The sequence below is a fragment of the Streptomyces sp. NPDC051578 genome, assembly GCF_044454045.1.
In the GTDB taxonomy this organism is placed as follows: domain Bacteria; phylum Actinomycetota; class Actinomycetes; order Streptomycetales; family Streptomycetaceae; genus Streptomyces.
On sequence record NZ_JBITDH010000014.1, the window covers coordinates 38,247 to 95,917 of the forward strand.

Sequence of the window (57,671 nt, forward strand, 5' to 3'; positions counted from 1 at the left end):
AGCAGCGGCCCCCCTATCTATTTTTTAACACCACACAACTTTACCCACGTTCTTTATGGGCGTCCTCAAACTGCCCCCGCCCCGCCCCCCGCCGGGGGGGGGGGGCCCGCCCCCCCCCCCACCACACAGGCTACGCACTATGACTGACTTCGCATCAGCGGACTTACCGTCAGCGGGCATCCGATCCCAGGCGGACGGGTTTCACGCCGCGCTGTTGTTGCCCGTGGCCAGGTCGCTGGCCTCCGCCACGCCGACGACCGCGCCGGTGCTCTTCTTCGACTTCCGCAGCCGGCCCTCCAGCCAGGAGGCGGACGAGGCGAGCGCGTAGTTCACCGCGACGAACAGCGCCGCGATCACGATCAGGCTCGGGATGGTGTTGCTGTAGTTCGCCGAGATCTGCCGACTCATCGACAGCAGCTCGCCGTAACCCAGGACCGCGCCACCGAGCGCGGTGTCCTTGAGGATCACCACGAGCTGGCTCACCAGCGCGGGCAGCATGGCGGTGACGGCCTGCGGGAGCAGGACGTAGGTCATGGTCTGACCCTTGCGCATGCCGATCGCCTTGGCCGCGTCGGTCTGTCCGCGCGGCAGCGACTGGATGCCGGCCCGGACGATCTCCGCGATGACCGAGGCGTTGTACAGGACCAGGCCGGTGACCACCGCGTACAGCGGCCGGACCTCGGACTCGACGCTGGAGAACTGCACGTACAGGGCGAAACCGAACAGCATCAGCATCAGGACCGGGATGGCGCGGAAGAACTCCACGACCGCGCCGACCGGGACCCGCACCCAGGCGTGGTCGGAGAGCCGCCCGATGCCGAGCAGCGCGCCGAGCGGCAGCGCGATCACCATGGCGATCACGCCGGCCTTCAGCGTCTCCAGCAGGCCGGGGAGCAGGAACGTCGTCCAGACCTGCCCGTCGGTGACGAACGGGCTCCACTTGTCGCCGTCGAGCTGGTGCTTGTCCGCCATCAGGCCCAGCGCCCACCACAGGGCCAGGCCGAGCAGGACGAGGAAGACGGCGGAGTAGATCCAGTTGCGGACCTTGGCCTTCGGGCCGGGGGTGTCGTACAGCACGGTGCTCATCGCTTCACCGCCATTCGCTTGGCCGCCCAGCCGAGCAGCAGGCCGGTGGGGAGGGTGAGGACGACGAAGCCGAAGGCGAACACCGCGAAGACCTCGAAGAGCGCCTGCGCCTCGTTCTCGATCATTTCCTTCATCAGCAGGGCCGCTTCGGCCACGCCGATGGCCGCCGCCACCGTGGTGTTCTTCGTGAGGGCGATCAGCACGTTCGCGAGCGGTGCGATGACCGCCCGGAAGGCCTGGGGGAGCACGATCAGCGTGAGCACCTGGAAGAAGCTCAGGCCCAGCGCGCGGGCGGCCTCGGCCTGCCCGACGGGCACGGTGTTGATGCCGGAGCGCAGCGCCTCGCAGACGAAGGTGCCGGTGTACGCGGTCAGGCCGAGGACGGCCAGCCGGAAGCCGGTCTCCTTGAAGGTGTCACCACCGAGCGTGATGCCCAGGGTCTGGCTGAGGCCCAGCGAGCAGCCGAGGATCAGCGCGGTCAGCGGCGTGTTGCGCACCACGTTGACGTACACGGCGGCGAAGCCGCGCATCAGCGGGACCGGGCTGACCCGTATCCCGGCCAGGACGGTTCCCCATATGAGGGAGCCCGCCGCCGAGTAGAGGGTGAGCTGAACCGTCACCCAAAAGGCTCCGAGCAGGTCGTACTGCCCGGAATCAAGAAAGTCGAACACGTTGCCCTGCGCTCTCCCCAGGATGGCCGGTGGGGCGCGCCGCCGCCCGCGGCAGGCGGGCGGCGACGCTCCCCACCGGGGAATCAGCTGCCTTCGGTGATCTGCGGGGCAGGCTCGTTCTTGTAGTTGGCCGGCCCGAAGTTCTTCTTCACGGCCGCGTCCCAGGAACCGTCGGTGACCATCTTCTTGAGGGCGGCGTTGACCTTGGTCTGCAGGTCCTTGTCACCCTTCTTGAGGCCGATGCCGTAGTTCTCGTTGCTCAGGCTCAGCCCGGCCAGCTTGAACTTGCCCTTGTTCTTCTCCTGCGCGGCGTAGCCCGCCAGGATCGAGTTGTCCGTGGTCAGGGCGTCCACGGCCTTGTTCTCCAGGCCGGTGAGGCACTCGGAGTAGCCGGGGAACTCCTGGAGGTCGGCCTCGGGAGCGAGCTTGGTCTTGACGTTCTGCGCCGAGGTGGAGCCCGTGACGGAGCAGAGCTTCTTCTTGTTGAGGTCCTCGGCCTTGGTGATCGAGGTCTCGTCCGCGCGGACCAGCAGGTCCTGGTGCGCCAGGAAGTACGGGCCGGCGAAGTCGACCTTCTCCTTGCGCTTGTCGTTGATCGAGTAGCTCGCGACGACCAGCTTGACGTCGCCGTTGGAGATCAGGTTCTCGCGCTCGGAGCTGACGGCCTGCTTGAACTCGATCTGGTTGGCCTCGTAGCCGAGTTCCTTGGCCACGTACGTCGCGACGTCGACGTCGAAACCGGTGAACTTGCCGTCCGGGGTCTTGAGACCCACACCCGGCTGGTCGAACTTGATGCCGATGACGATCTTCTTGCCGCCACCGGCCGAGTCGCCGCCACCGGAGGACTTGTCGCTGCTGCCGCCGCCGCAGGCGGTCGCGGTCAGGGCGAGAGCGACGGCAGCGGCGACGGCCGCACCGGCCTTGTAAAGCTTCATCGTGAACTTCCCTCGGATGAGACGTTGTTGGACGGCGAGCGACACCTGGATCCGGGCCGCCACCGGATCACTACCAGACCAGGACCGTCAGTGGTGCAGGATCTTCGACAGGAAGTCCTTGGCACGGTCGCTGCGCGGGTTGGCGAAGAACTGCTCCGGCGCGGCCTCTTCGACGATCTTCCCGTCCGCCATGAAGACGACCCGGTTGGCAGCGGAGCGGGCGAAGCCCATCTCGTGGGTGACGACCACCATCGTCATGCCCTCCCGGGCGAGCTGCTGCATGACCTCCAGCACCTCGTTGATCATCTCCGGGTCGAGCGCCGAGGTCGGCTCGTCGAACAGCATCACCTTCGGGTCCATCGCCAGCGCCCGGGCGATCGCCACGCGCTGCTGCTGGCCACCGGAGAGCTGCGCCGGGTACTTGTCCGCCTGCGAGCCGACACCCACACGGTCCAGCAGCGACTTCGCCTTCTCCAGCGCCGCCGCCTGGTCCGTCTTGCGGACCTTGAGCTGGCCCAGCATCACGTTCTGCAGCACGGTCTTGTGCGCGAACAGGTTGAAGGACTGGAAGACCATGCCGACATCGGCCCGCAGCCGAGCCAGTTCCCTACCCTCGGAGGGCAGTTCCTTGCCGTCGACCGTGATGGTCCCCGAATCGATCGTCTCCAGCCGGTTGATGGTCCGGCACAGCGTGGACTTGCCCGATCCCGAGGGACCGATCACCACGACGACCTCACCGCGGGCAATGCTCAGATCGATGTTCTGAAGCACGTGCAGCGCGCCGAAGTGCTTGTTGACGTTGCTCAGTACGACCAGGTCGTCCGCGGCACCGGCCGCGTCCTGCACGTCCTTGGTCACTGATACTCCGCTCATCGGCTTCTTGCTCCGTCCTCCGTCGGTTGGGAGGACAGTAGTGACGAGGTACTCACACCGTCATCACATCTGAGGGAGAATTGAGCATAACGATCCGGCCTCGCCCGGATACGCTCCGTGGGCGACCGCGCCCGCCGCCCTCGCGCGTCCCTCCTTACGCGTACCGGGTGCATAACGGAAGACTCGCAAGACCGGAACCCTCTTGACGTGGGAGTCTGCATCGGCGTGGATGCAGGGTGGCCACGCCGTGCGCCACAGACCAACCGAGGAAGGGGCCCCGTGAGACTGCTGCTCGTCGAGGACGACGACCACGTCGCCGCCGCGCTGTCCGCGATCCTCGCCCGGCACGGCTTCCAGGTCACGCACGCCCGCAGCGGCGAGGAGGCGCTCCACGCCCTGCTGCCGGCCGGCGCCCAGCCCTCCACCCCTCCCTACGGGGTGATCCTGCTCGACCTCGGCCTGCCCGACCAGGACGGCTACGAGGTGTGCGGCAAGATCCGCAAGCGCACCGCCACGCCCGTCATCATGGTGACGGCGCGCGGCGACGTACGCTCCCGCATCCACGGCCTGAACATGGGCGCCGACGACTACGTCGTCAAGCCCTACGACACCGGCGAACTCCTCGCCCGCATCCATGCCGTCGCCCGCCGCACCGGCGCCTCCGAGGAGGCCGCGGTCACCGGGACCGGCGCCCCGTCCGTGGTCCGGCTCGGTCCCGTCGCCATCGAGCTGCCCACCCGCCGCGTCACCGTGGACGGCGCCGACGTCCCCCTCACCCGCAAGGAGTTCGACCTGCTCGCGCTGCTCGCCCAGCGCCCCGGGGTCGTCTTCCGGCGCGAGCAGATCATCAGCGAGGTGTGGCGCACCAGTTGGGAGGGAACCGGGCGCACCCTCGAAGTGCATGTCGCCTCGCTGCGCTCCAAGCTGCGCATGCCCGCCCTCATCGAAACCGTCCGCGGGGTGGGCTACCGGCTCGTCGCCCCGGCCGCCCCCTAGCGGAAATCCCGTCGTGCGCGCCCGACTGCTCCCCCTGCTCATCGTCCTCATGGCGGGCGTCCTGCTCGCCCTCGGCTTCCCGCTGGCCGTCAGCCTGGCCGCGGGCCAGCAGCAGAAGGTGGTCGTCGACCGGATCGACGACAGCGCCCGCTTCGCCGCCCTCGCCCAGTTCGTCATCGACTCCGAGGGCTCGGCCGCCACCGGGGCCGACCAGCGCCGCGAGACCCTCCAGCTGGAACTGGCCCGCTACCAGGAGCTGTACGGCATCCGCGTCGGCATCTTCTACCGCGACGACAACGCCATGGTCCGCGCCCCCGGCTGGTGGCAGCTCCCGGAGTCCGGTGAGGGCCGCCGGGCCTTCGAGGAAGCGCTCGCCGGGCGCCGCAGCCACGACCCGGGCCAGGTGTGGCCCTGGCAGACCCAGGGGAAGCTCCTCGTCGCCTCCCCGGTCGTCCTCGACGGGGACGTCGTCGCCGTCGTCGCCACCGAATCACCCACCGGCCAGCTGCGGGCGCGGATCTTGCAGGGCTGGCTGCTGATCGCGGGCGGCCTCGCCGCCGCCATGCTGCTGGCGTTCGGAGCCGCCCTGCGGCTCACCAGCTGGGTCCTCAAGCCCGTCCGGACCCTGGACGCCGCCGCCCACGGCATCGCCACCGGACGGATGAACTCCCGCGTCGCCGCCGCGGGCGGCCCGCCGGAACTCCAACGCCTGGCCCACTCGTTCAACGAGATGGCCGACAACGTGGAAGACGTACTGGAGCAGCAGCGGGCGTTCGTCGCCGACGCCTCCCACCAGCTGCGCAACCCGCTCGCCGCGCTGCTCCTGCGGATCGAACTGCTCGCCCTCGAACTGCCCGAGGGAAACGAGGAGATCGCCTCCGTGCGCACTGAAGGCAAACGCCTGACACAGGTCCTGGACGACCTGCTGGACCTGGCGCTGGCCGAACACGCCACCGCCGAGATCAGCCTCACCGACATCGGCGCGCTCACCGCCGAACGCGTCACCGCCTGGCGCCCCTACGCAGAGGAGAAGGGCGTACGGCTGACGGAGACCGGCCCGGCCGCCGTCACCGGGTGGGCCGATCCCATAGCGCTGTCCAGCGCGCTGGACGCCGTCATCGACAACGCCCTCAAGTTCACCCCCGAGGGAGAGGAAGTCGAGGTCTCGGTCTCCGCGCAGGGCCGCACGGTCCACGTCGTCGTCGCCGACCGCGGGCCCGGGCTCACCGAGGAGGAGCTCCAGCGGATCGGCGACCGCTTCTGGCGCAGCGGACGCCACCAGAACATCAAGGGCTCCGGTCTCGGGCTGTCCATCTCCCGGGCGCTGCTCGCCTCCGGCGGCGGGTCCCTCTCGTACGAGACGAACCCGCCCCACGGGCTGCGGGTGACGGTCACCGTCCCGCGCACCGCCCCGCACGCCTCCTGACGCTCAGGTCCACCCGAGGGTGGTGCGGGCCGCGCCGGAGCATGCGTACAGCTCGTCCACGGCCCGGACCTCGAACGCCGCCGCGGGCTCCGCGCCGGAGCGGATGACGGCGGGGAGGTACAGGGCCGTTCCGCAGGTGCCGCCGAGGAAGCGGCGGGTGCCGTCGGGCAGGCACCGGTGTACCTCGTAGTGGCGGACCGGGCCGGCTGCCCGGTGCCAGGAGAGGCGGACCTCGGCCGTTCCCTCCCGCCGGGCCGAAGCGTCCACCCGCAGGGCACTCGGGGCGGCCGGGCGCCGCTGCGCGGTGGCGTCGCGTACCGACAGGGCCCCGAGCCGCCAGCGCACCGGCGTCGTCCCGCGCGGGGTGATCCGTACGGCGAACGCGTACGCCGTCGTCCCGCGCGTCGCGTCGAGCACGGCCCGGGCGCGCAGCCAGCCCCGCCCGGCGCTGCGGGTCGCCGCCTTGAGCCAGGTGTACGGGAGCGGCTCGCCCGGGGCGGCGGGCTCGCGCAGCGCGATCCCGACCTCCACCGCCACCGTGCCCGCCTCGGTGGCGTGGACCAGCTCCACGGCGGTGGCGCCGGACAGCGGCAGGCGGGTGGAGTGCAGGCCGATGACGACCGGGCCGGCCGGCCGGCCGACCACGAGCAGGCTGGAGCCGCCGCGCCACGCGTCGGCGAAGTCCAGCGTCACGGAAGGGCGTTGCCCGGCGGTCTCCACGACCCAGCGGCGGCCCGGGAGCCGGTCCTGGAGCCCGAGGTGGTTCCACGGCGCGTCCGAGGTGACCTTCCCGTCCTCGTACCAGCGCAGCCCGTGCCCGGTGTTGAACGCGCAGGCGAAGGGCAGCGCCAGGACGGTCGAGCGGTCCGCCACGGCGGTCGCCGGAGCCCGCCAGTGCGCTTCGGGCGCGGGCCGGGCCGGGTCGAGGGACTCGCCCGTCCAGAAGCGGTCGTCGGCCTGGTGGAAGGCGCCGGGGGAGCGGTCCGAGAGGTGGCCGAGCGTCCACTCCGGCCGGTAGAAGCCGTAACTTACGACGTGGTCGCGCCCGCGCGGGACGATGGCGTCCCAGTCGACGGAGGCGTCCCAGCCCCGGGACTCGGTGTCCACGGCGGCCCACAACTCGTGGCGGGAACGGCCGAGCCGTTCGGCGAGCGCGCCGGAAGCGGCCAGGGAGCGCGCGGTCCAGCGGAAGTCCACGAACATCGTGTCCGCGACCCGGCCGGCCCGGTCCTCGAAGAACTCCTGGTTGAGGGCGTTCAATTCGCCCTGCCAGCCCACACTGCCGGTGCTGTTCATCGCGTCGTACCAGGTGATCCGCAGGCCGTACGGCTCACCGGCGGCGCGCAGCGCGCGCAGGAACTGCCGCATCCGGGTGGCGAGCACGCTGTCCCCGCCGTCGGTCTCGGCGTTGACGAACCAGCCGTCGAAGCCGTACGCCCGCGCCACCTGGACGAGCTTCGCCGCGATCGGGAAGCGGCCCAGTGGATCCCGCTGGACCAGGTCCCGGGTCCACCGGAGGTCGCCGCCGTACGCGACGGGCGGCAGGAACACGCTGCCCAGGACCGGGACGCCGTTGCGGTGGGCGGCGTCGACGACGGGCGCGTTCGGCGCGAGCACGACCCCCTCGGAGGCGGAGCCGCCCCAGAACACCAGCTCGTCGAGGTACGCCCAGTGCGTGAGGGCGTAGTAGTCGGCGGTCGCGGAACCCTGCGAGGGGTTCCCCGCGGTCGGTGCGAAGGAGACCAGGGAGGCGATACGGGCCTGGCCCGCGCGGGCGTCCGGATTCGGCGGCACCGGGGCGAAGCGGGCCGCGAGGGGGACGCTCGCGGTGTTGTGGGCCAGGTCGGGATCCGATTCGGGCGTCCACCGCTTGAGGGAGCGCCAGGTGACCGCGGGAGCGGGGACGCCCTCGGGGAGCGTGTCCGGGAACCAGTAGGAGGCGTACGGGGCCAGGGCGGGCGGGGTGGGGGCGGCGGGCGTGACCGGGGCCGGTGCGCCGGCGGCCCGGGCCGGGGTGGGGCCCAGGAGGGCGGCCGCCCCGGTGGCGGCCCCGGCGGCGAGCAACCCGCGCCGGGTCGGCAGTGCGCGGGGGGGCCGGGCGTCGGGCGTTCGGGGTTCGGGCGTTCGGGGTTCGGGTGTTCGGGCGTCGGGTGTACGGGGTTCGGCGCTGCTGACGGGCTCGGGCACGGAGGCTCCTCGCGGTGCGTCGGGGGCGGGGTCAGGCGGTGCCGGTCACGTCGTGCACGTGCAGTACCTCGGTGATGCCGCGCGCCGACAGGTGCGCCGGGTCCCGGGCCAGCTCCGCCAGGACCACCGCCGGGCGCAGCCCCCGGGCGGTCAGCGCGGCCCACGCCTCGAAGAACGCCCCGCCCGGCCCGCACACCGACCGGCCCGGCGCGGCCTCCGCTCCGCCGACGTCGACGGCGAGCGCGGTCGAGCGGGGCGGCGGCCGGTGCTCGCGGCCCCGCCACAGGGCGGCGATCTTGGCCAGCGCGGCTCCGGCGGGCTTGACGCGGCGGTCGTTGGTGAGCAGGCCGAGGCCGTACTCCAGTTCCGGGAAGTCCGCCAGCTCCCGGGACACGTCGTGCGAGCACCACCAGGTCACGCCCCACAGGTCCGGGCAGTCCAGCGCGTTGGCCACGGTGGCCTCGGTGAACCGCGCCGCCCGCTCGGGCGCGACCAGCGGGGCCGGGGCCCCCACCTCCTGGAGCCACACCGGCCGGTGCGGGTCCGGCGCCCAGGCCTTGGCGAGCTCGATCAGGTACGCGGCGTGGTGCTCGGTCGCCGTCCCGGTGGCCCCGTGGCGCTGCGCCGTGCCGTTGAACACCCAGGAGTGCACGGCGGTGGCCGCGCCCAGCCGGGCCGCCTGGGCCGGGGTGAAGGGGTGCCCGTCCTGGTACCACGCGGCGTCGTACTCGGCGTGCACGTGGAACCGCCCGGGAGCCCCCTTGTCGCAGGCGGCCAGCATCCGCTCCAGCCAGCGCGCGGCCTGGGCGGCGTCGATGCGGTCGGGGTCGGGGTGCGGGGCGTCGGCGAACTGGTTGATCTCGTTGCCCACGGTCATGCCGAGGAAGTTGGGCCGGTCCGCGAGGGCGCCGGCCAGCGTGGTCAGGTACTCCTCCTGCGCGGCGACCACGTCCGGGTCGCGGAAGATGTTGCGCCGGTGCCAGGTCCCGGTCCACGCGGGCAGGAAGTCGAAGCTCGACAGGTGCCCTTGCAGTCCGTCCACCGCGACGTCCAGTCCGCGCTCGGCGGCCGCGTCGGCGAGCGCGACCAGCTGCTCGACCGCGCGCGGCCGGATGAGGGTGCGGTTCGGCTGGAACACCGGCCAGAGCGGGAAGACGCGGACGTGGTCCAGGCCGAGGGCGGCGATCGAGTCGAGGTCGGCCCGTACGTCACCGAGGTCGAAGTCCAGCCAGTGGTGGAACCAGCCGCGAGCGGGGGTGTAGTTGACGCCGAAGCGCGGGCTGCGGACAGGGGGCGGAAGAGGGGCGCTTTCGGGCATGAGGGTCCCGGAGTTCGGAGGAATTCACCGGACTCCCCGAAAAATGCCGGGAGTTCAGGGGGAAGTCAACAAGGCGATTCACGCCGGACGGGCCGCCGCGATCTGCTGCGCAACGCCCTTGACCGTGCTGTGGGTTGTCACTTCGGGGCGCTCGCTGAGGGGTGCACTAATGCGCTTAAGTCGAGTTTATGTCGTCATGGCGGAGTCCGAACTGCCTTGTGAAAGCGACTACTTCGGGTTGCAGGCGCCCGGCGGGGGAGCGGTCCCGGCCGGGCCGGATCGCGTACGGTCCGGCCATCGCAGTTCGCGCCACCGCAGGAGGATGAGCCGGCCATGGCCCGCAGACCCACCATCAAGGACATCGCCCGCCGGGCCGGGGTGTCGGAGAGCGCCGTCTCCTTCGCGCTCAACGACCGCCCGGGTGTCTCCAGGGACACCCGGGCACGGATCCGGCGCGTCGCCGAAGAGCTCGGCTGGCAGCCCAACAGCGCGGCCCGCGCCCTGTCCGGGGCACGCGCAGGTGTGGTCGGGCTGGTCCTGGCACGGCCCGCGCACACCCTCGGGGTGGAGTCGTTCTTCCTGCAACTCGTCTCCGGCATACAGGAGGTACTGGCGGCCGGGCGGATCGCGCTCCTGTTCCAGGTGGTGGAGGACATCGACGCGGAGTGCGCGGTCTACCGGCGCTGGTGGGCGGAGCGCCGCGTGGACGGGGTCATCGTCGTGGACCCGCGGACGCAGGACCCCCGGCCGGAGCTCCTGACCGGCCTCGGCCTCCCCGCGGTGATGGTCGGCACGACCGCGACGAACCCGGCCGGCGACCCGGCCGGCGACCCGGCCGGTGACCCGGCCCCGGCCCCGGCCCCGGACCCGGCTGCGGACCCGGCTGCGGCCCCGGTCACGGCGGCGGCGTCGACGGGCCCGGCCGGCTCCGGGGGCCGGGAGCGGCAGGAGGGCGCGGCTCCCGCCCTGTCCACCATCCGGGCGGACGACGCCGGAGCCATGGAGCAGGTGCTGGACCACCTGCACCTGCTCGGGCACCGCAGGATCACCCACGTCGCGGGCCTGCCCGCCCTCGCCCACACGGCCCGCCGGATGGCCTCGCTGCGCGCTTGGTCGGAGCGGCACGGCCTCGGGCCGGCCGACGTCCGGTCGGTGGTGACCGACTACTCCGACGCCGAGGGCGCCGCCGCCACCCGGCGGGTCCTCGCTGATCCGGAGCCGCCCACCGCGCTCGTCTACGACAACGACGTGATGGCGGTGGCCGGCGCCGCCGTCGCCGCCGGGCTCGGGATCCCCGTCCCCGCCCGGCTCTCCCTCGTGGCCTGGGACGACTCGGCCCTGTGCCGGGTCACCCATCCCCGGCTGACCGCCCTCGTCCGTGACACGGCGGGCTTCGGGCGGCTCGCGGCCGAGGAACTCCTCGCCGTCCTGGCCGGAGGCCCGCCGAGGGTGCGCGAGAGCGAGCTGCCCCGGCTGGAACCCCGAGACAGTACGGCGCAGGCCCCGGCCGCATACTGAACCCCGACCCCTTCCAGGAGCGCCGCCGTGACCACTTCCCCCTCCGTCCCCTCCGCGCACCGCGGCCCCGGCCCGGCCGACGGCCTCACCGCGGCGATCGACATCGGCGGCACGAAGATCGCCGGCGCGCTGGTGCACCCCGACGGTGCGATGACGGCCACCACCCGCCGCCCGACCCCGCGCGGGACCGACGCCGAGGGGGTGATGGCCGCGGTCGCCGAAGTCGTCGCAGACCTCGCGCGCAGCCCGCTGTGGCCGTCGGTGGTCCGCTGCGGAGTCGGCAGCGCCGGCCCGGTCGACACCTCGCGCGGCACCGTCAGCCCGGTCAACATCGCCGTCTGGCGCGGGTTCCCCGTCCTGGAGCGGGTCTCGGCGGAGCTGGCGGCCCACGGCGCGCGGATCCCGGCCGTGCTGGCGGGTGACGGCGTGGCGATGACGGCCGCCGAACACTGGCTGGGCGCGGCCCGGGGCCACGCCGACGCCCTGTGCATGGTGGTCTCCACCGGCGTCGGCGGTGGTCTCATCCTGAACAACCGGCTCCACCCCGGCCCCACCGGAAACGCCGGTCACATCGGCCACATCAGCGTCGCCTTCGACGGCGAGCCGTGCGTCTGCGGCGGCCGGGGCTGCGTCGAGTCCATCGCCTCCGGTACGGCCATCGCCCGCTGGGCCCTCGCCGAGGGCTGGACCCCGGCCGGGGACGGGGACGCGACCGCCGCGGGGGTGGCCGCCGCCGCCCGGGCCGGCGATCCCGTCGCCGTCGCCGCGTTCGACCGGGCGGGCCGGGCGCTGGCCGCCGCCATCGCCGCCACCGCGACCCTGGTGGAGACCGGCATCGCGGTCATCGGCGGCGGCGTCGCCGCCTCCGGGGACACCCTCTTCGAACCGGTCCGGCGGCACCTGGCCTCGTACGCGACCCTGTCCTTCGTACGGGACCTGCGGGTCGTCCCCGCGAGCCTCGGCACCGACGCGGGCCTGATCGGCGCGGCCGCGGCGGCGACGATGCTGCTGACGGGGCGCACCGGCTGACGGGGCGCACCGGCTGACGGGCGGGCCGGCTCACGGGGAGGCATCGGCTGACGGGCGGGGCCGCAGGAGCGGGCGGCCCGGAAGGGTCGCCGCCCGTACCGGCCGGGAGGCCTACGGCTTGACCGAGCGGTAGTACCGCGCCGCGCCCTCGTGCAGCGCCAGTGGATCGGTGTAGATCGCCGTCCTCAGGTCCACCAGCTGCGCGGCGTGCACCTCGTGGCCGATCCGGTCCCGGCTCGAAATCACCGTCCGGGTGAACCGCTCGGTCAGATCCGGACTGGTGTCGTCCCTGGTCACCAGCAGGTTCGGCACCGCCAGCGTGGCCACCGCCGAAGTGTTGCGGGCCCGCGCGTACGCGTCTTGCGGCATCACCGCCGCCCGGTAGTAGCGGGACGGGGTCCCGCTGCCCTGGAGCCGCTCGACGAGGTCGCCCAGCTGCACCAGCCGGATCTCGAACCGCTCGGACAGTTCCCGTACCGCGCTGGTCGGCAGGCCGCCGGACCAGAAGAACGCGTCGATCCGTCCCGCCTCCAGCTCCGCGGGCATGGTGTCGATGCCTATCGACAACGGGGTGATGTCCCGCGCCGGGTCCAGATCGGCCGCCGCCAGCAGCCGGTCCGAGATCAGCCGCACCCCGGAGCCGGCCTGGCCGACCGCGACCCGCTTGCCCTTGAGGTCCCGCGCCGACTGCACCGGCGACCCGGCGGGCACCACCAGTTGCACGTAGTCGTCGTAGAGCCGCGCGACGCCCCGCAGCCGCTCCGCCCCGGGTTTCCCGTCGAGCCGGTACTTGGCGACCGCGTCCGCCGTCGCGATGGTGAAGTCGGCCTCCCCGGCCGCCACCCGCTGGAGGTTCTGCTGGGAGCCCTCGCTCGGCTCCAGCTTGACCTTCACGCGGGGCATGTCCGTCGCGAGCGCCTGCTCCAGCAGCTCGCCGTAGCGGTGGTAGACGCCGGTACGGACGCCCGTGCTGAACGCGAGGCTGCCACTGGGCTCCGGCTCCCCGAAGGGCCTCAGCCACCACACCAGCAGCCCGCACACGGCGAGCACCGCCGCCAGGCCCCACAGGGCGCGACGCCGGCTCACGCGGGGCGGTACGAGGTGCACGCCGGCGATCCTGCCACCCCGCCCGGCGTCCTGTCACGGCCCGGCCGCCACCCGCGGCAGGACCGCCGCCCCCGCGGCCTGCGGGCCGGAGGGCTTCCGGGGAGCGCCTACCCTTGTTCCATGACCAGCAGCAGCGACCGGAGCACGGCAGTGGACGTCAAGGGAACTTACGAGGTGCGCACCTACGGGTGCCAGATGAACGTGCACGACTCCGAGCGGCTTTCCGGTCTGCTGGAGGACGCCGGCTACACACGTGCGCCCGAGGGCTCCGACGGCGACGCCGACGTCGTCGTGTTCAACACCTGCGCCGTCCGCGAGAACGCCGACAACAAGCTGTACGGCAACCTCGGCCGGCTCGCCCCGATGAAGACCAAGCGCCCCGGCATGCAGATCGCCGTCGGCGGCTGCCTGGCGCAGAAGGACCGCGACACGATCGTCCAGCGGGCCCCGTGGGTCGACGTCGTCTTCGGCACCCACAACATCGGCAAGCTGCCCGTCCTGCTGGAGCGCGCCCGCGTTCAGGAGGAGGCGCAGGTCGAGATCGCCGAGTCGCTGGAGGCCTTCCCCTCGACGCTGCCGACCCGCCGCGAGTCCGCGTACGCCGCCTGGGTGTCGATCTCCGTCGGCTGCAACAACACCTGCACCTTCTGCATCGTCCCCGCGCTGCGCGGCAAGGAGGAGGACCGCCGTCCCGGCGACATCCTGGCGGAGGTGGAGGCACTGGTCGCCGAGGGCGTCTCGGAGATCACCCTGCTCGGCCAGAACGTCAACGCCTACGGATCCGACCTCGGCGACCGCGAGGCCTTCTCCAAGCTGCTGCGCGCCTGCGGACAGATCGAGGGCCTGGAGCGGGTCCGCTTCACCTCCCCGCACCCGCGCGACTTCACCGACGACGTGATCGCGGCGATGGCGCAGACCCCGAACGTGATGCCGCAGCTGCACATGCCGCTCCAGTCCGGCTCGGACCCCATCCTCAAGGCCATGCGCCGCTCGTACCGGCAGGAGCGCTTCCTCGGCATCATCGAGAAGGTGCGCGCCGCCATCCCGCACGCGGCGATCTCCACCGACATCATCGTCGGCTTCCCCGGCGAGACCGAGGAGGACTTCCAGCAGACGATGCACGTGGTGCGCGAGGCCCGCTTCGCGAACGCCTTCACCTTCCAGTACTCCAAGCGCCCCGGCACCCCCGCCGCGGAGATGGAGGGGCAGATCCCCAAGGAAGTCGTCCAGGAGCGGTACATGCGCCTGGTCGCCCTCCAGGAGGAGATCTCCTGGGAGGAGAACAAGAAGCAGGTCGGCCGCACCCTCGACGTCATGGTCGCGGAGGGCGAGGGCCGCAAGGACGGCGCCACGCACCGGCTCTCCGGCCGCGCCCCCGACAACCGCCTCGTGCACTTCACGAAGCCGGACGAGGACGTCCGCCCCGGTGACGTCGTGACCGTCGACATCACCTACGCCGCCCCGCACCACCTGCTGGCCGAGGGGCCGGCCCGCTCCGTGCGGCGGACCCGGGCCGGCGACGCGTGGGAGAAGCGCAACGCCGCCCCGGCCCAGCCGGCGGGCGTCATGCTCGGCATCCCCACCCTGGGCGTCCCGGCCCCGCTGCCGCCGGCCAGCTCCGGCTGCGCCGTCACCGCCTGATCCCGCGCCGCCGGGCCGGTGCCGGAGGTCCCCGCCGGACCTCCGGACCGGGCCGCGCCCGGCTAGGCTGCGGATCATGCTCGTAGCCGCTGCCGTCTGTCCCGCCCCGCCGCTCCTCGTGCCGGAGGTCGCCTCGGGGGCCGCCGCCGAACTGGACGGGGCCCGTACCGCCTGCTCCGACGCGCTCGCCGTGCTCGCGGCCTCCAGGCCCGGCCTGCTGGTCGTCGTGGGCGCCGCCGGGTCCGGGGAAGCCGGCCCCTACCCGGAGGGTTCCCGGGGCGGCTTCCAGGGCTTCGGCGTCCACTGCGGCGTGCGGCTCGGCGACGGCGGGCGGCCGGGCGGCGACGACGGCGGAGCACGGTGGGGTGACGGACCAGGCGACGGACCGGGCGAAGGTGCTCGGCCGCTCCCGACGGCCCTGGCCGTCGGCGCCTGGCTGCTGGACCACGCGCGCTGGGGCGCCGCGCCCGTCGAGGGCTTCGCGGTGGCGCAGTCCCTGGAGACCGGGGAGGCCCTGCGCACGGGCCGGGACCTCGCGGCCCGCGAGGCCCGGGTCGCCCTGCTCGTCATGGGCGACGGCAGCGCCTGCCGGACCTTGAAGGCGCCCGGTTACCTGGACGAGCGGGCCGAAGCCTTCGACACCGCGGCCGCGGCGGCCCTCGCCACCGCGGACACCGCCGCCCTCGCCGCCCTCGACGTCACGCTCGCCGCCGAGCTCCAGGCCTCCGGCCGGGCGCCCTGGCAGGTCCTCGCGGGCGCCGCGGAGGGCGCGGGGCTCGACGGCAGGCTGCTGTACGAGGACGCCCCGTACGGCGTGGGTTACTTCGTCGCCGCCTGGTCCTGAAGCCCGCCCGGCGGCGATACGCCGAAGGGGCGCGGAGCCCGCCGGGCCCCGCACCCCTTCGCGGACGGCTCAGCCCGCCGCCGGCGGCGTCGGCCCGCCGGGACCGTGACCGGGCTCGTCCTTGTGGGCGATCTTGCCCAGGGCGCCCTTCGCCTTGCTCGTACCCGTCGTGATCTGGCCGCTGTACTTGCCCTTGGTCTTGGCGTCCACGACCTTGGCCATCTTGTCCAGACCCTCGCCGATCCTGCCCTCGTGCTGCTGCGCGAGGTCGCCGACCTTGTCCTTCGCCGGCCCGAGCTTGGCCTTCAGATTGTCCAAGAGGCCCATGGGTCACCTTCCATTGCCGGGAGCTACGTACGGGCGCCCTCGCCGGTCTCGCTGTCCGCGGCGGCCTCGACGGACTGCTGCTTCGGGATCTCCACGGCCTCCGCCGCCGGACCCTCCGCCTCCGCCGCCACTGCCTCCGCTTCCTCGGGCCCGGCCGTCAGGCCCTCGGGAGCGGCCTCTTCGGTCGAACCCTGATCCTTACGGCCAAAAAACCGGCTGAAAACACCCATGTCTACTCCCATAAACGTTACTCGTGTGAATGGAGTTCCGCCTTGGCCGGACCGGCCTCCCCCGGGCGCGCCGGGGCCCGGAACCCCGCCAAGGCAACGACCCCGGCCGCGTCCCGTCACGTCACCCGATCGGGTATCCGGCGCAGGGTTTGCGAGACTGTGGCAGTGAGGAATGCAGCTCCCGCCCCGCGGGTCATCGCCGTCGTCGGTCCCACCGCGGCCGGAAAGTCCGACCTGGGCGTAGCCCTGGCCCAGCACTTCGGCGGGGAGGTCGTCAACGCGGACTCCATGCAGCTGTACCGGGGGATGGACATCGGCACCGCCAAGCTGACGCCCGCGGAGCGCGGTGGGATCCCGCACCACCTCCTCGACGTCTGGGACGTCACCGAGACCGCGAGCGTCGCCGAGTACCAGCGCCTCGCCCGCGCCGAGATCGACGCCCTGCTCGCCGAGGGCCGCACGCCCGTCCTCGTCGGGGGCTCGGGCCTGTACGTCCGGGCCGCGCTCGACGCCATGGACTTCCCCGGCACCGACCCGGCCGTACGGGCCCGGCTGGAGGACGAGCTCACCCTGCGCGGCCCCGGCGCCCTGCACGCCCGCCTGGCCGCCGTCGACCCGGACGCCGCCCACGCCATCCTGCCCAGCAACGGCCGCCGGATCGTCCGGGCCCTGGAGGTCATCGAGATCACCGGGCAGCCGTACACCGCCAACCTGCCGGGCCACGAGTCCGTCTACGACACGGTCCAGATCGGCGTCGACGTCGCCAGGCCCGAGCTGGACGAGCGGATCGCCCTGCGCGTCGACCGGATGTGGGAGGCCGGGCTGGTCGAGGAGGTCCGGACGCTGGAGGCCCAGGGGCTGCGCGAGGGGATCACCGCCTCCCGCGCGCTGGGATACCAGCAGGTGCTGGCCGCCCTCGCGGGCGAGTGCTCCGAGGACGAGGCCAGGGCCGAGACCGTACGCGCCACCAAGCGGTTCGCCCGCCGCCAGGACTCCTGGTTCCGCCGGGACCCGCGCGTGCACTGGCTCAGCGGAGCGGCCGCGGACCGCGGGGAACTCCCCGGACTCGCGCAGTCGTTGGTCGAACGAGCGGTCACAGCCTGATCACGTGATGGCATCGGGAAGCCCCGTGCGCCCGTCTCGGGGTCTGGACCATGCCATCATCAAACTGCTGAACAGCGGCGTACGAAGTCCGAGTGGGGAGGGCGCGTGGCTATGGAGGCCGGCCCTCGTGACACTGGGCGGGACGACACCGGACGGGAAGCGGACCTGCTCCAGAGCGGGACCGCCGAGTCCGTCGGGCCCGCTGCGGAGTCTGCCCGGCTCGCTCGGGACCTCGCCGGGCCCGACGCGGACCCCGCCTCCGGGCCGGTGCCGCGGCAGGAGCTCGGAGCGCAGCCGTCCGGGCCCGACGGTCCCGGCTCGCTGGGACTGCCCGCCGAGCCCGCACGGCTGACCCCCGACGGCCCCGACGCCCCGGACGCCGCGGCCGAGGGCGCCACCGGCCCCGAGTTCGAGGTCGAACTGCGCCCGCAGCGCCGCCTGCGCATCTGGCAGATCACCCCCATCGTGGTGCTGGCCGCCGCCGGCTCGCTCATGTTCGCCTTTCCCCTCGCCTTCGAGTTCGGCGACGGCGGAGCCGTGGTCGCCATGCTCGGCTTCCTCATCAGCGCCTGCGCCGGCGGCTGGGGGATGATGGCCGCGCGCCGGGTCGGCTACACCCTGCCCGGGCTCCGGCCCCGGGGCGGCGCCCGCATCCCCGACTGGCGCGTGGCCGCGCTGTACGCGCTGGTCGCGCTGGCCGTCGTAGCGCTCGCCGTGTACCGGGTGGCCCGGCTGCGCTGAGGCCCGTCGCTTACGATGGGCCCGTGACGCACAGCACCCTCTCCTTCCTCAAGGGCCACGGGACCGAGAACGACTTCGTGATCGTCCCGGACCCGGACAACGCCGTCGAGCTGCCCGAGGGCGCCGTCGCCAAGCTCTGCGACCGGCGGGCCGGCATCGGAGCGGACGGGGTGCTGCATGTGGTGCGGTCCGCCGCCCACCCCGAGGCCGCGCACATGGCCGGTGAAGCCGAATGGTTCATGGACTACCGCAACAGCGACGGCTCCATCGCCGAGATGTGCGGCAACGGCGTGCGCGTCTTCGCCCGCTACCTCCAGCACGCCGGCCACGTCGAGCCCGGCGACCTCGCCGTCGCCACGCGCGGCGGCGTCAAGCACGTGCACCTCGCCAAGACCGGGGACGTCACCGTGTCGATGGGCCGCGCCGAACTCCCGGAAGGCGAGGTCACCGTCTCCGTCGGCGAGCGCACCTGGCCCGCGCGGAACGTGAACATGGGGAACCCGCACGCCGTGGCGTTCGTCGAAAGCCTCGACGACGCCGGAAACCTGTACACCGCCCCGCCGTTCAACCCGGCGTCCGCCTACCCCACCGGGGTCAATGTCGAGTTCGTCGTCGACCGCGGCCCCCGGCACGTCGCCATGCGCGTCCACGAACGCGGCTCCGGAGAGACCCGCTCCTGCGGCACCGGCGCCTGCGCCGTCGCGGTGGCAGCCATCCGCCGGGACGGCGCCGACCCGGCCCTCACCGGTCAGCCCGTCACGTACACCGTCGATCTCCCCGGCGGCACGCTCCTCATCACCGAACACCCCGACGGTCGCATCGACATGACCGGACCCGCCGTCATCGTGGCCTCGGGCGAGTTCGACGCGGCCTGGCTCACCGAAACGGCCTTCGCCTAGTGCTGTGGCCGGGAAGGCTTCCCGGCCACAGCACTAGCCATTGCCGGAGAGCTTCCCTCTAATGGGTGATCCGTTTCACGCTCTGCGAGAGGTGGACTGCGCCACGTGGTGGGGTCGGTAACATCAGGCACCGGCCCTGAGGGCTCACCCCATGCCCACCACCGCCGGTCGAAGCCGCCGGAGGTTCCCATGAGTGCAGAGGCCACGAACCCCGAAGCACACCCCGAAGCGCGCCCTGAGCTGCGCAGACGGAGCCGCAGCAGGCTTGACCTGCGCCGAATCGGGCGCGCCGCCCTGCTCGGCCCCCCGTCCCGCGACCGGCTCCCCGACGCCATCGGACACGTCGCGGAAGCCCACCGTGCCCACCATCCGGACGCCGACCTGTCCATCCTGCGGCGCGCGTACCTCCTCGCCGAGACCTCCCACCGCGGCCAGATGCGCAAGAGCGGTGAGCCGTACATCACACACCCCCTCGCCGTCACCCTGATCCTCGCCGAACTCGGTGCGGAGACCACCACGTTGACGGCGTCACTCCTCCACGACACCGTCGAGGACACCGAAGTGACGCTCGAACAGGTCCGCGAGGAGTTCGGCGACGAGGTCTGCTTCATCGTCGACGGCGTCACCAAGGTGGAGAAGATCGACTACGGGGCCGCCGCCGAACCCGAGACCTTCCGCAAGATGCTCGTCGCCACCGGCAACGACGTGCGCGTCATGTCCATCAAACTCGCCGACCGGCTCCACAACATGCGCACCCTCGGCGTGATGCGCCCCGACAAACAGGCCCGCATCGCCAAGGTCACCCGCGACGTCCTCATCCCGCTCGCCGAACGGCTCGGCGTACAGGCCCTCAAGACCGAGCTGGAAGACCTCGTCTTCGCGATCCTGCACCCGGAGGAGTACGAGCAGACGCGCGCGCTGATCGCCGCCCACGCGGGCGAGAACGATCCGCTGCCCGCCATCGCCGACTCCGTGCGCGCCGTCCTGCGCGACGCCGGCATCACCGCCGAAGTGGTCGTACGGCCAAGGCACTTCGTGTCCGTCCACCGCATCTCCCGCAAACGCGGCGAGCTGCGCGGCTCCGACTTCGGACGCATCCTCGTCCTCGTCGGCGAGAACGCCGACTGCTACGGGGTCCTCGGCGAACTGCACACCTGCTTCACCCCGGTGGTCTCCGAGTTCAAGGACTTCATCGCCGTCCCGAAGTTCAACCTCTACCAGTCGCTGCACACCGCCGTCGCCACGCCCGACGGCCACGTCGCCGAAGTCATCGTCCGGACCCGGCAGATGCACCGCGTCGCGGAGGCCGGCGTGGTCGCCCTCGGCAACCCGTACACCACCGGCGAACCCGCCGACTGCGACGAGGAACGCGTCGACCCCACCCGGCCCGGCTGGCTGTCCCGGCTGCTCGACTGGCAGCAGTCCGCACCCGACCCCGACACCTTCTGGACCGTGCTGCGCGCCGAACTCGCCCAGGACCGGGAAGTCACCGTCTTCGCGGTCGACGGCGCGGCCGCCGCCCCGCGCACCCTGACCCTGCCGGGCGGCGCCAGCTGTATCGACGCCGCCTACGCCCAGTACGGCGAGGCGGCCCACGGCTGTATCGGCGCCCGCGTCAACGGGCGCCTCACCTCCCTGTCGTCCCGGCTCTCCGACGGCGACACCGTCCAACTGCTGCTCTCCCACGACTCCTCCTCCGGGCCGGCCGCCGACTGGCTGGAGCACGCCACCACCCCCGCCGCCCGCATCGCCATCGGCAGCTGGCTCGCGACCCACCCCGACGACGCCGCGTCCACCACCACCGCCGCACGGGCGCCCCTGTCCGTCGTCGGGGCGCGTGGCGGCAGCGGCAACGCCGTCGCCGACCTGCCGAACGCCCACGTACGGCTGGCCGGCTGCTGCACCCCCGTGCCGCCGGACGCGGTGGCCGGGTTCGTCGTACGGGGCGGGGCCGTCACCGTGCACCGCGTCCAGTGCCCGGCCGTGGCCCAGATGCGCGCCGTGGGCCGCACCTCGGTCACCGTGCACTGGCGGGACACGGCGGACTGCCGCGTGACCCTGCTCGCCGAATCGTTCGGCCGCCCGCACCTGCTGGCCGACCTGACCGAAGCGATCGCCCGCGAGGGGGTCGAGGTGGTCTCCGCGACCGTCGAGCCGCCCGTCGAGCAGCGCGTCCGGCACACGTACACCCTCCAGCTCCCCGACGCGGCCGGACTCCCCGCGCTGATGCGGGCGATGCGCGACGTGCCGGGCGTGTACGACGTCAGCAGGGCGTGACCGCGCCCCGCCGTCGTACGCCCACGGGCCGGTCCGCGGCCTGTCGTCCGCGCATGGGCCGGTCCACTGTCCCGCGACCTCGTTCGGGTGTCCCCGTCGCGCGCCGGTCACAAGGGCGCGCCGGGCCCTGGTAAGCGATGGTGGATGCAGCTCACCTCCCCCCGCCTGCGCGCCGCGCTGCTCGCCGCGGCCTCCCTCACCCTCGTCGCCGCGGTACTGCCGCCGCCCAAGGCACTCGGCATCGGCGACAGCCTCTTCCCCGAGCTCGGCAACCCCGGCTACGACGTCCTCTCGTACGACCTGTCCTTCACCTACAAGGACAACCGCAGCCCGCTCGACGCCGTCACCGTCATCGACGCCCGGGCCCTGGTGGACCTGGAGCGCGTCAACCTGGACTTTACCCACGGCACCGTCGCCTCCGCCGAGGTCAACGGGGAGCCCGCACGCTTCGAGAGCGCCGGGGAGGACCTCGTGCTGACCCCCGCGCGACCCGTCGTGGCCCACACGCCGCTGCGCATCGTCGTACGGCACACCAGCGACCCGCGCGGCCGCGACGACGGCGGCTGGGTGACCACCGACGACGGGCTGGCCATGGCCAACCAGGCAGACGCCGCCCACCGGGTCTTCCCGTGCAACGACCACCCCGCCGACAAGGCGTTGTTCACCTTCCGGATCACCACCCCGGCAGGTCTCACGGCCGTCGCCAACGGAGTGCCCACCGCCCTCCCCGTCCAGCGCTCCGGACAGCCCACCACCTGGACCTACCGCACCCTGCACCCCATGGCCACCGAGCTCGCCCAGGTCTCGGTCGGCTCCTCGGCGGTGCCCTCGGACACCGGACCGCACGGACTGCCGCTGCGCCACGTGGTGCCGGCCGCCGACCGGCAGCGGCTGGAGCCCTGGCTCAAGAAGACCGCCGGGCACATCGCGTGGATGGAAGAGCGCGTCGGGCGCTACCCCTTCGAGAACTACGGTGTGCTCGTCGCCCGCGCCAAGACCGGCTTCGAGCTGGAGACCCAGACCCTCTCGCTCTTCGAGAGCGGGCTGTTCACGACCGGCACCTACCCGGAGTGGTACGTCGACTCCGTCATGGTCCACGAGCTGGCCCACCAGTGGTTCGGCGACAGCGTGACCCCGCGCACCTGGTCCGACCTGTGGCTCAACGAAGGACACGCGACCTGGTACGAGGCCCTGTACGCGGACGGCCTCGGCAAGTACTCCATGGAGCGGCGCATGCGCGAGGCGTACCAGCGCTCCGACCAGTGGCGGGCGGCCGGCGGCCCCCCGGCGGCGCCCAAGCCGGCCCCGCCCGGGGAGAAGATCGGACTGTTCCGGCCGGTGGTCTACGACGGGTCCGCGCTGATCCTCTACGCCCTGCGCCAGGAGATCGGCGCCGCCGCCTTCGACCGGGTCGAACGCCGCTGGGTGGCCGAGCACGCGGACTCCACCGCCGGTACGGCGGACTTCGTACGCCTCGCCTCCCAGGAGGCGGGACGGGACCTGGAACCCTTCCTCAAGCCGTGGCTGTACGGCGCCACGACCCCGCCGATGCCGGGACACCCGGAATGGAGCGGGACCAAGGCCGCCCCAGGGGCCAAGGCCACGCCGGGGTCCAAGGCCGCGCCGGGCGCGGCCCCGGCGCCCAGGGCGGTCCCGAAGAAGGCCTGAGACCGGGCGGGGAGCGGCCGGCTCCGGGTGACGACCGTGCGAAAAGCGTGTGACGGGCGCCGAACGGGCATGTCACCATCGACAGGCCGGTCCGCCGAGCCGCGGGCCCCCGGGTCCGGGAATCTTCGGACGGTGTGACACGTTGGACATGACAGTGATATGTCACGACCGTGTCATGTCACGACCGTGTCATCTCACGCAGGGCGGCAGCTCCGGCAGCGGCCGGGGGCCGACGCATTCGAATCGACGTAAGGATCCAATGACCTCCTCTTCTTCCCCTTCCCAGGACGCGCGGGACGCACAGGACGTGCAGGACTCGCCGAGCTTCACCGAGAGCCTTCGGGCCGATGCCCTGATGGAAGAGGACGTCGCCTGGAGCCACGAAATCGACGGAGACCGCGACGGCGATCAGTTCGAGCGCTCCGAGCGCGCGGCACTGCGACGCGTCGCCGGCCTCTCCACCGAGCTGGAGGACGTCACCGAGGTCGAGTACCGACAGCTCCGTCTGGAGCGCGTCGTACTCGTCGGTGTCTGGACCTCCGGCACCGTGGACGACGCCGAGAACTCCCTCGCGGAGCTCGCGGCCCTCGCCGAGACGGCAGGTGCTCTCGTACTCGACGGCGTGATCCAGCGCCGCGACAAGCCCGACCCGGCCACCTTCATCGGTTCCGGGAAGGCCCGGGAACTGCGCGACATCGTCATGGAGAGCGGCGCCGACACCGTCGTGTGCGACGGCGAGCTCAGCCCCGGCCAGCTCATCGCCCTCGAAGACGTCGTCAAGGTGAAGGTGGTCGACCGGACCGCCCTGATCCTCGACATCTTCGCCCAGCACGCCAAGTCCCGAGAGGGCAAGGCCCAGGTCGCGCTCGCGCAGATGCAGTACATGCTGCCGCGACTGCGCGGCTGGGGTGCGTCGCTGTCCCGGCAGATGGGTGGCGGCGGCGGTGGCGGCATGGCCACCCGAGGCCCCGGTGAGACCAAGATCGAGACCGACCGGCGACGGATCCGCGAGAAGATGGCGAAGATGCGCCGGGAGATCGCGGAGATGAAGACCGGCCGCGACATCAAGCGGCAGGAACGGCGCCGCAACAAGGTGCCCTCGGTCGCCATCGCCGGCTACACCAACGCCGGCAAGTCCTCGCTCCTCAACCGCCTCACCGGCGCGGGCGTCCTCGTGGAGAACGCGCTGTTCGCCACCCTCGACCCGACCGTGCGCCGGGCCGAGACCCCCTCCGGCCGGGTCTACACCCTGGCCGACACCGTCGGCTTCGTCCGGCACCTGCCCCACCACCTGGTCGAGGCGTTCCGCTCCACGATGGAGGAGGTCGGCGACTCCGACCTCATCCTGCACATCGTGGACGGCTCGCACCCCGCCCCGGAGGAGCAGCTGGCGGCGGTCCGCGAGGTCATCCGCGAGGTCGGCGCGGTCAACGTGCCCGAGATCGTGGTGATCAACAAGGCGGACGCGGCGGACCCCCTGGTCCTCCAGCGCCTGCTGCGCATCGAACGGCACTCCATCGCCGTCTCCGCCCGGACCGGCATGGGCATCGAGGAACTCCTCGCGCTCATCGACACCGAGCTGCCCCGGCCGGAGGTCGAGGTGGAGGCGCTCGTGCCGTACACCCGCGGCTCGCTGATCGCCCGGGCGCACGCCGAGGGCGAGGTCATCTCCGAGGAGCACACCCCGGAGGGCACCCTGCTCAAGGCGCGCGTCCACCAGGAACTGGCGGCGGACCTGGCACCGTACGTGCCCGCCAAGCACTGACCGGCCGTGCCATGTGAGTGAGGGCCCCCGCCTTGGGCGGGGGCCCTCACTCGTTTCACATACGCGCCTGCCGTGCCGGCGCCGCCGCTACTTGAACTTGTTGCTCACCGCGGTGTAGACGCCCTTGGCCTCCGGGCCCAGCCGCGGGCCGGCCAGCCAGCCCGCCTTCGCCGGACCGATCGACGTGTTCGACACCAGCGCCGGCTTGCCGTCGGCGCCCGCCGCGATCCAGCCGCCACCCGAGGAACCGCCGGTCATCGTGCAGCCGATGCGGTACATCACCGGGGCGGCCGCGGTCAGCGACAGCCGGCCGGGCTTGTCCGTGCACTGGAACGCCCGCTGGCCGTCGAACGGCGCCGCCGCCGGGTAGCCCGTCGCCGTGATGCTCGCGACCTTCTGCACCGCCGGAGCGGCGAACTCCACCGGGAGCGCGGAACCGACCGTCTCCTCCAGGGACTTGCCCGCACCCTTCTCCGGGGTCACGTGCAGCACCGCGAAGTCGTACGGCGCACCCGCCCCGCCCGTCGGGCCGCCGGTCGCGATCCACTGGTCCGAGGTCTGCGCCCAGTCGCTCCACCACACGCCGTACGGAGCCACCTGGTCGCGGGGCGCGCCCTTGAGCTCCGGCGCCGTCTTGCCCGCGTTGTTGTAGGACGGGACGAAGGCGATGTTGCGGTACCAGCCGCCGGCCTTGCCGGCGTGCACGCAGTGGCCCGCCGTCCAGACCAGGTTGGACTTGCCGGGGTGGGCCGGGTCCTTGACGACCGTGGCCGAGCAGACCATCGAGCCCTCGGGACCGTCGAAGAAGACCTTGCCGGAGGCGGGGACGTTGGCGTGGTACGGCGCGGCCGCCTGCTTCGCCGAAACCGGCGCGGGAGTGGGGTCGGTGACGCCCTGGTCCTTGCCGGCGTCAGGATCCACGGCCGGGGGCTGCGGGGTCTTGTCGGCGTCACGCATCCGGTCCGGGTCCCACAGGCCCTCGATGATCGGGTTGATGTAGTCGCCCGCCTCGCGGAGCCAGTCCTCCCGCTTCCAGTTCTTCCACGCACCCCCCTTCCACTTCTCCATGTCTATGCCGTGCTGCTTGAGCTTTTCCTTGATGTCGTCCGGGATCTTGATCCCGTCGGTGGCGCCGGACGGCAGGCTGGCCGCCACGGTCGGCTTGGCGTCGCCGCCGGCCTCATCGTCGCCGGGTCCGCAGGCCGCGGCGGTCAGCGCGAGCGCGGCCGCGCACAGGGCCGCGGTGACCGGTCGGTTCGGTCGCATGTCGTAAGTCCCCCTGGTGGTTCGAGGCGTTGAACGGGGTGCGGTGCGGCCGGCTCGCCAAACAGGCGCGCCGGGCGCAGCACCCCACTATGCCGCTGCGGTTCAGGACGACACAGCCCGGGGCCGCGGTTCCTGCACCTGCCGCCGTCTCTCTCCGGGGTTCCTGCACGGGCGCACGGGCAAGGATCTTCCGCCCACCCGTGATCCGCCGCCGACACCGTCGTTGGTACGTACGGGGGATGGGGCAGCAGCGTTCCTGTTCGAGACGCAATCCGGAAGAGAGATCCGGGCGGGAGGACCGACAGTCGTGGCGTGGAGCGAGCCTTTGACCGAGCCGGCCGCAGCCGAGGCCGAGGCGCAGAACACGGCGGTGGCCGGAGGGCCGGCCGCACACGCGCCCACGGAACAGGTGCCGCAGCAGGGCAACAGGGTGCCGGCCGCGGCCGAGGGCATCCTGCGCAGGCAGGCGTTACGGGAATCCGCCGCACGGACGTACGCGCGCTCCCTGCCCATCGTCCCGGTTCGGGCCCGGGGGCTGACGATCGAGGGCGCCGACGGGCGGCGCTACCTGGACTGCCTCTCCGGCGCGGGCACGCTCGCGCTGGGACACAACCACCCCGTGGTGCTCGAAGCCATCCGCGGAGTGCTCGACTCGGGGGCTCCGCTGCACGTGCTGGACCTGGCGACCCCCGTCAAGGACGCGTTCACCACCGAGCTGTTCGCGAACCTGCCGCCCGCGCTGGTGGCGGACGCCCGGATCCAGTTCTGCGGGCCCGCCGGGACGGACGCGGTCGAAGCCGCGCTCAAGCTGGTCCGCACCGCCACCGGACGCTCGGGGCTGCTGGCCTTCACGGGGGCGTACCACGGCATGACGGCGGGGGCGCTGGAGGCCTCGGGCGGCGCCGATGCCGTACGGGTCACCCGGCTGCCGTTCCCCCAGGACCACCGCCCGCCGTTCGGGGTCGCGGGCGCCGAGGGGGAGCGGCTGGCGGAGCGGTGGACCGAGAGCCTGCTGGACGACCCCAAGGGCGGGGTGCCGGCGCCGGCCGGGATGATCGTGGAGCCGGTCCAGGGTGAGGGCGGCGTCCACCCGGCGCCGGACGCGTGGCTGCGCCGGATGCGGGAGATCACCGCCGAGCGGGGCATCCCGCTGATCGCGGACGAGGTGCAGACGGGGGTGGGGCGCACCGGCGCCTTCTGGGGCGTCGACCACGCCGGGGTGGTGCCCGACGTGATGGTGCTGTCCAAGGCGATCGGGGGCAGCCTGCCGCTGGCCGTGATCGTGTACCGGGCGGAGCTCGACGTCTGGGCGCCCGGTGCCCACGCCGGCACCTTCCGCGGCAACCAGCTGGCCATGGCGGCGGGGACCGCCACCTTGGCCTACGTCCGGCAGAACCGCCTGGCGGAGCGGGCCGCCGTGCTGGGGGAGCGGATGCTGAGCGCGCTGCGGGGATTCGCCGCCGACCACCCCTGCGTCGGGGACGTGCGGGGCCGCGGCCTGATGATCGGCATCGACGTCGTCGACCCCGACAGCGGAGCCGCCGCCCCGGAGCTCGCGTCGGCCGTCCGCCAGGAGTGCCTGGACCGGGGCCTGATCGTCGAACTTGGCGGCCGCCACTCCAGCGTCGTGCGCCTCCTGCCGCCGCTGACGCTGACCGACGAGCAGGCCGGAGCCGTCCTCGACCGGCTGACCGACGCCGTCCCCGCCGCCAGCCGGCCTCACTGACCCAACCCCAAGGACCTCCCATGCCCACCCCACCCCCAGACCCCACCCCGACCTCAACGCCGGGCCCGACGCCAACCCCGACACCGGGCCCGACCGCGGATCGGGCAGCAACCCCGACGGCGGGCGCGGTCCCGGCGGCAACCCCGACCCCCGGGCCCACCCCGACGGTGGGCCCGGCCCCGCTGGCGACCTCGACGGCGCCTGCGGCCCCGCCCGCGGCCCCGGATCCGGCAGTAACCCCGACGGCGGGCCCGGTCCCGCTGGCGACCTCGACGGCGCCTGCGGCCCCGCCCGGGGCACCCGGCTCCACCGCGGCTTGCGGCCACGCCTCTGGCGTTGCCGCAAGCGCGGACGCGGTCTCGGGGCAGGGCGGTGCCCCGTGCGGGAGCTCCTCCTCGGGCGGCACCCCAACCCCCGGGCCGACCTCGGCTTCGGTCCCGGGGGCAACCCCGACGGCGCCTGCGGCCCCGCTCGTTGCACCACCGGGGGCAGTCCCGGCCCCGCCTGTGACCCCGGCCCCGCCCCCGGGGCCCGGTCAGGCCCCCGGCGTTGCCCCAGGTGGGGACGCTGCCTCGGGGCAGGGCGGTGCCCCGTGTGGCAGCTCGTCCTCGGGCGGCACCCCAACCCCCGGGCCGACCTCGGCTTCGGTCCCGGGGGCAGTCCCGGCCCCGCCTGTGACCCCGGCCCCGCCCCCGGGGCCCGGTCAGGCCCCCGGCGTTGCCCCAGGTGGGGACGCGGTCTCGGGGCAGGGCGGTGCCCCGTGCGGGAGCTCCTCCTCGGGCGGCACCCCAACCCCCGCGCCGACCTCGGCTTCGGTCCCGGGGGCAACCCCGACGGCGCCTGCGGCCCCGCTCATTGCACCACCGGGGGCAGCGTCGGCCCCGCCCGTGACCCCGGCCCCGCCCCTGGGCCCCGGCCGGGCCCCCGGCATTGCCCCAAGCGGGGACACCGCATCGGATCCGGTCGGCGCCCCGTGTGGCAGCTCGTCCTCGGGCGGCACCTCAACCCCCGGGGCCGCACCGGCCGCGGGGCTGGTCCCGGGGGCAGCCCAGGCCCCGCCTGTGGCCCCGGGCTCCCTCGCGGATTCCGGCCAGGGCACCGGCGTTGCCCGAAGCCGGGACGCTGCTTCGGGGCAGGGCGGTGCCACCTGCGGGAGCCTCTCTTCGGGTGGCGCCCCAACCCCCGGGCATGTCCCGACCGCAGCCCCGGTCCCGCCCCCGGGACCCGGCCAGGCCCCCGGCGTTGCCCCGAGCGCGGACACGGCCTCGGGGCAGGGCGGTGCCCCGGGCGGCCCGACCCCCGAGGCCGCAACGGCCGCGTCCGCTGGCGCCGCTCGGGGGCTCGGGGGTGCCTCCGAGCAGGCGCAGGGTCGGGGCGGGGGGCCGGACTTCGGGGGCAGGCCGGCGGAGCCGACCGGCGGCACCGGTACCACCCTGGCGGGTCCGCCGGCCGACCCCGGCAGGGCGGCGGCCCACCACCCCGACCCGGGTCAGGGCCCCAGCCCGTCCCCGACACCCGGCGCCGAAGGGGGCGTCGGCGCCACCGCGATGCCACCGACCGGCCCCGCCGCCAGCCCGGGACGCGGTCCCCAGCAGGCCGGCGGTGCCATCCCGCCGCCGGCGCACGAAGCCGGGCACGTCCAGGCGGGCGGTACCCACGAGGCCGGACCCACCGCCCCGGGCGCCCCCGAGACACAGGCGGGTGCGCTGCCGGGTGAGCGGGGCCGGCCTGCGGCCCCCGCGGCGGTCGGCGTGCCCAGGCAGAAGCGGCCGACCATGCGGCACCGGCCGCAGGGGGCCGGGCTCCTCGGCCCCGATCCGGCGGCGCTGCCCGACCTGCTGGACCACCCCGACCCCGGGATCGCCGCCGAGGCCGCGACGGTGGAGAACCTGCTGCGGTGCTGGGTCCGCGAAAGCGGCATCGGCCGCCCCGACGGGCCTCCCGGCACCCTGCTGCGCATCCCCCTCCCCGCATCCGGCGTGGCCCTGCTCGTCGCCGTCCGGCACTGGTCACCGTCGGGCTGGCATCGTTTCGCCCCCGCCCGCCTCGAAGGCGCCCCCGCCGACGCCCCCGCCCTGGACGCCGTCACCGTCGCCGGCCTGATCGCCCGCGAGGGCACCGGCCGCGCCGCCGACCTCGTCGGCCGAGTCGCCGACTCCGTGCGCCGTACCGCCGACTTCATCGCCGACCGGCGCCACCGACCCACCCCACCGGCCCCCGTCGCCGCGGACCGCTTCCTCACCGCCGAACAGTCCCTCCTCCTCGGTCACCCCCTTCAGCCCGACCCCAAGAGCCGGGAGGGACTCTCGGAAGCCGACGTACGTCGCTACTCACCCGAGCTCCACGGTTCCTTCCCCCTCCACTGGTTCGCCGTCGACCCCTCCGTACTCGCCACCGACTCCGCCTGGACCGAACGCGGCCGCCTCGTCCCCGCCGCGCAGCTCCTGTCCCGCCTCGCCCCCGGGCTGCCGCTGCCCGCCGGAACCACCCCCTTGCCCCTTCACCCCTGGCAGGCCCGCGACCTGCTGGACCGCCCCGCCGTCGCCGCCCTCCGTGACGCGGGACTCCTGACCGACCTGGGCCCGTACGGCGACCCCTGGTACCCCACCTCCTCCGTCCGCACCGTCCACCGCCCCGGCGCCCCCGCGATGCTCAAGCTGTCCCTCGGCCTTCGCATTACCAACTCCCGCCGCGAGAACCTCCGCAAGGAACTCCACCGCGGAGTCGAGGTGCACCGACTGCTGCGCACCGGCCTCGCCGATCAATGGCAGGCGGCCCATCCCGGCTTCGACATCGTCCGCGACCCCGCCTGGGTCGCCGTCGACGCCCCCGACGGCACGCCCGTCCAAGGACTCGACGCCCTGCTGCGCCACAACCCCTTCCGCTCCGGCGACGACGCCGTCTGCATCGCCGCACTCACCGCTCCCCGCCCCTGGCCCGGCCGGACCACGATGGGCTCACGGCTCGCCGAGGCGGTCTCCCGGCTCGCCGCATCCACCGGCCGGCCCACCCCGGCGGTCGCCGCCGAGTGGTTCCTGCGCTACCTCGACCACGTCGTCCTCCCGGTCCTCGCCTTCGACGCGCTCGCCGGCATCGCCCTCGAAGCCCACCAGCAGAACACCCTGGTACTCCTCGACCCGGCGGGCTGGCCGATCGGCGGCCGCTACCGGGACAACCAGGGCTACTACTTCCGCGACTCCCGTCGCGCGGAACTGGAAGCCAGGCTGCCCGGCATCGGCAGCACCAGCGACACCTTCGTCTCCGACGCCGTCACCGACGAACGCTTCGCCTACTACATGGGCGTCAACAACGTCTTCGGCCTCATCGGTGCCTTCGGATCGCAGCACCTCGCGGATGAACGCATCCTGCTCGCCGCCTTCCGGCGATTCCTCGGCAAGGCGTCCCGCCTCGGTCCGCTCCCGGCGCAGCTGCTCGATTCGCCCACCTTGCGCTGCAAGGCGAACCTGCTCACCCGCCTGGGCGGCCTCGACGAACTCGTCGGCCCCGTCGACACCCAGTCCGTCTACGTCACCATCAGCAACCCCCTTCACGACTGAACGACTGAACGAGACAACGACTCAGCGACTCGACGACCGACCGTCCGACCGTCCGACGCGACTGACCGACGCGCCCCATCGACCCGGAGAGAGCCGATGCCTTCCACCCGCACCCCCATCGGTCCCACCCGCACGGCCGCCGCCACCGCCACGGTCATCGGGAAACCCGCGCAACCGCGGCTCAACGCCCAACGGTTGCCGTTGCTCGCCGAGGCGGACCTGCTCGATTCACCGGCCGCATGGGGTGCCGTCGCCACCCCGGTCGGGGCGTTCCGCCTGGAACCCGTACGACCGCGTCACGACCTGGAACTCCTCGCCCGTTGGATGAACGACCCCGAAGTGGCCGCCTATTGGGAACTCGCCGGCCCCACCGCCGTCACGGCCGCCCACCTGCGGGCACAGCTCGACAGCGACGGTCGCAGCATTCCTTGCCTCGGCCTGCTCGACGGCACACCGATGAGCTACTGGGAGCTCTACCGGGCCGACCTCGACCCGCTCGCCCGCCACTACCCGGCGCGCCCCCACGACACGGGTATCCACCTGCTGATCGGGGACGGCACGAACCGCGGCCGCGGTCTGGGCACCACACTGCTCCGCGCGGTCGCAGACCTGGTGTTCGACAACCGGCCACGCTGTGCTCGCGTGATCGCCGAACCGGACATCCGTAACACCCCCTCCGTATCAGCCTTCCTGAATTCCGGTTTCCGCTGTTCCGCGGAAATCGACCTCCCCGAGAAGCGTGCCGCGCTGATGATCCGGGAGCGGGCGCTGCGCAATCTCCTCTGAATGCCGCCCCGCAGTCCTCGAACCGTCATCGCCCGACGCTTCTGCAATGGAAAACTCCGCGCCGTGGACCGAAGTTCCCGATACCCGAGGAGTCACGTGTCCAATTACTCCGCCGCCCCAGGTTCCGCAGGCCCCCACCTCCCGGAGGCGGTGGCTCCCTCGCCCCAGCACCCGAGCACACCCCCCGAGATCAACGGCGTGACCTGGGAATCCGCCACCCGCCGGCTGCTCGCCAAGATGCTCGGGGAATTCGCGTACGAGGAGATCATCAGCCCCGTCCCGGCGCCCGCGGCCGCAGGCGACGCCTGGAACCTCGCCCTGGACGACGGCAGCACCCTCGGCTTCCGCGCCCGCCGCCGCTCCTACGGCAGCTGGGACGTCAACGCCGGCACCATCACGCTCACCCCGCCGCCCCATTCCCCGCCGCCCCGTTCCGCGCAGTCCTCCTCCCAGTCCTCCTCCCCCCAGCCCTCCTCCACCCCGTCCGCTTCCTCCCAGTCCCCGACCACCTTCGGGGACCCGTTCGAGTTCCTGGTCCGCGCCCGGACCCTCCTCGGCCTCGACGGCGGCACCCTCGGCCACCTCGTCCGCGAGCTCAGCGCCACCCTCTCCGCCGACGCCCGCCTCGACCACCACGCCCTCACCGCCGACGTCCTCGCCGACCTCGACTACGCCGCGCTCGAAGGACACCAGACCGGCCACCCCTGGCTCGTACTCAACAAGGGCCGCGTCGGGATGTCCGCGGCCGACACCGCCGCCTGGGCCCCCGAAGCCCGCGTCCGCCAACGGCTGCCCTGGCTCGCCGCCCACACCTCCCTGGCCGAGTTCCGCGGAACGGCCGGAATGGAGGACCCCGCGCGCCTGTACTCCGCCGAGCTCGACGCCGTCACCCGCGCCGCCTTCGACCGGACCCTGCGCGACCGCGGCCTGGACCCGCGCGGCTACCTCTACCTCCCCGTGCACCCCTGGCAGTGGGACGAGATAGTGCTCCCTCTCTTCGCCCCCGCCCTGGCCTCGGGGGCGCTGGTCCCGCTGCCCGCCGATCCCGACGTACGACTGCCGCAGCAGTCGATCCGTACCTTCCTCAACCTGACCCGGCCCGAGCGGCACAGCGTCAAGCTGCCGCTGTCCGTCCTCAACACCATGGTCTGGCGCGGGCTGCCCTGCGACCTGACCCTCGCCGCCCCCGCCGTCACCGCCTGGATCCACTCCTTACGCGAGGGGGACCCGTTCCTGCGCGACGAGTGCCGGGTTGTCCTCCTCGGCGAGGTGGCCTCGGTCACCGTCCGGCATCCCGTCTACGAACGGCTTCCCGAGGTCCCCTACCAGTACAAGGAACTGCTCGGCGCGATCTGGCGCGAGCCCCTGACCGGCCGACTCGCTCCCGGCGAGCGGGCCCGCACCCTGGCCTCCCTCCTGCACACCGACCCGCGCGGCCGCTCCTTCACCGCCGAGCTCGTCGCCCGCTCCGGACTGGCCCCCGCCGTGTGGCTCCAGAAGCTCTTCGCCGCTCTGCTGCCGCCGCTGCTCCACTTCCTCTACCGGTACGGCACCGTCTTCTCCCCGCACGGCGAGAACACCATCGTGATCTTCGACGAGGCCGACGTCCCGCTGCGGCTCGCGGTCAAGGACTTCGTGGACGACGTCAACATCAGCCGGGAGCCGCTGCCCGAGCACGAGGCGATGGCCGCCGAGGTGCGTGCCGCACTGCTGACGGAGCCGCCCGCCTACCTGACGCAGTTCATCCACTCCGGACTGTTCGTCGGTGTCTTCCGCTACCTGTCCGCGATCTGCGAAGACCGGATGGGAGTGCCCGAGAGCGAGTTCTGGTCCCTCGTACGGGCGGAGATCCTGCGCTACCAGGCCCGCTTCCCCGAGCTCAAGGACCGCTACGAGCTCTTCGACCTGCTCACGGAGCGGATCGACCGGCTGTGCCTCAACCGCAACCGGCTCCACGAGGACGGCTACCGCGACCGCCCTGACCGCCCGCACGCGGTCACTCACGGGACCGTTCCCAACCCCCTCCACCGGCCGTGAACCGGCGGCGGGGACGTCGGTGGGGCGTCGGCGATGCGGCTGCTGTCAGTGCGGCCCCGTAGGGTTGGCATTGCTATGACGAAGCCCTCCCTCCCCGACCTGCTGCACGCCGCCGTCTCCGCCGTCGGCGGCACGGAGCGGCCCGGCCAGGTGGCCATGGCCGAAGCCGTCGCCGAAGCGATCGACGAGAACTCCCACCGGCTGATCCAGGCCGGCACCGGCACCGGTAAGTCGCTCGGCTACCTGGTGCCGGCCCTCGCGCACGGCGAGCGCGTCGTCGTCGCCACGGCGACGCTGGCCCTCCAGCGGCAGCTCGTCGAGCGCGACCTGCCCCGGACCGTGGAGGCGCTGCATCCGCAGCTCCGCCGCCGTCCGCAGTTCGCCATGCTCAAGGGACGTTCCAACTACCTGTGCCTCCACCGCCTCCACGAGGGTGCGCCGCAGGATGAGGAGGAGGGCCTGTTCGACCAGTTCGAAGCGGCCGCTCCCACCAGCAAGCTGGGCCAGGACCTGCTGCGCCTGCGGGACTGGGCGGACGAGACCGAGACCGGCGACCGCGACGACCTGACGCCCGGCGTCTCCGACAAGGCCTGGTCGCAGATCTCGGTCTCCTCCCGTGAATGCCTGGGTGCGACGAAATGCGCCTACGGAGCCGAGTGCTTCGCCGAGGCGGCCCGGGAGCGGGCCAAGCTCGCGGACGTCGTCGTCACCAACCACGCCCTGCTCGCGATCGACGCCATCGAGGGCGCACCCGTGCTGCCCCAGCACGAGGTGCTGATCGTGGACGAGGCGCATGAACTCGTCTCCCGCGTCACCGGCGTCGCGACCGGCGAGCTCACCCCGGGCCAGGTCAACCGGGCCGTCAAGCGCGCCGCCAAGCTCGTCGACGAGAAGACCGCCGACTCCCTCCAGACGGCGTCGGAGTCCTTCGAACGCGTCATGGAGCTGGCCCTGCCCGGCCGGCTGGAGCAGATTCCCGAAGACCTCGGATACGCGCTGATGTCCCTGCGTGACGCCGCGCGCAACGTGATCTCCGCGATCGGTTCCACCCGCGACAAGTCCGTCCAGGACGAGGACGCCGTCCGCAAGCAGGCACTGGCCGCGGTGGAAAGCGTGCACGCGGTGGCGGAGCGGATCGTGCTCGGCTCGGAGTACGACGTCGTCTGGTACGAGCGCCATGACCGTTTCGGCGCCACCCTGCGGGTCGCTCCCCTCTCGGTGTCCGGCCTGCTGCGCGAGAAGCTGTTCGAAGACCGCTCGGTGGTCCTCACCTCCGCCACGCTCAAGCTCGGCGGCGACTTCAACGGTGTCGCCGGCTCGCTCGGTCTGTCACCGGAAGGGGTGGGCGGCGACGACGTGCCCGTCTGGAAGGGGCTCGACGTCGGCTCTCCGTTCGACTACCCCAAGCAGGGCATCCTCTACGTCGCCAAGCACCTGGCCACCCCCGGCCGCGAGGGAACCCGCGGCGACATGATGGACGAGCTCGCGGAGCTGATCGAAGCGGCCGGCGGCCGTACCCTCGGCCTGTTCTCCTCCATGCGCGGTGCAAAGGCGGCTGCCGAGGAGCTGCGGGGACGGCTGTCGAACCCGATCCTCCTCCAGGGGGAGGAGACGCTCGGCGAGCTGATCAAGGCGTTCGCAGCGGATCCGAAGACCTGCTTGTTCGGCACGCTGTCCCTGTGGCAGGGAGTCGACGTACCCGGACCCAGCTGCCAGCTGGTGATCATGGACCGGATCCCGTTCCCCCGTCCTGACGACCCGCTGATGAGCGCCCGGCAGAAGTCGGTGGAGGAGCACGGCGGCAACGGCTTCATGGCGGTCGCGGCCACCCATGCCGCCCTGCTGATGGCCCAGGGGGCGGGCCGGCTCGTACGGGCCACCGGTGACCGGGGTGTCGTCGCGGTCCTCGACCCGCGGCTGGCCACGGCTCGCTACGGGACCTTCCTGCGCGCCACCCTGCCGGACTTCTGGTACACCACGGACCGCAACCAGGTCCGCCGCTCGCTGGCAGCGATCGACGCTTCGGCCCAGGCGGACGGCACGTAGTCCGACGGTCGCGGTACGCGGTCCAGGGGTCGGCGGCCTCAAGCCACAGACCCCAAGCTACCGGGCCTCAAGCCACCGGCCTCAGCTCCCGGCCTCAGACACGAAGCAGCTCCGGGACCGGCGCAGAGGTCCCGGAGCTGGATGGTGGCGACGGGTGTCAGACCCGGCGCAGTACGGCGACGACCTTGCCGAGGATGGTGGCCTCGTCGCCGGGGATCGGCTGGTACGCGGCGTTGTGCGGGAGCAGCCAGACGTGTCCGTCCTCGCGCTTGAACCGCTTGACGGTGGCCTCTCCGTCCAGCATCGCGGCGACGATGTCACCGTTCTCCGCGACGGGCTGGCGGCGGACGGTGACCCAGTCGCCGTCGCAGATGGCCGCCTCGATCATCGAGTCGCCGACGACCTTGAGGACGAAGAGCTCGCCGTCGCCGACCAGCTGGCGGGGGAGCGGGAAGACGTCTTCCACCGACTCCTCGGCCAGGATCGGACCACCGGCCGCGATCCGGCCGACCAGGGGAACGTAGGAGGCGGCGGGCTTGCCGGTGGTGTCGGTGGGCTGCGAGCTGGGCTGGTCCGAGCCGCGCACCTCGTAGGCCCGCGGGCGGTGCGGGTCGCGCCGCAGGAACCCCTTGCGCTCCAGGGCCATCAGCTGATGGGCGACCGACGACGTGCTCGACAGGCCGACCGCCTGGCCGATCTCCCGCATCGACGGCGGGTAGCCCCGGCGCTGAACCGAATCGCGGATGACCTCGATGACCCTGCGCTGCCGGTCCGTGAGCCCGGAGCTGTCGGCGCGAATGCCTGGAGGTCGCCCTGGCAGCGAGCGTGCGGGGCGCACGGGCTCCGCCTCCGGGTTCTGACGTGCGTCATTCATGGCATGCACCGGCTCAAGTCGGCTCTGGGAGCGGTTCTGGGCAGTGATGGTGGCACTGTCTGCGGTCGTGGTCACGTCGGCCCCTCTCGAAATGTTCTCCCTAGCTGGACAACGGTAGTTGCTTTCGAAAGGTTGCGCCAAACACACGTTCGAGTGAAATATCGCAGATCGTCCACCTGGAGCACATCAAGAGGTGTATGGACCGACAGTCTGACCGAACGCGGGTTCGGCCGTCCCCATGCCGCCTACGGTACCCTTCCGGGTCGGATCGACGCCGTGCGGGCCCGCACCCAGTGTGGCACCGCCGGCCCCGGGAACCGGCCATCCAACATCACGACACGCAGCGGGCCGTAAATCCACCACAACCCAAGATCTAGTGGTTGGATGAGCGCTGCCACCCAGAAGTTGTGGTCCCGGGTCCGCTCTGGCTCCCGGCATCGCATATGCTGGTGGCTGCTTCACCAGCCCCCGGCAGAGCCTCGTTCCTGCCGCTCAGGGGCCTGGTGAGGTGATCAGTCGTGCCTAAGAGGGAGGGTGAGGGACCATGCACTGCCCCTTCTGCAGGCACCCCGACAGCCGGGTCGTCGACAGCCGCACCACCGACGACGGCACGTCGATCCGCCGACGCCGTCAGTGCCCCGACTGCTCCCGTCGTTTCACCACGGTGGAAACGGCCTCACTGATGGTGATCAAGCGCAGCGGTGTGACCGAACCCTTCAGCCGTTCCAAGGTCATCTCCGGCGTCCGCAAGGCGTGCCAGGGGCGTCCGGTCACCGAGGACGCCCTCGCCAAGCTCGGCCAGCGGGTCGAGGAGGCGCTGCGCGCCACCGGGAGCGCCGAGCTGACCACGCACGACGTGGGTCTGGCCATACTCGGCCCGTTGCAGGAACTCGACCTGGTCGCATATCTGCGGTTCGCGTCGGTTTACAAAGCGTTCGACACCCTCGAAGACTTCGAGACCGCCATCGCGGAGCTCCGCGAACGGCAGTCTCACCCCCATGAGTGCGAGCCGGGGGGGACCCCAGCGGTCGTCCCCGTGCCCGCCTCCGCCGCCGACTGACCGGACGGGCCGCCAGTGCGGCCCGGCCCGGTCGGCCAGGCGAGATTCGTAGATACGTAGATACAGACACACGGCACCGTGCTGCGGAATATCGCTGGCACATCAGGGCGTTTTTGCCCGCATATGGGAGGCGGCATGACAGAGACGGCGAGCGGCTCGGCACGAGGTTCCCGCGCCAAGGGGACCAAGGCTGCCAAGAGCGGCCTGCGGATCGAGCGCATCCACACCACCCCGGGCGTGCACCCGTATGACGAGGTGAGCTGGGAGCGCCGTGACGTCGTCATGACCAACTGGCGCGACGGCTCGGTCAACTTCGAGCAGCGTGGCGTCGAGTTCCCCGACTTCTGGTCGGTGAACGCGGTCAACATCGTCACCAGCAAGTACTTCCGCGGCGCGGTCGGCACCCCGCAGCGCGAGACCGGTCTCAAGCAGCTCATCGACCGGATCGTGAAGACCTACACGAAGGCCGGCGAGGACTACGACTACTTCGCCTCGCCCGCGGATGCCGAGATCTTCGAGCACGAGCTGACGTACGCCCTCCTGCACCAGATCTTCAGCTTCAACTCCCCGGTGTGGTTCAACGTCGGCACGCCCCAGCCGCAGCAGGTTTCCGCCTGCTTCATCCTGGCCGTCGACGACTCCATGGAGTCGATCCTCGACTGGTACAAGGAAGAGGGAATGATCTTCAAGGGCGGCTCCGGTGCCGGCCTGAACCTCTCCCGCATCCGCTCCTCCAAGGAGCTCCTCTCCTCCGGTGGCAACGCCTCCGGTCCGGTCTCCTTCATGCGCGGCGCCGACGCGTCCGCCGGAACGATCAAGTCGGGCGGCGCCACGCGCCGTGCGGCCAAGATGGTCGTCCTGGACGTCGACCACCCGGACGTCGAGGACTTCATCGCCACCAAGGTGAAGGAAGAGGAGAAGATCCGCGCCCTGCGCGACGCGGGCTTCGACATGGACCTGGGCGGCGACGACATCACGTCCGTCCAGTACCAGAACGCCAACAACTCCGTGCGCGTGAACGACGAGTTCATGACGGCCGTCGAGAACGGCACCGAGTTCGGCCTGCGCGCCCGCATGACCGGCGAGGTCATCGAGAAGGTCGACGCCAAGGCGCTCTTCCGCAAGCTCGCCGAGGCCGCGTGGGCCTGTGCCGACCCGGGCATCCAGTACGACGGTGTGATCAACAACTGGCACACCTGCCCCGAGTCCGGCCGCATCACCGCGTCCAACCCGTGCAGCGAGTACATGCACCTGGACAACACGTCCTGCAACCTCGCCTCGCTGAACCTCATGAAGTTCCTCCACGACGACGGCAAGGGCAACCAGTCCTTCGACGCGGAGCGCTTCGCCAAGGTCGTCGAGCTGGTCATCACCGCGATGGACATCTCGATCTGCTTCGCGGACTTCCCGACGCAGAAGATCGGCGAGAACACCCGCGCCTTCCGTCAGCTCGGCATCGGCTACGCCAACCTGGGCGCCCTTCTGATGGCCACGGGCCACGCCTACGACTCGGACGGCGGCCGCACCCTCGCCGCCTCGATCACCTCGCTGATGACCGGTACGGCGTACCGGCGCTCCGCCGAGCTGGCCGCGATCGTCGGGCCGTACGACGGCTACGCCCGCAACGCCGAGTCGCACAAGCGCGTGATGAAGCAGCACGCCGACGCGAACGCCGTCGCGCCGCGCACCGACGACCTGGACAACGCGATCTGGGCGGCGGCCACCGAGGCCTGGCAGGACGTCCTGCGTCTCGGCGAGAAGAACGGCTTCCGCAACTCCCAGGCCTCCGTCCTCGCCCCGACCGGCACCATCGGTCTGGCGATGTCCTGCGACACCACCGGTGTCGAGCCGGACCTGGCCCTGGTCAAGTTCAAGAAGCTCGTCGGCGGCGGCTCGATGCAGATCGTCAACGGCACCGTCCCGCAGGCCCTGCGCCGCCTGGGCTACCAGGAGGAGCAGATCGAGGCGATCGTGTCCCACATCGCCGAGCACGGTGTGGTCGTCGACGCCCCGGGCCTCAAGACCGAGCACTACTCGATCTTCGACTGCGCCATGGGCGAGCGTTCCATCTCCCCGATGGGCCACGTGCGCATGATGGCCGCGATCCAGCCGTGGATCTCCGGTGCGATCTCCAAGACGGTCAACATGCCGGAGTCGGCGACCGTCGAAGAGATCGAGGAGATCTACTTCGAGGCGTGGAAGATGGGCGTCAAGGCGCTCGCGATCTACCGCGACAACTGCAAGGTCGGCCAGCCGCTCTCCGCGAAGAAGAAGGAACAGGAGAAGGAGGAGGTCACCGCCAAGGCGGAGGACACCATCCGGGCCGCGGTCGAGAAGGTCATCGAGTACCGCCCGGTCCGCAAGCGCCTGCCGAAGGGCCGTCCGGGGATCACGACCTCGTTCACGGTCGGTGGCGCCGAGGGCTACATGACCGCGAACTCCTACCCGGACGACGGCCTGGGCGAGGTCTTCCTCAAGATGTCCAAGCAGGGTTCCACCCTCGCGGGCATGATGGACGCCTTCTCGATCGCCGTCTCCGTCGGCCTCCAGTACGGCGTGCCGCTGGAGACCTACGTCTCGAAGTTCACGAACATGCGCTTCGAGCCGGCCGGCATGACGGACGACCCGGACGTGCGGATGGCGCAGTCGATCGTCGACTACATCTTCCGCCGCCTGGCGCTGGACTTCCTGCCGTTCGAGACCCGCTCGGCGCTCGGCATCCACACCGCCGAGGAGCGTCAGCGCCACCTCGACACCGGTTCGTACGAGCCGCTGGACGAGGAGGAGCTGGACACGGAGTCGCTGGCCCAGTCGGCCCCGCTCGCGTCGGTCCCGACGGAGCAGCCGAAGCCGGCCCTCGCCGCCCCGGTCACCGTCCCGGCCCCGAAGACGGCGCACTCCAGCGCCGAACTCGTCGAGATGCAGCTCGGCGTCTCCGCCGACGCCCCGCTCTGCTTCTCCTGCGGTACGAAGATGCAGCGCGCCGGCTCCTGCTACATCTGCGAGGGCTGCGGCTCGACCAGCGGCTGCAGCTGACCCAGAGCCCTTGGCGGGGGTGAAGGAGCAGCTCGGGTGGGGTGTCCGCGTTACGCGGACACCCCACCCGCGTTTTGCCCGGCGTGGCTGTCGGACCGAATGCGGCCCGGCCCGGGCCCGCAGCGCGCGCGGCTATCCGGCTCGTTGCGCTGTCGCTATGGCCCGGGTCAGGGTTTGGCGGGCCTGTGTCAACTCGTCCGCGCGCTCGTCGAGGCGGGCGAGTTGGGCGCGCAGCTTGTCCAGCACTCCCGGGCACGGACGTAGCGAGCCGTCGGCGAGGGCGCAGGGCAGCACCTGCCGGATCAAGGAGGTGGGCAGCCCTGCCGCCAGCAGGGAGCGGATCTGCCCCACCCTCTGCTCGGCCGCATCGTCGTAGTCGCGGTATCCGTTGGCCTGACGGTCCGGAGCGAGGAGGCCCACGCGTTCGTAGTAGCGGAGCAGGCGCTCGCTCGTCCCGGTTCGTTGGGCCAGCTGCCCGATCAACATCGTCATCTCCGTCGGCTTGACCTTGTCACGGTGTCAACCTCCAACGATGGGACCGGCGGCGGCATTCCGTCACCGCCATGGGCCCTGACCAGGAGCAACCGTTGATCATCGACGCGCACAGCCACGTTCACGATCCCGTGCACAGCCATATCGCCCTGCTGGACGAGGCAGGTGTCGACCGTGCCGTGCTCTTCGGCACCCGGCCGCATCCGGAGCGGGCCACCGATCTGACCTCGCTGCGGCATGAAATGAGCGTGCTGAGCGAGACGATCAGCGGACGCTCCAGCGGGCCGGACGGCCACGAGGCCGCGCGGGAGGAACTCGCCGCCGCGTGCGCGGCGCATCCCGACCGTTTCATCGGCTTCGGCAAGGTTCGGCTGGACCTGTCGGCGCAGCAGATAGCGGAGGAGGTCGAGCGGGAAGTCGTCGGCCGCGGTTTCAGGGGCATCGGCGAGTTGACTCCGCCACCGGGCGGGGCAGGTCTGATCGAACCGGTTCTCCGGGCGGCTGCCGATCACGGGGGGCTACCGGTCGTCGTGCACGGGTTCGCGCCGACCACGGCGGAAGACCTGACGACTCTCGCGGCGCTGGCGCGACGCCACCCGAGCGTTCCGCTGGTGATCGGCCAACTCGGCGGCATGAACTGGCTGACGGCCATCGAGCTGGCCCGAAACGCCCCGAACGTGTACCTGGAACTGTCGACGGCGAACATCGTCTTCGCGGTGCGGCTGGCTATCGGTGAGGTGCCCGACCGCACCCTGTTCGGTTCGGACGCGCCCTACGGCGACCCGTTGCTCGCCCGCGCCACCATCGAGCGAGTGACCGGCCCGGGTGCGCTGCGTGACCGGGTCCTCGGCGGCACCCTTGCGGAGTTGCTCGGCCTCTGAGCGCGCTGCTGTGGGCCGGGGGCGGCGCGGGGGCAGGCGGAAGGGGGTGGCGGGGGAAGGATGGCGCGACGATCATGGTGTGGGGGTGTGGTGATCGCCGCGGCTCCCGGATTTCACACGGGGGAGTGGGAGAGCCATGTGGAGCGGTGACGAGCTGGACCTCGACGCGTATCTTGCGCGGATCGGCCTCGGCGGGAGTGGCGGGGACGAAGGGCGGGGCCGGGAACTACGGCCCGACCTGGAGACGTTGTACGCAGTGCACCGGGCGCACACCGCCGCCATACCCTTCGAGAGCCTGGACGTCACGTTCGGCCGCCCCGTCGAGCTGGACGTCAAGTCAGTGCAGGACAAGCTCGTGCACCGCCGCCGCGGAGGCTACTGCTACGAGCAGAACTCGCTGCTGGCCGCCGCCCTCCAGCGGATCGGCTTCGAGGTCGTGGGGCGCGGCGCCCGCAACAGGGCCCGCGGGGACTCCCTGCTGCCGGTGACGCACGCCGTCCTGATCGTCACCGTCGAGGGTGAACCCTGGCTGTGCGACGCGGGATACGGGTATCCCGGACCGTTCGAGCCCGTCCCGCTCGGGCGCCCCGGAGCCGAAGTACGGCAGGGCGGGTGGACGTACGCCGTCCACCGGGAGGAGGACGGCCTCCTCGTCCTGCGCTGGTTGCGCGAGGGGACCTGGCGCGACCTCTACGCCTTCACCCCGCAGCCCTACCACCCCGTCGACTACGTGGTGCTGAACCACTACAGCTCCTCGCACCCGCGCTCCGCCTTCCTCGGCAAGGTCATCGTCCAACTGCCCGGCGAGGAGGTCCGGGTGGCTCTCCTGGGGCGCGAGCTGACCCACTGGTACCCGGACGGGCGGGTGGAGAGCCGGACCGTGACCGCCGATGAGGTGATCCCTTTGCTCGGCCGGGAGTTCGGCCTTCGGCTGTCCGAGCGGGAGGCGGCTGATCTCGTGGGGATCTTCCGCGCCGAGGACTGACCCGGGCCGCGCCGGGCCCGTACGATGGCGCGGTGCTGGTCAAGTGGATTCGCTGCACGGTGACGGACCGACGCGGGTTCGAGCGTGGGCAGCGCAAATGGGCGGGGCTGCCGGGCGAACCCGGATTCAGGGGGCAGGGCGGCGGATGGAGCCGTGGCCGGCAGGGGGTGGCGCATGTCTTCGCGTTCTGGGAGAGCCGTTCCTTCTACGACTCCTTCATGGCCCGGTCGCACGACCGGCTGGCCGCCTCGCAGAACGGCACCTTCACCGACGCGCGGGTCACGCTCTTCGAGTACCGCTTCGATGTGAAGACCGGCTTCGAGCCGCGCTTCTCCGACGCCGACGTGGTCCGGGTGGCCCACACCCGGGTGCGGGAGGGGCGCGTGGAGCACTTCGCCCTGATGCAGGAGAAGGTCTGGAACCCGGCCATGGCCGGGTCACCCGGCATGATCCGCGGCCTCTTCGGGGAAGCCCCGGGGCGGGAGTTCCTGGTGCTGTCGATGTGGCGGGCGGCTGCCGAGCACGGCAAATACCGGCAGGAGCGGGTCGAGCGGCTCTCGTTGCGCGCGCAGACCGAGGCCGACGTGGAGGCGCTCACCGGTGACGTCGTCGACCTCGAACCCTCCTGGACGGTATGACCGTAAGACGAGCGGTGGCCCTACCGGCGTGCCCGTTCGAATCGCGCGTCGGTGGCCGAATAGGGTCGTGGAATGGTACGACCAAGGCGCATCGTCCTCGTCCGGCACGGGGAATCCCAGGGCAATGCCGACGACACGGTGTACGAGCGGGAGCCCGACCACGCCCTGCGGCTGACGCCGACCGGGCGCGAGCAGGCCCGGCAGGCCGGCGCACGGCTGCGCGAACTGTTCGGGGACGAGCGCATCAGTGCCTACGTCTCCCCCTACCGCCGGACCCTGCAGACGTTCCGCGAGCTGCGGCTGGACCCGACACGGGTCCGGATGAGGGAGGAGCCGAGACTGCGCGAACAGGACTGGGGGAACTGGCAGGACCACGACGACGTACGCCTGCAGAAGGCGTACCGGGACGCGTACGGGCACTTCTTCTACCGCTTCGCGCAGGGCGAGTCGGGCGCCGACGTGTACGACCGGGTCGGATCCTTCCTGGAGAGCCTGTACCGCAGCTTCGAGGCACCGGACCACCCCGAGAACGTGCTGCTCGTGACGCACGGACTGACGATGCGGCTGTTCTGCATGCGCTGGTTCCACTGGTCGGTGGCCGAGTTCGAGGCCCTGTCCAATCCGGGGAACGGAGAATTCAGGACACTCGTGCTGGGTCCGGACGGCCGGTACCGCCTGGACCGCCCGTTTGAGCGGTGGACCACACCGGAGCCTTACGACCTCGACGACTAAAGTGACGTGGGATGACCTCTGACTCCACTCCCGAGAGGCGCTACGCACGCGCCATGTCCAGCCTTCGCGGGCTGGCCCTGGGGGACGCGCTGGGCTCCCAGTACTTCGTCCCCGTGAACTATCCGCTGCTCAAGCGGCGCGAGCTGCCCGCGGGCAGCGAGACCTGGCAGTGGACCGACGACACCGAGATGGCCTGCTCGGTGGTGGCCGTCCTCGCCGACCACGGGCGCATCGACCAGGACGCGCTGGCCGCCTCCTTCGCCCACCACCACGACTTCGACCGCGGTTACGGACCCGCCGTCAACCGGATGCTGCGTCTGATCCGCGAGGGTGAGGACTGGCGCACCCTCGCGGCCGAGCTCTTCAACGGGCAGGGCTCCTGGGGTAACGGCGCCGCCATGCGCATCGCACCGCTCGGCGCCTGGTACGCGGACGATCCCGAGCAGGCCACGCACCAGGCGGAGATCTCCGCGTACACCACCCACCAGCACCGCGAGGCGGTGTGCGGGGCGATGGCCGTCGCCGCCGCGGCCGCGCTCGCGGCGGAGGAGGCGGGGCCGCCGAAGGCCGCCGACCTGCTGGACGGGGTCATCGCGCTGGTGCCGCGCAGCGCCGTGGGCGCCGGATTGAGGCGGGCGCGGGACATGCTGGACTACGGCGACGCCACCACGGTCGCGGCGGTCCTGGGCTGCGGCCGGCGCACCAGCGCCCACGACACGGTGCCGTTCGCCCTGTGGTCGGCGGCGCGCTCGCTGGACGACTACGAGCGGGCGTTCTGGACCACCGCGCAGGTGGGTGGGGACGTGGACACGACGTGCGCCATCGTCGGCGGGGTTCTGGGCGCGCGCGGCGATGCGGTGCTGCCGCAGGCGTGGCTGGCTCGGACCGAGCCCCTCCCCGGCTGGCTGCCCGGGGCGCCGCGCTGAGTGCGGGGGCGCCGGGCCGAGTGGGGAGTGGTATTGAGCGCCGGGGCAGCGGCTTGAGGGCTGCGGCCGGGTCCTGAGCGCCGGGGCGTCGCAGGCGTGACGGGGCCCGGGCGCGCCGGATGTGTTTCCGGGCGCCCGGGTCCGCGTACGGTCTTGCCCGCTCAGGCCGCCGGACCGGCCTCGGCGGCGGTTCCGCTGAGGGCCTCCAGGTCGCTCTTGCGCACCCGGATCACCAGCAGCGCGGTGGCCAGGGCGAGTCCCGCCATCGCGACGGCGGCCAGGAAGGCGGTGGAGATGCCCTGGGTGAGGACGAGGTCGCCCCACGGGTCGGGCAGGCGTCCGGTCTGCTTGAAGGCGGCCAGCTGACCGGGGTCCGCCTTCGCCATGAAGGACGGGATCTGCTGGGTGGCCTCGCCACGGCTGGCGGTGCCGAAGACGGTGACCAGGATGGACAGGCCGAGCGAGCCGCCGACCTGCTGGCTGGCATTGAGCAGCCCCGAGGCCGCGCCCGCCTCGCGGGGGGCCACCCCTGAGACGGCGGTGAGGGTGAGGGTCACGAAGTTCAGTCCCATGCCGAAGCCGAACAGCACCATCGGCCCGAGCACCCCGGACACGTACGAGCTGTCCGTCTCGATGAAGCTCAGCCAGGCCAGGCCCGAACCGGTGAGCGCGGACCCGGCCACCATGAACGGCTTGGGGCCGAAGCGGGGCAGGAACCGCTGTGAGAGCCCGGCGGCGGTGACGATGGCGACGGTCACGGGCAGGAAGCCGAGACCGGACTGGATCGGTGAGAAGCCGAGCACGTTCTGTACGAACTGGACGATGAAGAAGAACATGCCGAACATCGCCGCGGCCAGCCCGAGCATGATCACGTAGGTGCCGGCGCGGTTGCGGTCGGCGAACATCCGCAACGGGATGATGGGTTCGCGAGCCCGGGACTCGATGACGACGAACAGGGCGAGCAGCACCACCGCGGCGGCGAAGGAGCCGATGGTCAGCGAGTCGCGCCACCCGTCCTCGGACGCGCGGATGAACCCGTAGACCAGCGAGGCCATGCCGCCGGTGGAAGTGAGTGCTCCGGCGATGTCGAAACGGCCCGGGTGGCGTTCGGACTCGCTGATGAACATCGGTGTGAGGGCGGCGATCAGGACGCCGATCGGCACGTTGACGAAGAGGACCCAGCGCCAGTCGAGCCACTCCGTCAGCATGCCGCCTGCCAGCAGCCCGATCGCGCCGCCGCCGGCCGAGACGGCGGCGAACACGCCGAAGGCCCGGTTGCGTTCGGGCCCTTCCGGGAACGTCGTGGTGATCAGCGCCAGCGAGGTCGGCGAGGCGATGGCGCCGCCGACTCCCTGGAGGGCGCGGGCGGCCAGGAGCTGCCAGGGCTCCTGGGCGAATCCGCCGAGGAGGGAGGCGAGGGTGAAGAGCAGGATTCCGGTCATGAAGACCCGGCGCCGGCCGAGGATGTCGCCGGCCCGGCCGCCGAGCAGGAGCAGGCCGCCGAACGTGAGGGTGTAGGCGCTGAGCACCCAGGACAGGTCGGTGGTGGAGAAGGCGAGCGCGGTCTGGATGTGCGGGAGCGCGATGTTCACGATCGTCGCGTCGAGCACGACCATGAGCTGGCAGGCGGCGATCACCGCGAGCGCCACACCGGGACGGCCCGGGTGGCGGGCGGCTCCCGGTATCCGAGGTTTGTCGAGTTGAACGCTTGTCACTGAGGATCCCCCCGAAGTGAAATAGTGAACGCATCCGTTCACTCGCGCACCACGGTAGGAGTTACATTTAGTGAACGCAAGCGTTCACTAAGGCTGAAAAAACGTGCGATCGGCACGCGGGCCGTCGGAGGTATGGAGCATGACGGGTTCCCCCTGGTCGCAGGCGCCCCCGGGCCGCCGGAGGGGCCCCGAGCTCGAACGGGCCATCCTGGACGCGGCCCTGGAGCAACTGAGCACCGTCGGCTGGAACGCGCTCACGATGGAGGGCGTCGCGGGTGCCGCGCGGACCGGCAAGGCCGCGCTCTACCGTCGCTGGCCCTCGAAGGCCGCGCTCGTGGCCGAGGTGCTGGCGGCCGGACTGCCGCCGCTGGATCGGATCCCGGACACCGGGTCGATCCGTGACGACCTCTACGGGTTGTGCGCGCGGATGTGTGACGTGATGCGCTCACGCGCCGGCGTCGCCCTGCGCGCGGTACTTCACGAATGCGACCCCGACCACGCGGACCGGTTTCGCGGCGTCATCTGGAACGGGCTGCACGAACCCGCTCAGGCGGTGATCCAGACCCTTGTGCGGCGGGGCGTCGAGCGGGGAGAAGTCCGACCGGACGCGAACATTCCCTTCGTTGCCGACGTCATTCCCGCCATGCTGATGTACCGCGCAAAGATGTACGGAAGCGAATGGGACGACCAGGACATCGCCCAGCTGATCGACCAGGTGATGGTGCCGATGCTCCGGGCGTGACCCCGCCGGGAACCCGGCCCGCTCGCCGGGCTCGGGGCGGGGTGTGCAGGTGGCGCGGGGCGGCGTACCCTTGCTGGCGCCATGCCGTACGAAGCACCCACCCACACCGTCGAGCGCTCCCTCCGTGCAACCACCGGCGCCAAGGTCATCGCCGGGGTCGACGAGGTCGGACGAGGGGCCTGGGCCGGTCCGGTCACCGTGTGCGCGGCGATCACCGGCCTGCGCCGGCCGCCCGCGGGACTCACCGACTCCAAACTGCTCACCCCCAAGCGCCGGGACGCGATGCTCGACATCCTGGAGGGCTGGGTCACCGCGCACGGCCTCGGGCACGCCTCGCCGGAGGAGATCGACGAGCTGGGCATGACCGCCGCGCTGCGGCTCGCGGCGGTGCGCGCCCTGGAGGCCCTGCCGGTGCGGCCCGACGCGGTGATCCTCGACGGCAAGCACGACTATCTCGGACCGCCCTGGCGGGTCCGTACGGTGATCAAGGGGGACCAGTCCTGCGTCGCGGTCGCCGCGGCCTCGGTGATCGCCAAGGTCCGGCGCGACCGGATGATGGCCGAACTCGGTGAACAGGTCGCCGGGATGAGGGACTTCGCTTTCGCCGCGAACGCCGGCTACCCCTCGCCCGTGCACCGGGCGGCCCTGGAGGAGCTCGGGCCCACCCCGTACCACCGGCTCTCGTGGTCGTACCTCGATGCCCTGCCCCAGTGGCGGCACCTCAAGAAGGTGCGCCGCGGCGAGGAATCGGCGGAGCTGGAAAACGGAGGCCAACTCGGCTTCGATTTCTGATCGCGCCCACGTGCCATGCGCCGGTACGTTTCGTACCGGTGTTTGATAGATGTCAACTCATGCCTCTCACCCCCGAGGAGCCTCAGATTCACGAGAGTGCCCAGGGTCCCCGCGTCACGCCGGCCGCGAGCCGCACCGCGCAGACCCCCCGCCCTGTACCTGGTCCGCGTCCCGCAGCCGTACCCCGGCCCGGGCGCCCCGGGCCCTCCCCCGCGGCGACCGGCCGCGCGGGTGGTGCCCCCAGGCCCGCCCCGCCCGTGCAGCGTGCGGCGCAGGCCACCACCCCCGGACCCGTTCCCGCAGCCCCCACCACGCCGTCCGTCTCGGCGGCGGTGCCCCAGGTCCAGCTGATCCCGGCTTCGGCCGAGGGCGCGCTGGACGCGGCCGAGGAGGCCGTCGACCTGCTGCTCGACACCGGGCGTGCGCCCGGTGACATCCTGGTGCTCACCACGGGCGACCCGCACCCGTGGGCCGCGCACGAACTGTCCTTCGGCGAGGCCGCGTACTGGGCGCAGCACGATGCCCGGGACGACGTCTTCTACGCGGACGCGGCGCAGGCCAAGCGCGCCGCGGGCCGTCCCGTCGTGGTCTTCGCGGCCAACGGCGGTCCGCTCGACGCGGTGGCCGGTGCGCTGCCGGTCGCGCTCGCCCGGGCCGGTGCGCTGTTGATCGTGTGCGGCGACGCGCAGCAGATCAACTCCGTGCTCGGCGCGGGGGTCTGACGGCCCGTACTCCGGTGCGGGCGGGGAGAGCGGGGCGGGCCGGGAGTCGGCCCCGCTGCAGCCCCTTCCACGGGGCCGGGTTCCGGTGGAGTGCTCCGGCGCCGCGCTGAGCCGCGACGGGCTCAGCGTGCGGCGGTGTGACGCAAGGCCTCGGCCGCGCCGCCGCCGGTGCGCAGGGGCGCCTGGGCCGGTTCGGCCGACGTGGCACCGAGGAACTCGGGACGGGAGTCCGAGCTGGGTCTGCGGCCGCCGCGGCCCTCGCCGAGCACCTGCCAGCCTCCGTGCGTCAGCGTGATGTACGCACCGCAGCGCAGCCCGTGCAGGGTGCAGGCGTCCCGCAGCCCCCACATCCAGGCGCCGTCCTCCTCGGTCCACCGCTCGTCGCCCTCACGGCAGTACAGCAGCACCGCCGTGCGCACGGGGGTCCGGCGCCGCAGGTCGTGCGGCAGCACGCGACGCAGCCGGGACAGCAGCGCGTTGCGGTACTCCCAGCCGTCGGCCGAGGCGGACCGTTGCACGAACGAGGCACTCGCGACGAGCCGTTCCTCCGGGTCGAGCACGGCGATCACGGCGGTGGACGGCACGGGCTGGTGCCTGGAGTGCAGCCCGCTGACGACCTCGCGCGGATTGCTCAGCAGGGGTACCCCCGCCGCCGACCATTCGGCTGGTTCGAGCAGTCTGCCGTGCCGACTGGCGCCGCCGGTGGCCGTGGTCAGGGACGTGGTCGAGGGCGGGGCGAATCCGATGGTCACGGTCCTCCCTTCGGGTACACGCCCGAGGACGGGCACGGCTGGGATGTGGGCGCGCCGCGGCACGGCCCTGGGGAGTGCCGACGAGCCGATCGGGAGCTCTCCGATTCTCGCGTGGCCCGCGAGCATGGGGCAATGAGCATTTGGGGCCACCGACCGGAATTCGCCGGTATGCCGTTCATATCCTTGCCCCGCCACGCCGTGCATGACGCATTCGTTATGGCTGGAGCGCCAGCACCAGGGGGAACACCTCCTTCGCGCCCGTCCGGCGGAGCAGCCGGGCGGCCACCGCGAGCGTCCAGCCGCTCTCCGCACGGTCGTCCACGAGGAGCACCGGACCGTCCGCCTGCGCCAGTGTCGCAGCCAGGGCAGGAGGTACGGTCAAGGCGAGATGGAGTCCTCGCACGCGTTGGGCGCTGTTGGAGGAGGGAAGGCCGAACTCCGGTGCCTCGTCGGTGTAGGAGAGCGCTCCGAGCAGCGGCATCCTTCCCACCTCGGCGATCCGCGCCGCCAGGGAGCCGACCAGCTGCGGACGGCTGCGCGAGGGCAACGCGACGACGCCGACCGGTCGTGCGGGAGCGTCAGGAGCACCCGAAGCCCAACCGCCCGGGCCCCGGGCCCAGTCGGCGAGCACCGCTACCACCGCCTGGACGACATCGTCCGGAACCGGCTGATCGGGCGTCTGCCGGGCGAGCATCGGGCGCAGCCGGTTGCCCCAGCCGATGTCCGAGAGCCGGCCGAGCGCACGGCCCGTGGAAGCCTGCTCCCCGGGCGGGATACGGCCCTTGAGGTCCACGCCCACGGCCGTCAGACCCGTCGGCCACATCTTGCGCGGCTCCAGTTCGACGCCGGGGCGCCCCAGTTCACCTCGGGCCGTTTCCAGGGCGGTCCCGGAGACCTCCGCGGTGAAGCGGGCTCCCGCGCAGTTGTCGCAGCGCCCGCAGGGCACTGCTTCCTCGTCGTCGAGCTGGCGGCGCAGGAACTCCATGCGGCATCCGGTGGTCGACGCGTAGTCGCGCATCGCCTGCTGTTCGGCCGCCCGCTGCCGCGCCACCCACGCGTAGCGCTCGGCGTCGTAGTTCCACGCTTCGCCCGTCGACGTCCAGCCGCCCTTCACCCGGTGTACGGCGCCGTCCACGTCCAGGACCTTGAGCATCGTCTCCAGGCGGGTGCGCCGCAGGTCGACCAGCGGCTCCAGCGCGGGGAGCGACAACGGCCGCCCCGCCTGGGCCAGTACGTCCAGCGTCCGGCGCACCTGCTCCTCGGGCGGGAAGGCCACGGAGGCGAAGTACTGCCAGATGGCCTCGTCCTCACGGCCCGGCAGCAACAGGACCTCGGCGTGCTCCACGCCACGGCCGGCGCGTCCCACCTGCTGGTAGTAGGCGATGGGGGAGGAGGGCGAGCCCAGGTGCACCACGAAACCCAGGTCGGGCTTGTCGAAGCCCATGCCCAGGGCGGACGTGGCGACGAGCGCCTTGACGCGGTTGGCCTGGAGGTCGTTCTCGGCCTGCTCGCGGTCGGCGTTCTCGGTCTTGCCCGTGTACGAGGAGACCGTGTGGCCCCGGTGGCGCAGGTAGGCGGTGACCTCCTCGGCGGCGGCCACGGTCAGCGTGTAGATGATCCCGGACCCGGGGAGCTCGCCGAGGTGGTCGGCGAGCCAGGCGAGCCGGTGCGCGGCGTCGGGAAGGGGCAGCACCGACAGGCTCAGGCTCTCGCGGTCCAGCGGGCCGCGCAGCACCAGGGCGTCCGTTCCGGCGCCGGTGCCCAGCTGCTCGGCGACGTCGGCGGTGACCCGGGCGTTCGCCGTGGCGGTGGTGGCCAGCACGGGGACGCCCGGCGGGAGGTCCGCCAGCATGGTGCGCAGCCGGCGGTAGTCCGGGCGGAAGTCGTGCCCCCAGTCGGAGATGCAGTGCGCCTCGTCGACCACGAGGAGGCCCGTGGCGGCGGACAGCTTGGGCAGCACCTGGTCCCGAAAATCCGGGTTGTTGAGCCGCTCGGGGCTCACCAGGAGGACATCGACCTCACCGGCCGCGACCTCGGCCTGGATCCCCTCCCATTCTTCGGGGTTGGCGGAATTGATGGTGCGGGCGTGGATGCCGGCCCGGGCTGCCGCCTCGACCTGATTGCGCATCAGCGCGAGCAGCGGGGAGACGATCACGGTCGGACCGGCTCCGCTCGCACGCAGCAGCGAGGTGGCGACGAAGTAGACCGCGGACTTGCCCCAGCCCGTGCGCTGGACCACCAGCGCACGCCGCTTGTCCGCGACGAGGGCCTCGATCGCCCGCCACTGGTCCTCGCGCAGCCGCGCGGTGCCCGTGGCATCGCCCACCAGGCGGGCGAGTACGGAATCGGCCGAGGACCTCAGGTCTGCGTTCATGCCCCCCATGCAACCCGATGCCTCTGACATCGCGCCAATGCCGCACCCGGCCTGTGGATGTTGAAATCCGAACGGCTTGGCGAGTTATCCACAGGCCTTTCGCGAAATGATCAGGCGCGGGACCGTCGACGCATGACGACGAACCACGAATCACCCAGTCCGTCCGGACGGCGTTCCACCAGCCCGTCCGGATCCTCCACGGCGTCCCAGATCGCCCTGCGCAGCCCGGCCGAGCTGGCCGACGCACTGCCCTACATGCTCGGCTTCCACCCGACGGACTCGCTGGTCCTGGTCGCCGTCCACGGCGAAGGCGGCCGCTTCGGCGGCCGCCTTCGGGTCGGCATCCCCTCGACGCCCTCGGAATGGGAGGACACCGCCCGGCAGGCCGCCGAAACCCTGATCCGGGGCAGCGAGCGCCGGGGCGGCAAACCCGACGGCATCGTCGTCTTCCTCTGCCAGGACCCGCTCGCGGGGGAGAGCGCGCAGCGGGTGATGACCCGGCTGCGGCCGCTCGCCCACCGGCTGCGGCTGGCCTGCGGCGCGCTCGACGTGCCCGTCATGGAGGCCCTGTGCCTCTCCGGTGGCCGCTACTGGTCCTACACCTGCCCTGACGAGCGCTGCTGTCCGGCGGAAGGCAACCCGATGGCCCTGCCCGGCACCTCGGTCATGGCCGCCGCGGCCACCTTCGCCGGGATCCAGGTCCGCGGGTCCCTCAAGGAGATCGAAGGCCGCCTGGCACCTCTCGAAGGGACGCGAGCCGTCGAACAGGAGAAGGCCTTGGAACGTGCCGCCGTCGCCCTGGTGCCGAAGATCCTCGACGGGGCGAGCCGGGAGGAGGTCGGAGCGCAGACCCTCGCGACGGCCCGGACCCTGATGCGGCGCCTGACCCTCGCGCCGCCGGCCGAGACCGGCCCCGGCGCTGACAGTTGGGACGACGCACTGCTCGGCCACGACGAGGCCGCCGCGATCATCATCGGCCTGCAGGACCGGGAGGTCCGCGACATCGCCGCCGAATGGATGGAGGACGAGGAGGCGGGGCCCGCTCTGCGGCTGTGGCGGGCCCTGGCCAGGCGCTGCGTCGGGGCGTACGGGGAACACGCCGCCGCCCCGCTGACCTTGGCGGGCTGGGTGTCGTGGTCCACCGGGGACGAGCCGACCGCGCGGATCGTGCTCGGGCTCGCCCTGCAGGCGGACGCCGACTACAGGTTCGCCCAGCTCCTGCACCACGCCTGCAACGAGGGCATCGACCCGGAGGGCCTCAGGGAGTGCCTACGGGAGGAACGCAGGCGCCGTGAGCCGCGCCGCAAGCGGTCGCCCGCGCTCACCCGTCCGCCCGGCCGCCGCCCGAAGCCGGACCGCCGCCAGTCCCGTCGTGGCACGGGGAGCGACCGGTGAGCCGGCAGCGGGGGGCCTTCGGCTGCTCGCGAGCCGGGCGGGGGACCGCCCCAGCGCTGGGCGGCTCACGGCTCGGGTGGGGGAGCGCCGGGGGCGGCCCGTGGGCCGGGCACCGCGCTCAGGCGTCGGCGGGGCCCGTGACCCGGGCCGGGTCAGGGGCGTTCAGCTGGGGGGTGGTGGGTGACCGGCCCCGCCGACCAGCGAAACCGACCGGAGCGCAGACAAGGCGACGCATGGCTCACCCCGTACCCCCGGCCCGCAGGCCCGAGTTGCCGCCCGTGCACGGCGCCGTCATCTGCGTCGCCGCGCCCTGCCTGGCCATCTCGCCTGAGCACGGCCAACTCACCGGTCGCGGGCTCGACGGGATCTACCGCGCGGGGCGCCGGCTGCTCTCCCGGTGCGTCCTGCGCGTCGGGGGCCGGGATCCGGTCGCCGTGCAAGGGCGCAGCCTCGGGGCGGACCGGGCGGCTTTCACCGCCACCGTCCGCACCGGAGCCGAGGCCGGCCCCGACCCCGACATCGCAGTCGAGCGGGTCCGCCACGCGGACGGCACCGAGCGGATCACCCTGCACAACTACGCGGCACGGCCGGTGCGCCTGCCCGTGGAGCTCGCGCTCGGCACCGACCTGGCGGAGCTCGCCGCGGTGGCGGCCGGCCGCGCCGGAGCGGAGCTCCCCGCCGGGGTGCACGCCGCCGGGCTGCGCTGGAGCACCGGCGAGGCGCATGCCGTTACCGTCGCCGAGCCGCCTCCCGACGACGCGCTCGCCTCCTCGGGCCTGCTCCGCTGGCAGCTCGAACTGGGGCCGGGCCAATCCCGCACCATCGAGCTCCGCACCACCGGCGACCGCACCGCGCGCGCCCCGGCCGGGCAGGTGGCCAACCCGCTGTCCGAAGGGCGGGCCGAAGGGGACGACCCGAGGGCGGAGGCCTGGTTCCGGACCAGCGCCGAGGATCTGGCCGCCCTGCTCCTGAGGGACCCCGCCGATCCGGGTGACGCCTTCGCCGCGGCAGGGGTGCCCTGGCGGCTCGGCCTCGCACCGGCCGAGTCGCTGTGGGCGGCCCGTATGGCGCTGCCGCTCGGCACCGGCCTGGCCGGAGCCACCCTGCGCACCCTGGCCCGGACCCAGACGGCGGGACGGGGGCCCGACGCCGGGAAGATCCCCGGGCCACTGCGCGGGGCCGGTCCCCAGCTGCCGCCCGGCTGCACCGGAACGGAGGCCACGCTCGCCTTCCCGGCGGTGCTGGCCGAAGCGTGGCGCTGGGGGCTTCCCGAGGCGGAGGTGGCCCGGCTGTTGCCGACCGCCGAACGCTGCCTCGGGTGGCTGCGCGGGGCCCTGGGCGAAGACGGCTTCCTGGCCGACCCCGACCCGGGACCCCGGCGCTGCGAAACCCAGGCCCACGCGCACCGGGCAGCCGTGCTCGGCGCCGACCTGCTCGCCGGGTGCGGACGTGACGGGGCGCAGGAGTGGCGGGAGTGGGCGGCCGAACTGCGGAGCAGGTTCCGGACCGGCTTCTGGATCGACGGTCCCGACGGCGGGCGCCCGGCCGCGGCCCTGCACCCCGACGGACGGCCGCTGGCCCGGCTGACCGGAGCCGCCGCGCACCTGCTGGACACCGGGCTGCTGGGCGGTGGCCGGCTCGCCCCCGGCCTGCTCGACCGGGTCCGTACCGAACAGCTCGCCCGGCTGCTCGGGGCCCCCGCGATGGATTCCGGCTGGGGCCTGCGGAGCATGGCGGCCCGCGAGCCGGGCCACAACCCCTTCGGTCACCGCTCCGGAGCCGTACGGGCACACGAGAGCGCGGTCGCGGTGGCGGCGCTGGCCCAGGCCGGTTTCGAGAAGGAGGCGGCCGGACTGCTGCGGGGCCTGCTCGACGCGGCGGAGAGGTTCGGGTTCCGGCTTCCGGAGATGTACGCGGCGGAGCAGCGCACCGCGGGCAGCGCCCCTTTCCCGCACCCCGCGGCCTGCCGCCCCGCCGCGGTGGCGGCGGCGGCCGGGATCCACGTCCTGACCGCGCTCGCCGGGATCCGCCCGGACGCCCCGGCCGGGACGGTCGCACTCGCACCCCTGGCGGGCGCTCCGCTCGGCGCCCTGCGCCTCTCGGGGCTGCGGGTGGCCGGGGAACCGTTCGCCGTACGCGTCAGCCGTCTGGGGCTCGGCATGGTGGAGGAGGCGGCTGATGCGCTGCAACTTGGAGGCTGAGCTCCGGATCACCGTCTCCGGGATCACCAAAGCTCTGTTTATCGTCAGGCAGACGACTATGATCGCGGCATGTCGCCCTACGACCCGTCGGCCTTCCCGCCCTTCGCCGTCACCGTCGACCTGGTCGTGCTCACCGTACGGCGCCACGCGCTCTGCGCGCTGGTCGTCCGCAGGGGTGAGCAGCCGTTCCAGGGGCGCTGGGCCCTGCCCGGCGGCTTCGTGCGCGACGAGGAGGACCTGGCGGCAGCCGCGGCCAGGGAGCTCTCCGAGGAAACGGGCCTGTGCGCGCACGATCCGGGCGTTCCGGGCGTGGGCAACGGGGCGCACCTCGAACAGCTCGCCACCTACGGGGACCCGAAGCGGGACCCCCGGATGCGCGTGGTCAGCGTGGCCCACCTGGTCCTGGCGCCGGACCTGCCCGCGCCCAGGGCGGGCGGCGATGCCAACAGCGCGCGCTGGGCCCCCGTCGACGAACTCCTCGCGGCCGGGGAACAGGCCTCCGCGGGCCTCGCCTTCGACCATGCGCGGATCCTCGCGGACGGTGTGGAGCGGGCCCGCTCCAAGATCGAGTACTCCTCCCTGGCCACCGCCTTCTGCCCGCCGGAATTCACCGTCGGTGAACTGCGTCGCGTCTACGAAGCCGTGTGGGGCGTGGCCCTCGACCCTCGCAACTTCCACCGCAAGGTCACCGGGACGCCCGGGTTCCTGGTGCCGGCTGGAGGGACCACGACCCGTCAGGGCGGGCGCCCCGCCCAGTTGTTCAGGGCGGGCGGAGCCACCTTGCTCAACCCGCCGATGCTGCGCCCCGAGGTCTGACACTCCTTTAGCCCTACCCGGCTCACCCCGGCCGGGTTTGCCCCGGCCCGGATCATCCCGGTCCGAGTCCTGCCGGAACGGGCCGCCGGCTCACCCCGTAACGTTGGCCCGCGCCGTAACGTCGACCCGCGCCGTATCGCCGGGCCGGCCCCTGAGAGGGCAGGCCCGCGTGGCGACACGGCCGGGTCTGCGGCTCACCTGCCCCGAAAATCGGACATATCGCGTTATCTTGCTTGCGGTACTCATCCTGCCGCAGAGCGGTCTCACCCCCCGCGAGAGAAGCGATGCTCCAGGCCATCGGACTCACCAGCACACCCCGTCGAGACCTTCCGCCCGCCGTGGACGACCTCACCTTCGAGGCCCGCCCCGGGTGCGTGACCGCCCTGCTCGGCGAGCCGGGTTCGGGCAAGACCACCGCCCTGCGGCTCATGCTCGAACTCGAACCGGGCCGCGGCGTGGCCTACTTCCGGGGCCGGCC

Annotated in this window: 46 protein-coding genes (1 of these 46 only partly in view); 31 read left to right on the forward strand and 15 right to left on the reverse strand. The window is 72.5% G+C overall.

Going from position 1 to position 57,671, the window contains the following annotated elements; translation table 11 throughout:
• Positions 1-201: 201 nt before the first annotated feature.
• The 4 genes from ACIA6C_RS31595 to ACIA6C_RS31610 all read right to left on the reverse strand — a co-directional run bounded on the left by ACIA6C_RS31595 (position 202) and on the right by ACIA6C_RS31610 (position 3,565).
• Positions 202-1,086 (reverse strand): amino acid ABC transporter permease, encoded by an 885-nt coding sequence (locus tag ACIA6C_RS31595; RefSeq protein WP_399281061.1) that lies wholly within the window; start codon positions 1,084-1,086, stop codon positions 202-204.
• Positions 1,083-1,757 (reverse strand): amino acid ABC transporter permease, encoded by a 675-nt coding sequence (locus ACIA6C_RS31600; RefSeq protein WP_190186239.1) that lies wholly within the window; start codon positions 1,755-1,757, stop codon positions 1,083-1,085. Before ACIA6C_RS31600 ends, ACIA6C_RS31595 begins: the two co-directional genes overlap by 4 nt.
• Positions 1,758-1,840: 83 nt before the next feature.
• Positions 1,841-2,692 carry a glutamate ABC transporter substrate-binding protein gene (locus ACIA6C_RS31605; RefSeq protein WP_361131234.1) on the reverse strand — a complete coding sequence of 284 codons (852 nt, stop codon included), beginning with the start codon at positions 2,690-2,692 and terminating at the stop codon, positions 1,841-1,843.
• Positions 2,693-2,779: 87 nt separating this feature from the next.
• Positions 2,780-3,565: an amino acid ABC transporter ATP-binding protein gene (locus ACIA6C_RS31610; protein WP_190186237.1), complete on the reverse strand. Its 786-nt coding sequence runs from the start codon at positions 3,563-3,565 to the stop codon at positions 2,780-2,782.
• A 279-nt stretch (positions 3,566-3,844) separates the two neighbouring features.
• Here ACIA6C_RS31610 and ACIA6C_RS31615 point away from each other — a divergent pair, with 279 nt between their 5' ends.
• Together ACIA6C_RS31615 and ACIA6C_RS31620 are read left to right on the forward strand one after the other, a co-directional pair.
• Complete coding sequence (locus ACIA6C_RS31615) at positions 3,845-4,561, forward strand: response regulator transcription factor (protein ID WP_361131238.1); 717 nt, start codon at positions 3,845-3,847, stop codon at positions 4,559-4,561.
• 13 nt (positions 4,562-4,574) lie between these two features.
• Positions 4,575-5,987 carry a HAMP domain-containing sensor histidine kinase gene (locus tag ACIA6C_RS31620; protein WP_366078994.1) on the forward strand — a complete coding sequence of 471 codons (1,413 nt, stop codon included), beginning with the start codon at positions 4,575-4,577 and terminating at the stop codon, positions 5,985-5,987.
• Between the two features lie 3 nt (positions 5,988-5,990).
• Here ACIA6C_RS31620 and ACIA6C_RS31625 read toward each other — a convergent pair whose 3' ends face one another.
• Positions 5,991-8,069 (reverse strand): endo-beta-N-acetylglucosaminidase, encoded by a 2,079-nt coding sequence (locus tag ACIA6C_RS31625; protein ID WP_399281129.1) that lies wholly within the window; start codon positions 8,067-8,069, stop codon positions 5,991-5,993.
• Between the two features lie 136 nt (positions 8,070-8,205).
• Positions 8,206-9,492, reverse strand: a complete 1,287-nt coding sequence (locus tag ACIA6C_RS31630; RefSeq protein ID WP_399281066.1) for a glycosyl hydrolase — start codon at positions 9,490-9,492, stop codon at positions 8,206-8,208.
• Positions 9,493-9,825: 333 nt separating this feature from the next.
• On the opposite strand from ACIA6C_RS31630, the gene ACIA6C_RS31635 reads away from it, so the two are divergent.
• Entirely contained in the window at positions 9,826-11,010 is a 1,185-nt protein-coding gene (locus ACIA6C_RS31635; RefSeq protein ID WP_399281068.1) for a LacI family DNA-binding transcriptional regulator, read from the forward strand.
• A 27-nt stretch (positions 11,011-11,037) separates the two neighbouring features.
• Complete coding sequence (locus tag ACIA6C_RS31640) at positions 11,038-12,039, forward strand: ROK family protein (protein ID WP_399281070.1); 1,002 nt, start codon at positions 11,038-11,040, stop codon at positions 12,037-12,039.
• A 111-nt stretch (positions 12,040-12,150) separates the two neighbouring features.
• On the opposite strand, the gene ACIA6C_RS31645 is transcribed toward ACIA6C_RS31640, so the two are convergent.
• Positions 12,151-13,146, reverse strand: a complete 996-nt coding sequence (locus tag ACIA6C_RS31645) for a TAXI family TRAP transporter solute-binding subunit (protein WP_399281072.1) — start codon at positions 13,144-13,146, stop codon at positions 12,151-12,153.
• Between the two features lie 120 nt (positions 13,147-13,266).
• Between ACIA6C_RS31645 and miaB the strand changes: the two genes are divergently transcribed.
• The gene (gene miaB / locus ACIA6C_RS31650; RefSeq protein WP_361131253.1) at positions 13,267-14,787 is read left to right on the forward strand and encodes a tRNA (N6-isopentenyl adenosine(37)-C2)-methylthiotransferase MiaB; all 1,521 of its coding nucleotides are present in this window, start codon (positions 13,267-13,269) and stop codon (positions 14,785-14,787) included.
• A gap of 76 nt (positions 14,788-14,863) precedes the next feature.
• On the forward strand, positions 14,864-15,631 hold the full coding sequence (locus tag ACIA6C_RS31655; protein ID WP_399281074.1) for a hypothetical protein: 768 nt from the start codon (positions 14,864-14,866) through the stop codon (positions 15,629-15,631).
• A gap of 69 nt (positions 15,632-15,700) precedes the next feature.
• Here ACIA6C_RS31655 and ACIA6C_RS31660 read toward each other — a convergent pair whose 3' ends face one another.
• Both ACIA6C_RS31660 and ACIA6C_RS31665 read right to left on the reverse strand, forming a co-directional pair.
• The gene (locus ACIA6C_RS31660) at positions 15,701-15,958 is read right to left on the reverse strand and encodes an antitoxin (protein ID WP_366078999.1); all 258 of its coding nucleotides are present in this window, start codon (positions 15,956-15,958) and stop codon (positions 15,701-15,703) included.
• 23 nt (positions 15,959-15,981) lie between these two features.
• Positions 15,982-16,188, reverse strand: coding sequence for a gliding motility protein (locus ACIA6C_RS31665; RefSeq protein WP_399281076.1), 207 nt, complete (start codon positions 16,186-16,188; stop codon positions 15,982-15,984).
• A gap of 165 nt (positions 16,189-16,353) precedes the next feature.
• Here ACIA6C_RS31665 and miaA point away from each other — a divergent pair, with 165 nt between their 5' ends.
• The 6 genes from miaA to hflX all read left to right on the forward strand — a co-directional run bounded on the left by miaA (position 16,354) and on the right by hflX (position 24,642).
• Complete coding sequence (gene miaA, locus ACIA6C_RS31670) at positions 16,354-17,292, forward strand: tRNA (adenosine(37)-N6)-dimethylallyltransferase MiaA (protein ID WP_399281078.1); 939 nt, start codon at positions 16,354-16,356, stop codon at positions 17,290-17,292.
• A 105-nt stretch (positions 17,293-17,397) separates the two neighbouring features.
• Entirely contained in the window at positions 17,398-18,033 is a 636-nt protein-coding gene (locus tag ACIA6C_RS31675) for a hypothetical protein (protein ID WP_399281080.1), read from the forward strand.
• A gap of 23 nt (positions 18,034-18,056) precedes the next feature.
• Positions 18,057-18,932 (forward strand): diaminopimelate epimerase, encoded by an 876-nt coding sequence (gene dapF, locus ACIA6C_RS31680; RefSeq protein WP_399281082.1) that lies wholly within the window; start codon positions 18,057-18,059, stop codon positions 18,930-18,932.
• A 189-nt stretch (positions 18,933-19,121) separates the two neighbouring features.
• Positions 19,122-21,209, forward strand: a complete 2,088-nt coding sequence (locus ACIA6C_RS31685) for a RelA/SpoT family protein (RefSeq protein ID WP_399281084.1) — start codon at positions 19,122-19,124, stop codon at positions 21,207-21,209.
• A gap of 144 nt (positions 21,210-21,353) precedes the next feature.
• Positions 21,354-22,877, forward strand: a complete 1,524-nt coding sequence (locus ACIA6C_RS31690; protein WP_399281086.1) for a M1 family metallopeptidase — start codon at positions 21,354-21,356, stop codon at positions 22,875-22,877.
• Positions 22,878-23,136: 259 nt separating this feature from the next.
• A complete protein-coding gene (gene hflX / locus ACIA6C_RS31695; protein ID WP_399281088.1) occupies positions 23,137-24,642 on the forward strand; it encodes a GTPase HflX in 1,506 nt (501 codons plus the stop codon).
• 87 nt (positions 24,643-24,729) lie between these two features.
• Here hflX and ACIA6C_RS31700 read toward each other — a convergent pair whose 3' ends face one another.
• Entirely contained in the window at positions 24,730-25,908 is a 1,179-nt protein-coding gene (locus ACIA6C_RS31700; RefSeq protein ID WP_366079006.1) for a hypothetical protein, read from the reverse strand.
• 409 nt (positions 25,909-26,317) lie between these two features.
• On the opposite strand from ACIA6C_RS31700, the gene ACIA6C_RS31705 reads away from it, so the two are divergent.
• The 5 genes from ACIA6C_RS31705 to ACIA6C_RS31725 all read left to right on the forward strand — a co-directional run bounded on the left by ACIA6C_RS31705 (position 26,318) and on the right by ACIA6C_RS31725 (position 36,060).
• Positions 26,318-27,634, forward strand: a complete 1,317-nt coding sequence (locus ACIA6C_RS31705; protein ID WP_399281131.1) for a diaminobutyrate--2-oxoglutarate transaminase family protein — start codon at positions 26,318-26,320, stop codon at positions 27,632-27,634.
• A gap of 1,775 nt (positions 27,635-29,409) precedes the next feature.
• Positions 29,410-31,191 carry an IucA/IucC family protein gene (locus ACIA6C_RS31710; RefSeq protein ID WP_399281133.1) on the forward strand — a complete coding sequence of 594 codons (1,782 nt, stop codon included), beginning with the start codon at positions 29,410-29,412 and terminating at the stop codon, positions 31,189-31,191.
• A gap of 96 nt (positions 31,192-31,287) precedes the next feature.
• Positions 31,288-31,977: a GNAT family N-acetyltransferase gene (locus ACIA6C_RS31715; protein ID WP_399281090.1), complete on the forward strand. Its 690-nt coding sequence runs from the start codon at positions 31,288-31,290 to the stop codon at positions 31,975-31,977.
• A gap of 96 nt (positions 31,978-32,073) precedes the next feature.
• Positions 32,074-34,014 carry an IucA/IucC family protein gene (locus ACIA6C_RS31720; protein ID WP_399281092.1) on the forward strand — a complete coding sequence of 647 codons (1,941 nt, stop codon included), beginning with the start codon at positions 32,074-32,076 and terminating at the stop codon, positions 34,012-34,014.
• 75 nt (positions 34,015-34,089) lie between these two features.
• Positions 34,090-36,060 carry an ATP-dependent DNA helicase gene (locus ACIA6C_RS31725; protein WP_399281094.1) on the forward strand — a complete coding sequence of 657 codons (1,971 nt, stop codon included), beginning with the start codon at positions 34,090-34,092 and terminating at the stop codon, positions 36,058-36,060.
• A gap of 157 nt (positions 36,061-36,217) precedes the next feature.
• Here the strand turns inward: ACIA6C_RS31725 and lexA are convergent, their stop codons facing one another.
• Positions 36,218-37,009 (reverse strand): transcriptional repressor LexA, encoded by a 792-nt coding sequence (lexA, locus tag ACIA6C_RS31730; RefSeq protein ID WP_190186217.1) that lies wholly within the window; start codon positions 37,007-37,009, stop codon positions 36,218-36,220.
• Positions 37,010-37,478: 469 nt separating this feature from the next.
• On the opposite strand from lexA, the gene nrdR reads away from it, so the two are divergent.
• Entirely contained in the window at positions 37,479-37,994 is a 516-nt protein-coding gene (nrdR, locus tag ACIA6C_RS31735) for a transcriptional regulator NrdR (RefSeq protein WP_329198908.1), read from the forward strand.
• A gap of 135 nt (positions 37,995-38,129) precedes the next feature.
• Positions 38,130-41,030 carry a vitamin B12-dependent ribonucleotide reductase gene (locus ACIA6C_RS31740; protein ID WP_399281097.1) on the forward strand — a complete coding sequence of 967 codons (2,901 nt, stop codon included), beginning with the start codon at positions 38,130-38,132 and terminating at the stop codon, positions 41,028-41,030.
• A gap of 132 nt (positions 41,031-41,162) precedes the next feature.
• Here the strand turns inward: ACIA6C_RS31740 and ACIA6C_RS31745 are convergent, their stop codons facing one another.
• Positions 41,163-41,516, reverse strand: coding sequence for a MerR family transcriptional regulator (locus tag ACIA6C_RS31745; RefSeq protein WP_399281099.1), 354 nt, complete (start codon positions 41,514-41,516; stop codon positions 41,163-41,165).
• A gap of 101 nt (positions 41,517-41,617) precedes the next feature.
• Between ACIA6C_RS31745 and ACIA6C_RS31750 the strand changes: the two genes are divergently transcribed.
• From ACIA6C_RS31750 to ACIA6C_RS31770, 5 genes are all read left to right on the forward strand, one after another.
• Positions 41,618-42,403, forward strand: coding sequence for an amidohydrolase family protein (locus ACIA6C_RS31750; protein ID WP_399281101.1), 786 nt, complete (start codon positions 41,618-41,620; stop codon positions 42,401-42,403).
• A 136-nt stretch (positions 42,404-42,539) separates the two neighbouring features.
• Positions 42,540-43,388 (forward strand): arylamine N-acetyltransferase, encoded by an 849-nt coding sequence (locus tag ACIA6C_RS31755; protein ID WP_399281103.1) that lies wholly within the window; start codon positions 42,540-42,542, stop codon positions 43,386-43,388.
• 32 nt (positions 43,389-43,420) lie between these two features.
• A complete protein-coding gene (locus tag ACIA6C_RS31760) occupies positions 43,421-44,026 on the forward strand; it encodes a YdbC family protein (RefSeq protein ID WP_361131300.1) in 606 nt (201 codons plus the stop codon).
• A 72-nt stretch (positions 44,027-44,098) separates the two neighbouring features.
• A complete protein-coding gene (locus tag ACIA6C_RS31765) occupies positions 44,099-44,758 on the forward strand; it encodes a histidine phosphatase family protein (protein WP_366079013.1) in 660 nt (219 codons plus the stop codon).
• 11 nt (positions 44,759-44,769) lie between these two features.
• Positions 44,770-45,684, forward strand: coding sequence for an ADP-ribosylglycohydrolase family protein (locus ACIA6C_RS31770; RefSeq protein ID WP_399281105.1), 915 nt, complete (start codon positions 44,770-44,772; stop codon positions 45,682-45,684).
• 161 nt (positions 45,685-45,845) lie between these two features.
• On the opposite strand, the gene ACIA6C_RS31775 is transcribed toward ACIA6C_RS31770, so the two are convergent.
• Entirely contained in the window at positions 45,846-47,399 is a 1,554-nt protein-coding gene (locus tag ACIA6C_RS31775) for an MFS transporter (protein WP_399281107.1), read from the reverse strand.
• A gap of 139 nt (positions 47,400-47,538) precedes the next feature.
• Between ACIA6C_RS31775 and ACIA6C_RS31780 the strand changes: the two genes are divergently transcribed.
• The 3 genes from ACIA6C_RS31780 (at position 47,539) to ACIA6C_RS31790 (ending at position 49,655) form a co-directional block, all read left to right on the forward strand.
• The gene (locus ACIA6C_RS31780; RefSeq protein WP_399281109.1) at positions 47,539-48,141 is read left to right on the forward strand and encodes a TetR/AcrR family transcriptional regulator; all 603 of its coding nucleotides are present in this window, start codon (positions 47,539-47,541) and stop codon (positions 48,139-48,141) included.
• A gap of 81 nt (positions 48,142-48,222) precedes the next feature.
• Positions 48,223-48,933 carry a ribonuclease HII gene (locus tag ACIA6C_RS31785; protein ID WP_399281111.1) on the forward strand — a complete coding sequence of 237 codons (711 nt, stop codon included), beginning with the start codon at positions 48,223-48,225 and terminating at the stop codon, positions 48,931-48,933.
• A gap of 59 nt (positions 48,934-48,992) precedes the next feature.
• Positions 48,993-49,655, forward strand: a complete 663-nt coding sequence (locus tag ACIA6C_RS31790; RefSeq protein WP_399281113.1) for a hypothetical protein — start codon at positions 48,993-48,995, stop codon at positions 49,653-49,655.
• 122 nt (positions 49,656-49,777) lie between these two features.
• On the opposite strand, the gene ACIA6C_RS31795 is transcribed toward ACIA6C_RS31790, so the two are convergent.
• On the reverse strand, positions 49,778-50,407 hold the full coding sequence (locus ACIA6C_RS31795; protein ID WP_366079018.1) for a hypothetical protein: 630 nt from the start codon (positions 50,405-50,407) through the stop codon (positions 49,778-49,780).
• A gap of 214 nt (positions 50,408-50,621) precedes the next feature.
• Positions 50,622-52,781: a RecQ family ATP-dependent DNA helicase gene (locus tag ACIA6C_RS31800; RefSeq protein ID WP_399281115.1), complete on the reverse strand. Its 2,160-nt coding sequence runs from the start codon at positions 52,779-52,781 to the stop codon at positions 50,622-50,624.
• Positions 52,782-52,913: 132 nt separating this feature from the next.
• Between ACIA6C_RS31800 and ACIA6C_RS31805 the strand changes: the two genes are divergently transcribed.
• The 4 genes from ACIA6C_RS31805 to ACIA6C_RS31820 form a co-directional block, all read left to right on the forward strand.
• Positions 52,914-54,176, forward strand: a complete 1,263-nt coding sequence (locus ACIA6C_RS31805) for a DUF4192 domain-containing protein (RefSeq protein WP_399281117.1) — start codon at positions 52,914-52,916, stop codon at positions 54,174-54,176.
• Between the two features lie 233 nt (positions 54,177-54,409).
• On the forward strand, positions 54,410-56,377 hold the full coding sequence (locus tag ACIA6C_RS31810; RefSeq protein ID WP_399281119.1) for a glycogen debranching N-terminal domain-containing protein: 1,968 nt from the start codon (positions 54,410-54,412) through the stop codon (positions 56,375-56,377).
• Positions 56,378-56,446: 69 nt separating this feature from the next.
• Positions 56,447-57,193, forward strand: coding sequence for an NUDIX domain-containing protein (locus ACIA6C_RS31815; RefSeq protein ID WP_361131333.1), 747 nt, complete (start codon positions 56,447-56,449; stop codon positions 57,191-57,193).
• A gap of 284 nt (positions 57,194-57,477) precedes the next feature.
• Positions 57,478-57,671, forward strand: partial view of an ATP-binding cassette domain-containing protein gene (locus ACIA6C_RS31820; protein ID WP_399281122.1) — the start only. The gene runs 1,792 nt beyond the window's last position; only the first 194 of its 1,986 coding nucleotides appear in the window; its start codon is at positions 57,478-57,480; the stop codon falls past the right edge of the window.

What these genes read in the sequence shown, in the direction of transcription:
- ACIA6C_RS31595 (WP_399281061.1), bottom strand. Translation starts at nt 1,086, where the DNA reads ATGAGCACCGTGCTGTACGACACCCCCGGCCCGAAGGCCAAGGTCCGC.
- ACIA6C_RS31785 (WP_399281111.1), top strand. Translation starts at nt 48,223, where the DNA reads ATGCCGTACGAAGCACCCACCCACACCGTCGAGCGCTCCCTCCGTGCA.
- hflX (WP_399281088.1), top strand. Translation starts at nt 23,137, where the DNA reads ATGACCTCCTCTTCTTCCCCTTCCCAGGACGCGCGGGACGCACAGGAC.
- ACIA6C_RS31660 (WP_366078999.1), bottom strand. Translation starts at nt 15,958, where the DNA reads ATGGGCCTCTTGGACAATCTGAAGGCCAAGCTCGGGCCGGCGAAGGAC.
- ACIA6C_RS31605 (WP_361131234.1), bottom strand. Translation starts at nt 2,692, where the DNA reads ATGAAGCTTTACAAGGCCGGTGCGGCCGTCGCCGCTGCCGTCGCTCTC.
- ACIA6C_RS31690 (WP_399281086.1), top strand. Translation starts at nt 21,354, where the DNA reads ATGCAGCTCACCTCCCCCCGCCTGCGCGCCGCGCTGCTCGCCGCGGCC.
- ACIA6C_RS31780 (WP_399281109.1), top strand. Translation starts at nt 47,539, where the DNA reads ATGACGGGTTCCCCCTGGTCGCAGGCGCCCCCGGGCCGCCGGAGGGGC.
- ACIA6C_RS31655 (WP_399281074.1), top strand. Translation starts at nt 14,864, where the DNA reads ATGCTCGTAGCCGCTGCCGTCTGTCCCGCCCCGCCGCTCCTCGTGCCG.
- ACIA6C_RS31765 (WP_366079013.1), top strand. Translation starts at nt 44,099, where the DNA reads ATGGTACGACCAAGGCGCATCGTCCTCGTCCGGCACGGGGAATCCCAG.
- ACIA6C_RS31745 (WP_399281099.1), bottom strand. Translation starts at nt 41,516, where the DNA reads ATGTTGATCGGGCAGCTGGCCCAACGAACCGGGACGAGCGAGCGCCTG.
- ACIA6C_RS31630 (WP_399281066.1), bottom strand. Translation starts at nt 9,492, where the DNA reads ATGCCCGAAAGCGCCCCTCTTCCGCCCCCTGTCCGCAGCCCGCGCTTC.
- ACIA6C_RS31755 (WP_399281103.1), top strand. Translation starts at nt 42,540, where the DNA reads ATGTGGAGCGGTGACGAGCTGGACCTCGACGCGTATCTTGCGCGGATC.
- ACIA6C_RS31800 (WP_399281115.1), bottom strand. Translation starts at nt 52,781, where the DNA reads ATGAACGCAGACCTGAGGTCCTCGGCCGATTCCGTACTCGCCCGCCTG.
- miaB (WP_361131253.1), top strand. Translation starts at nt 13,267, where the DNA reads ATGACCAGCAGCAGCGACCGGAGCACGGCAGTGGACGTCAAGGGAACT.
- ACIA6C_RS31710 (WP_399281133.1), top strand. Translation starts at nt 29,410, where the DNA reads ATGCGGCACCGGCCGCAGGGGGCCGGGCTCCTCGGCCCCGATCCGGCG.
- ACIA6C_RS31770 (WP_399281105.1), top strand. Translation starts at nt 44,770, where the DNA reads ATGACCTCTGACTCCACTCCCGAGAGGCGCTACGCACGCGCCATGTCC.
- ACIA6C_RS31635 (WP_399281068.1), top strand. Translation starts at nt 9,826, where the DNA reads ATGGCCCGCAGACCCACCATCAAGGACATCGCCCGCCGGGCCGGGGTG.
- ACIA6C_RS31815 (WP_361131333.1), top strand. Translation starts at nt 56,447, where the DNA reads ATGTCGCCCTACGACCCGTCGGCCTTCCCGCCCTTCGCCGTCACCGTC.
- ACIA6C_RS31740 (WP_399281097.1), top strand. Translation starts at nt 38,130, where the DNA reads ATGACAGAGACGGCGAGCGGCTCGGCACGAGGTTCCCGCGCCAAGGGG.
- ACIA6C_RS31685 (WP_399281084.1), top strand. Translation starts at nt 19,122, where the DNA reads ATGAGTGCAGAGGCCACGAACCCCGAAGCACACCCCGAAGCGCGCCCT.
- ACIA6C_RS31790 (WP_399281113.1), top strand. Translation starts at nt 48,993, where the DNA reads ATGCCTCTCACCCCCGAGGAGCCTCAGATTCACGAGAGTGCCCAGGGT.
- ACIA6C_RS31805 (WP_399281117.1), top strand. Translation starts at nt 52,914, where the DNA reads ATGACGACGAACCACGAATCACCCAGTCCGTCCGGACGGCGTTCCACC.
- ACIA6C_RS31810 (WP_399281119.1), top strand. Translation starts at nt 54,410, where the DNA reads ATGGCTCACCCCGTACCCCCGGCCCGCAGGCCCGAGTTGCCGCCCGTG.
- ACIA6C_RS31725 (WP_399281094.1), top strand. Translation starts at nt 34,090, where the DNA reads ATGACGAAGCCCTCCCTCCCCGACCTGCTGCACGCCGCCGTCTCCGCC.
- nrdR (WP_329198908.1), top strand. Translation starts at nt 37,479, where the DNA reads ATGCACTGCCCCTTCTGCAGGCACCCCGACAGCCGGGTCGTCGACAGC.
- ACIA6C_RS31610 (WP_190186237.1), bottom strand. Translation starts at nt 3,565, where the DNA reads ATGAGCGGAGTATCAGTGACCAAGGACGTGCAGGACGCGGCCGGTGCC.
- ACIA6C_RS31715 (WP_399281090.1), top strand. Translation starts at nt 31,288, where the DNA reads ATGCCTTCCACCCGCACCCCCATCGGTCCCACCCGCACGGCCGCCGCC.
- ACIA6C_RS31665 (WP_399281076.1), bottom strand. Translation starts at nt 16,188, where the DNA reads ATGGGTGTTTTCAGCCGGTTTTTTGGCCGTAAGGATCAGGGTTCGACC.
- ACIA6C_RS31700 (WP_366079006.1), bottom strand. Translation starts at nt 25,908, where the DNA reads ATGCGACCGAACCGACCGGTCACCGCGGCCCTGTGCGCGGCCGCGCTC.